The organism is Streptomyces odontomachi, from assembly GCF_024435355.1.
GTDB classification, from domain to species: domain Bacteria; phylum Actinomycetota; class Actinomycetes; order Streptomycetales; family Streptomycetaceae; genus Streptomyces; species Streptomyces odontomachi.
In genome coordinates this window covers 115344-171086 of the sequence record NZ_JAMJWG010000019.1, presented here as the reverse complement: position 1 = coordinate 171086, position 55743 = coordinate 115344, and the positions used below count along the sequence as shown (strand labels likewise).

Below are 55743 nucleotides of genomic sequence, written 5' to 3'. Positions count from 1 at the left end.
CGCGCAGGCGGTGGCCGCAGCGCAGATCGCCGTCGGTGCCAACGCGCCGTTCCTCTTCGGCCACGAGCTGTGGCGCGAGTCCAGGCCGCCGCTGTTCCAGCAGTCCATCGACACCCGACCGCCCGAGCTGCGTGCGCAGGGCGTACGGCCCCGCACCTGGTTCGGCGAGCGCTGGATCGATTCTGCACTGGACCTCTTCGAGGAGAACCTGCGCTATTTCCCGGCGTTGCTGCCCATCCGCGACGACGAGGACCCGGAGCAGGTGCTCGCCGATGGCGGGGTCCCCCGACTCGGCGAGCTGGTGCTGCACAACGGCACGGTCTACCGCTGGAACCGTCCTGTGTACGGCGTCGCTGACGGCGCTCCGCATCTGCGGGTGGAGAACCGCGTCCTGCCCGCCGGCCCCACGGTCATCGACGTCGTCGCCAACGCTGCCTTCTACTACGGCCTGGTCAGGGCGCTCGCCGAGGAGCCGCGTCCGGTGTGGACCAGGTTGCCGTTCGAGGCAGCGGCGGCCAATTTCGACGCCGCCTGCCGCTACGGGATCGAGGCCCGGCTGGAATGGCCGCGGCCCGGGCGGCACGGCGGCACCGGCACCATGGACTCCGTCGCGCTGGTGCACGACGAACTGCTGCCGCTGGCCGCAGCCGGCCTCGACGCCTGGGGAGTCGAGCCCGCCGACCGCGATCTGTACCTGGGCGTGATCGAGGGCCGCTGCGTGCGTCGCCAGAACGGTGCCTCCTGGCAGGCCGCGACCTTCCACCGGGCACTCGACTCCGGCCTGGAGCGCCCGGCGGCGCTGGCCGCCACCACCCGCCGGTACGCGGAGCTGATGCGGGGCGGGGAGCCCGTGCACACCTGGCCGGTGACTGACCCGGAGGGGTGGTGACGGACCTGGTTCGGTCGGTCTCGGTCCCACCGGCCGGTGCGTTCGCCATGATCTGCCGTACCGGCCGGGCCACCTGGTCACCCCTACCGGCCCGGCCGGCGTGGCAGGATTCCGCTCATGACCGGGCGCACCCGGCAGAGCGGCAGGGTGCGTGCGGTGCACGGGACCCAAGCCGCTCGACGAGTGGAGGCAGGTGTGCAGACGCAGGCGGGCCCGGTGTCCGAAGGGTCAGCCGCTGAGGGGTTGCCGCGCCGCGTGCTGCGCACCGAGACGCTGCTGGTCCTGGCCCTCTCGCTGGGGGCGAGCGGCGTGTCCGCGGTGATCAGCTTCATCGGGTCGGTCACCAAGCCCGGCGGCCTGAAGGACCAGGCGGCCACCATGAACGCCTCCGCAGCGCCCGGCCGGCCCTGGCTGGACCTCGCCTGGCAACTGTTCGGCATCACGACCGCCCTGGTGCCGGTGGCCCTTGTCGCGCATCTGCTGCTGCGCGAGGGAGCGCCCGGGCTGCGCACCGTCGGCTTCGACCGGAGCCGCCCCCGGCCGGACCTCGCACGCGGTGCGGTGGTCGCCGCGGTGATCGGCAGTATCGGCATCGCGTTCTACCTGGCGGCCCGCGGGCTCGGGTTCAACCTGACCGTGGTGCCGGAGGCGCTGCCCGCGGTGTGGTGGAAGTTTCCCGTCCTCATCCTGTCGGCGGTGCAGAACGCGGTGCTCGAAGAAGTGATCGTGGTCGGTTACCTGCTGCGCCGCCTGGGCCAGCAGGGATGGAAACCGCGTAACGCGCTCCTGGCCAGTTCCGTGCTCCGCGGGTCGTACCACCTGTACCAGGGCATCGGCGGCTTCTTCGGGAACATGGCCATGGGTGTCGTCTTCGTCCTCCTCTACCGTCGCTGGGGTCGCGTCGGCCCCCTGGTCGCGGCGCACTCCCTGCTGGACATCGGGGCGTTCGTGGGTTACGCGCTGCTCGCCGGCAAGGTCGGCTGGCTGCCGACGGCGTGAGCGGGGCCTGAGCGTGCTGGTCAGGCCAGGAGTTCCCCGTCGATGACGGTGACGGCACGACCGCTGAGCAGGGTGCGTTCGGCGCGCAGCTCGGTGCGGACGAGTCCGGTGCGCGCGGCGCCCTGAAGGCCGGTCAGCGTCGTCAGCCCCAGGCGCTTCGACCACAGCGGGGCGAGCGCCGTGTGCGCGCTGCCGGTGACCGGGTCCTCGTCGATGCCGAGCCGCGGGAAGAAGCAGCGGCAGACGTAGTCGTAACCGGCGGTGGGATCGGCGGCCGGTGCGGTCGCGATGATGCCGCGCCGCGAGTGCCGCACCAGGGCGCGGTGATCCGGGGCGAGGGCGTGCACCGTCGCCTCGTCGGCGAGTTCCACGAGGAGGTCCCCGACGTGCGGCCCGGTGTCGTGGGCGCCCAGCGGCTCGGCGCCGAGCGCTTCGACCACCCCGTCCGGGACGTCGGTCTCCGTGAGCGGCGCGGTCGGGAAGTCCATGGTGATGCTGCCGTCCGGCTGTGGCTCGGTGATGAGGGTGCCGGAGCGGCTGGCGAAGCGCACCGGCCCTTCGGCGGCGCCCGTGGTGTGCAGGACGTGCGCGGTGGCCAGCGTGGCGTGTCCGCACAGGTCGACCTCGGCGAGCGGGGTGCACCAGCGCAGCGCCCAGTCCGCCTCGCCCCCGGCGGGCAGCGGATGCGCGAAGGCGGTCTCCGACAGATTGACCTCAGCGGCGACCCGCTGCATCCAGGCGTCGTCCGGGAAGGCGTCGAGGAGAACGACGCCTGCCGGGTTACCCCCGAAGGGGCGGTCGGTGAAGGCGTCGACGATTCGGATTCGCATGACAGAAACGCTAGAGGCGGATCAGGGCAGGTCACCAAGTCCAATTCAGAAGATCTGGCCTCTGACGGCAGGGCATCGGCCGGTGTGAGGGGCCCACCGGAGCATTCGCCAGCACCACGGGCGCTGAGCCGTCCGGGGCGGTGATCCGTCCGCGGACGGTGATCCGCCGGCGGCCGGAGACTCGGGAACGCCGCCCTGCCCGCGCGGGGCCGGGCGGCGCTGCCTCGCTGCTACCGGGCTCCGGCCCGGCCGCCGCTCAGGCGTGTTGCGGAACCTCGTCCTTGAGCAGGGAACGGACCTGTTCCCGCAGCTCCGGGCTGTCCTCGTGGCCGTGCACCGACACGGCGTGCTCGGTCGCGGCCCGTACCACTTCGTCCTCCTCACCGGAGATGGCGAGGCTGCACTGCGTCTCGCTCGGGAAATCACGGCAATCGGCGACCTTTCGCATGCCACACACCTCCTCCCTTTCCAGCGTAGGCCCGGTGCGGGGATCGACCGGAGCACGTTTCCCTGGACACCCGACCGTTCCCGATATATCGTTGACGTATCGAGAGTGCTCGATGATAGATCTACGCGACCGATCAACGGTGGAAGGAGTGGTTGCGATGCGTCCCTACGGACACGAACACGAGCACGGACAGGGAAGCGGCGCGTGTGGGCCCGGCCATCACGGTCGGGGCGGCTTCGAGAGGCGGCGTTCCAGCTTCGGTTCCTTCGGACCCGGCGGCTGGGACGGCCGAGGGGGCTGGAACGGCCGCGGCGGACGAGGCGGATCGCGGGGCAGGGCGCGGCGCGGCGATGTGCGCGCCTCGATCCTCGCCCTGCTGAAAGAGCGTCCGATGCACGGCTACGAGATGATCCAGGAGATCGCCGAGCGCAGCGGGGGAGTGTGGAAGCCGAGCCCCGGCTCGGTCTACCCCACCCTTCAGCTGCTGGAGGACGAGGGTCTGATCACCAGCACCAGCGAGGGCGGCAAGCGGCTGTTCTCGCTCACCGAGTCGGGGCGGGAAGCTGCCGACAAGGGCTCCGAGGCACCCTGGGAAGAGGCCGGTCGCGGCGTCGACTGGGAGACGCTGAACGAGATCCGGCAGGCCGGTTTCGGCCTGATGGAGGCTTTCGGCCAGGTCTGGAAGACCGGCACCAAGGACCAGCGCGAGAAGGCGCTGGCGGTGATCAACGACGCCCGCAAGAAGCTGTACCTGATCCTCGCCGACGAGGACTGACCCCTCACCCTCGGCCATCTCGGGCCCCGTGCAAGGATCCGTGCACGACCCGTACCGGCACCGCGGCCTGTGAAGCCGATGAGAATCAGCCGCCGGTTGAGGGGAATTACCGCATCGTATGGCGCACCGACAGGCACCCCGGGAGAATATGCGGGGTGCCTGTTCCGTGTCGTGCGTTCGCCCGTCGACGGATGGCAGGGTCCATGGCAAGTCGGCACGCGCTGGCAGCACTTGAAGCGGGCCGGAAGTCATTCTTGAGAAGGAGAGTCCAAGTATGGATGCCCAACCAGCGTTGGACGTGAGAATGCTTCCTGCCGCTGATGTCCTGGTCCCACGGGGCTGATGGGGTAGGCGAGTGCCAGCCTCTATTCCGCGTCGGCCCGCGGACCGCGGACCCAACCGTGTCGAGCTTGACGCCAGGCTCAGCGCCGAACTGCTCTCCGCGATGGCCGGTGCCCGGCGCCGCGCAGCGCGGGACGGGGACCGCCAGATCGACACCGCGCACCTGCTGCATTCCCTGCTGGAATCCGATCAGGATGTCCGGCTGGTTTTCGACGCTGCGGCCCTTGCGCGCCTCCTCGGCTACCTCGTGCAGCGCAGCATCGGTTACGGATTGCAGTGGCAGAGCGCCGTCGAGGACTCCAGCGGCGTGCCGGCCGTGGCGGACGCCGGCTGGTCGCCCGCCGCGGCCTTCGCCATGGACGCTGCCCGCAAGCGTTCCGAAAAGCGTGGGGACAGCCAGGCCCGTGGCCTCGACCTGCTCGCCGCGCTCACCACGGACAGCGAGTGCCGGGCCGTCGAAGTGCTGGGCCGAGCCGGGGTCCAGGTGGCGGACCTGGAGACCCGTATCGAAACGGCCGAGGACGGGGCGCCGGACGACACCTAGGTCCTGTCGTCAAACTCCCGTCGTTGCCCGAAGGGCGGTCCGGCGGCGTCAGGTGCGTGCTCTCGGCGCGCCGGGCGCGAGTCCGCGTACTGGATGTACGTGGGCTTGTGCCCGGTGCGGCGAGAGGGCGTGCATGACGCCGCCGGGCAGACGGGAGTTTGACGACAGGGCCTAGCCCGGACGCCGCCGGCACCCTCATGCGACAGGCGCTACCGATGTGACGCTCATGACGACGTTTGCCATCATGAGCGAATGCACACGTCACAGGCTGGCCGGTTCGACCGAAGCAGGGGTGTCGGCCTCGGCCTCGCCCTGGTGTCCGCACTCGCCTTCGGCGGTTCGGGCGTTGCGGCCAAGCCACTGATCGTGGCGGGGTTCGGGTCGCTGCACGTGGCGTGGCTCCGGGTGGCGGGCGCCGCCGTGGTGATGCTGCCGTTCGCCTGGCGCCACCGGCGGCTGGCGCGCGGACGGCCCATGCTGCTGTTCGGGTACGGCCTGCTCGGTGTCGCCGGCGTGCAGGCCTGCTACTTCGCCGCGCTGTCCAGCATCCCCGTGAGCGTGGCGCTGCTGATCGAGTACCTGGGGCCGGCGCTGGTGCTGGGCTGGGTGCGGTTCGTGCAGCGCCGGACGGTCACCCGGGCCGCCGCGGTCGGGGTGGTCCTCGCCACCGGCGGGTTGGCCTGCGTCGTGGAGGTGTGGTCGGGGCTGCGCTTCGACGTCACCGGGCTGTCGCTCGCCCTGGTCGCCGCCTGCTGCCAGGCCGGGTACTTCCTGCTCGGTGACCACGGCAGTGACGCGGGCGACCAGGCCCCCGACCCGCTCGGCGTGATCGCCTACGGGCTGCTGGTGGCCACCGTGCTGCTCACCGTCGTCGCCCGCCCCTGGACCATGGACTGGACGCTGCTGGGCAGCTCCGCACGGATGAACGGCACCGCAGTGCCGGCCGCCGTCCTGGTCGGCTGGATCGTGCTGATCGCGACGATCGTCGCCTACATCACCGGCATCACGGCGGTGCGCCGGCTCTCGGCGCAGGTGGCCGGGGTGGTGGCCTGCCTGGAGGCGGTGGTCGCCACCGTCCTCGCCTGGTTCCTGCTCGGCGAGCACCTGTCGGCGACCCAGCTCGCCGGCGGAGCGGTGGTGCTCCTCGGCGCGTTCATCGCACAGTCGGCGACACCGGGCAGGGCACCCCGGGAACCGGTCACCTGCGGGTGCCAGGACGCCTCACAGGGGACGACGCGGCTCGATGCGGCAGGGGCCGCCGGTGGCCGGCCGGAGACGTCGGGGCAACCGCAGAAGTTGCCGGTGCGCCGCGACCGCACGTAGGGTGATGATCATGCATTCGAAGGCACTCGTTCTTCCGCCCCCCGCCCGCTGAGGCGGGCCTCCCGGAAACCGCCCGGCTGACCGCCGGGCCGAACGGTGCTGCCCGCAGAGGAAGTCCACGGGCCTTGTCGACCAGGGCCTGATTCCGAGCTTCTGCGAATCTGCGGAGAATCCACGTGTCGAATGCCGTAACCCCTGCCTCCGGCCTGCCCGTCGGGCGAGGCCTGTGGTACCTGATCATCGCCGGGATCGCCTGGGGCACCGCCGGTGCCGCCGCCTCCCTGCTCTACCGCTCCACTGACCTGGGGCCCATCGCCCTGTCCTTCTGGAGGTGCCTGGGCGGGCTCGTGCTGCTGTGCGCCGCGCGTGCCCTGCGTACGGCGCGCGCCGCGCGCCGCGAACGTACGGTGCGAGCCATGCGTGCCGGACGTACCGCGCCAGCCCCGCGGAACGGGGCACGCGGGAGTGCCGTCGAGCCGTGGCGCAGCAGGGCGTTCCGGATCGGCGCCAACGGAATCGCCCTCGCCGTCTTCCAGACCGCGTACTTCGCCGCCGTGCAGGCGACGGGGCTCGCCGTCGGCACGGTGGTGACACTCGGCGCCGGTCCCGTGCTGATCGCGGCCGGGGCGCGGCTCGCCATGGGTGAGGTGCTCGGCCGCGGCGGGATCGCGGCCGTGGTGGGCGCCCTCGCCGGGCTCGCCGTGCTGGTGCTCGGCGGAAGCGGCGCGACGGTGCGCCCCTGGGGCGTCGTGCTGGCCGTGCTGTCCGCCGCCGGATACGCCGTCATGACGCTGCTCACCCGGCGGTGGGGGCGCGCGGGCGGCGTCGACGGCTCGGGCGACACGGTCTGGGTGTTCGCGGTGACGGTGCTGTGCCTGCTGCCCTTCGGGCTGGTCGAAGGGCTGTTTCCGCACCTGGTGCACCCGGGTCGGGCACTGCTGCTGATCGGGTACATCGCCGCGGTGCCCACCGCGCTCGCGTACGGGCTGTACTTCGCGGGCGCCGCTGTGGTGCGCTCCGCCACCGTCTCCGTGATCATGCTCCTGGAGCCGGTCAGCGCGGCCGTGCTCGCCGTGGTGCTGCTCGGCGAGCGGCTGACGGCGCCGACCGTGGCGGGCACCCTGCTGATGCTGGGCGCCGTCGCAGGGCTGGCGGTGACGGAGGCCAGGGGCGCCGCGGCGGAGCGGGAGACGGCGCTCGTCTGACCCGGAGTCCGCGCGGCGGCCGGATCGGACCGCGCCGCCGCGCGGACGCCGAGGGGCGCCCTCGCACAGCCCGGGAAACGGGTCAGAGGGTCGAGAGGTACTCCGGCACGGACGTCTGTTCGGGGAGGTCGTCCGACGGGACGGGCGGGCCGTAGCCCGTCTGGACGGGGACCACACCGGCCCAGTGCGGGAGGGCGAGATCCTCCGCCTCGTCGTTCGGACCGCCGGTGCGCACCTTCGCGGAGACCTCGGCGAGGTCCAGGCGGAGCACCGCGGTCGCCGCTAGCTCCTTCGGGTTCGCCGGCCGCGAGTCGGCGGCGCGGCCCGGCACGACGTGGTCGACCAGCGCGTTGAGCGCGGCCTGCTTCTCGTCGAGGTCGGTCACCGGGTGTGCGATGCCGTGCACGACCACGGAGCGGTAGTTGATGCTGTGGTGGAACGCCGACCTGGCCAGCACCAGACCGTCCACATGGGTGACCGTGACACAGACCGGCAGCCCGGCGTCCGCCTCCCCGGAGGTGTCGCCCGCCATCCGCAGCGGGCGGGAGCCGGTGGAGCCGTGCACGTAGAGCCGCTCGCCGACGCGGCCGAAGAGTGTCGGCAGCACCACGGGCGCGCCCTCGCGCACGAAGCCGAGATGGCAGAAGTAGGCCTCGTCGAGGATGGCGTGCACCAGCGCGCGGTCGTACGAGGCACGCTCCCGGGCGCGGGTGGGGACGGTGCGGTCGGTGGGGGCGTACCCGGTGGGGGCGGACTGGTCTGGCATGGCTGTCCTCAGGGATGAAGAGACGGCGGAGAGGTGGTGGGGCTCGTGGCGGTGGCGGAAGCGGCGGGGTGCTGGGTGGGAATCGAGCAAGCCTGGCGTGGCGGACTTGCCTTGCGGTTATGTACTAGTACAAAATTGGGTTTGTGCTAGGAGAATATCTGATCACCGGGCGACGCGCATCGGAGATCGCGGGTGCCGTGGAGCGTGCGGTGGGTTCGGGTGCGCTGGAGCCGGGCGACCCGCTGCCGCCGATGCGGGAGCTGGCCCAGCAGCTGGGCGTCAACCCCAACACCGTGGCCGCCGCCTACCGGACGCTGCGCGAGCGCGGGGTCGTCGAGACGGCGGGGCGCAGGGGCACCCGCGTGCGGGCCAGGCCCGCGACGACGGCGCGGGAGGGAATGCGCGTGGACGTGCCGTCCGGCGCGCGAGACGTCTCCACGGGCAACCCGGATCCCGCACTGCTGCCCGTGCTCGGTGCCGCCTTCGCCGCCGCGGCGGCGCAGGGCGACGCACACCCGGTGCTCTATGGCGACGAGGCCACGGAGCCGGAGCTCGCCCGGCAGGCGCGCGCCGCCTTCGACGCGGACGGGGTGCCGGCGGGGCCGATCGCCGTCACCGCCGGCTCGCTCGACGCCGTCGAACGGGTGCTCACCGCCCATCTCAGGTCCGGCGACCGGGTTGCGGTGGAGGACCCCGGGTGGCATGCGCTGCTCGATCTCGTACCGGCACTGGGGCTGCGCCCGGTGCCCGTCCGGGTGGACGACGAGGGGCCGCTGCCGGCGGAGACCGAGCGGGCCCTACGCGAGGGGGCGCGCGCCGTCGTCGTCACCGATCGCGCGCAGAATCCCACCGGGGCAGCGGTCACCGCCGCCCGGGCCCGTGAGCTGCGCGCCGTGCTGGACGCCCACCCCGGGGTGCTGCTCATCGAGGACGACCACGGCCACGGCATCGTCGACCTCCCGTTGAACCCGCTGGCGGGCGCCACGGAATCCTGGGTGATCGTCAGGTCCGTGGCCAAGGCCTACGGCCCCGACCTGCGACTCGCGGTGCTCACCGGCGACGCGGTGACCATCGACCGGGTGCAGGGGCGGCAGCGTCTCGGGCCCGGCTGGGTCAGCCGTCTCCAGCAGCGTGCCGTCGTACGGCTCTGGGAGGAGCGGGCGGTGGACGCCCGGGCCGTCTCCGCGGCCTACGGGCGGCGCCGCTCGGCGCTGATCGCGGCCCTCGCCGAGCGGGGTGTGGCGGCGCACGGCCGCAGCGGGATGAACGTCTGGGTGCCGGTGCGGGACGAGACCAGCGCCGTGGCCCGGTTGCTGAGCGCGGGCTGGGCCGTCGCCCCGGGCGCCGGCTTCCGGATGAACACGCCACCCGGAGTGCGGATCACCGTGTCGGGCCTGACCGAGGACGACATCGCCGCGGTGGCGGACGCCGTGGCGTCGGCCACGGGCCCTGGGCCCGCCCGGCGCTACGACTGAGCGCCGGCGCCCGGCCGGTGGGACGCCGCTCCGCCGTGTGCCCTCGCCCGGCTGCGGGGGCTCGCCTGCCGCGGCCGGCCTGCGGGGTCGTCGGCCCGTGCGGTCGCGCGGCGTCGCGCACGGCTGCGGGCCGGCCGGTGGGCCCCGACCGGCAGGGCGATCACCAGCCGGTCGGCCGCACACGACAGCGGTCGGGGCGACGGCAGCCCCCCGTCGCCCCGACCGCTCACCCGGCCCGGCGCGGCGACGCGCCTTGGCCCACCGGGTGGTCCTGGACCTCTCCGACGGCAGTCGCCCGCCGCGCTTCAGGCGAGCGAGATCGAACCCCCGGACACCTTGATCTCCCGACCGGGCAGTGGCTGCGTCGCGGGCGCGTGCTTCACGCTGCCGTCCTCGATGGAGAACTTGCTCCCGTGGCACGGGCAGTTGATCGTGCCGTCGGAGACGCTCGACACCGCGCAACCGCGGTGGGTGCAGGACGTCGAGAACGCCTTGAAGTCGCCCTTCGTCGGCTGGGTCACCACCACCTGCTCGTCGGCGAAGATCTTCCCGCCGCCCTCCGGGATGTCCGAGGTGCTGGCCAGGGGCCCCTTCTTCGCGGACCGGTCGGACGAGCCGCCCTTGCCGGTCGACCCGGACGAGCCGGTGTCGCCGCCGGAGTCGTCCGAGCCGCAGGCAGCGAGCGTGGCGGTCAGGCCGGCGACACCCGCTGCGGCGACGACCGTGCGGCGGGACGGGCTGCTGCGGGCTTTCTGCGAAGAGGTCATGCTCGGGCCTCCGGGCTCCTGTGCTGAGTCGTGCATTCCTTGCGATGCGCTTGACGCGCTGTTCGTGCTCTGTAGCTCTGTCCGCTCGGGTGGCGCGTACTGCGTGGTGTGCGGCACGTGCTCCTTCTCCTGTGATACGCGGGAGTATGACCCGGCGTTCAACGTCGCCGGAAATCTCGAGCAACCGTGGCGCAACCGCCGTGCGGTACCTCTGGCGCACACCAGGGACACGTCCTGCCCCTCACCCATGGAGGTCTGATGCGACGCCTCATCCCGTGGCGGTGCCGTGCGCTCGAGGCCGCGCCGGCGGCGCTGCTCGTCGTGCTCGCGCTCGGCCCCGCCGCGCACGCGGTGCCCGGCCACGACGCGGCCGGCCGATCCACCCGTCCGGCAGCGACGTCCGGTGCGCTGCTCGCGGGTCCGTCGGCCGACCAGCTGCGGGCGAAGACCGCGACGTGCGGCACGCAGATCTCCAGCGGCATGTACGCCGAGAACGCCGGCGGCACGCGCTCCATCCCCATCTGCGGAAAGAGCGGTGCGGTGTTCTGGACGGCCGACCTCGATGTCGACTGCGACGGCCAGCGTACCGACGAGTGCAACCCGAACACCGACCCGTACTACCAGTCGGAGACCGCCTGCGTGGAGTCCGACGGCGACGCCTTGAACTCCGCAACGCTGCCGCACATCGTCGTCCCCCTGCCGAGCAGCATCTGGGACCACACGAGTGCCGGGATCAACTGTGGAACCGTCGGTGCCGTGATCTACCAGGACAGGGTCGTGTACGGCGTGATCGGCGACAAGGGCCCGACCACGAGCATAGGCGAGGCGTCCTACGCGATGGCCGAAGCGCTGGGGATCGATCCCGACCCCTCCAGCGGCGGCGTCGGGGGCAAGGTCGTCGGCTACGTCATGTTCCCCGGCACGAAGGTGTCGCGGAACGAGGACCATGCGCAGGCGACGCAGCTCGGGGAGGCGGCGGCCACCACGTTCGTGCAGAGCGACAGCACGTGCGACGACGTCTCGCTCGACGCGACGCGCTACCCGACGATCGCGGCCGGCTCCAACGGTGTCCTGGTGCAGGCGGCACAGTGCCTCCTGAAGGGGGCCGGCTTCGACCCGAAGTCGTTCAAGGGCACGTTCGACGCCGATACCGAGGCGGCGGTGAAGGGCTTCCAGGCGGATGCCGGGCTGCCGGCGTCCGGTGAGGTCGACGCGCACACGTGGACGGCGCTGCTGTCGCACGGGTCGACGCCGACCCTCCAGGACGGATCGAGCGGCACCGCCGTCCAGCGCCTCCAGCGTGCCCTGACCGCGGCACTGGGAACCACCGTGGCGATCGACGGTCTGTTCGGGCCGAACACCACGGCGGCGGTGGAGCAGTACCAGTCAGCACACGGCCTCACCGCCGACGGCATCGTCGGCGCCAACACCTGGGGTGCGCTCCAAGCCGGCAAGTAGGACCTTCCGGGCAGGCGGCCGTTCGGCTTGTGCCTGCGGCACGGCCGCCCCGGGTGGCGGGCCGGCAGCGGCAGGGGCGCACAGACTGGGGTGCATGGCAAGGTTGTCCTCCGGCTGGCGCGGCGGTGCTGTCCCCGCCCTCCCCGCCCTCCCTGCCCTCGCGTACCGATGGCGACAGGGCCAGCCGGACGGAATCCCAGAGCCGTTGCTGATCCGGTTCGGCAGGTGGGCCTGGGTGCTGCCGGCCGCTCTCCTGCTGGCCGTGGTGCTGGTCGGACAGTTCGGTGGGCCGTCACTCAAGGTGGCCAACTGGCTGACGCTGGTGCCGTTGGTGGCGGCCGGACTGTGCTCGCCCTGGGTCACGGCCTTCTTCGGTCTGCTGGCGTTGGTGACCAACCGGACCGTGAACGCCGCGGTGACCGACGCGCACCTGCCCGCGGAGGACTTCGTGTTGGAGGTCGTCTCCGTGCTGCTCGCGATCTTCATCGCGGTGCTCAGGACGCAGGCACGCGACTATGTGCATCGGCTCCAGGGCGTGGCGGAAACGACCCGGCAGGTGCTGCTGCGGCCGGTTCCGCCGGGGTGGGCGGGTGTGGACTCCGCCGCGCGCTATCTCGCGGCCGACGTCGAGGCGCGGGTGGGCGGGGACTTCTACGAAGTGCTGGCCACGCCGCGCGGTGCCCGGGTGCTGCTCGGAGACGTACAGGGCAAGGGGCTGCCCGCGGTGTCCACGGCGGGGGCGCTGGTGGGGGCGTTCCGGGAGGCGGGGTACCACGAGCCGGACCTGAGCGTGGTCGCCACCCGGATGGAGCAGCGGCTGAAGCGTCACAACGCCCTCATGCGCGCCCTCGGCGACCCCCAGGAGCGGTTCGCCACCGGCGTGATCGTCGGATTCCCCACGGAGGGGCCGGACATCGAAGTGGTGAACTTCGGCCACGAAGGGCCCTTGGTGATCGGCCCCAGGGGAGTGCGCCGGTTGCCGCAGGAGCAGGGTCCACCCCTGGGCCTGGCCGACCTGGTCGGCGGGCCGCCCCCGGTGTGCCGCGTCGTCATGGAGCAGGGCGAGACCGTCCTGCTGGTCTCCGACGGTGTGAGCGAGGCCCGGGACCGGGCCGGCCGGTTCCTGCCCCTGCGCCCCTGGCTGGAGCGCCTCGCCACCGACCACCCCGATGGCATCGCCCCCGGTGAACTGCTGAGGCTCCTCACCGACCAGCTCTTCCGGCACGCGGCCGGCCGGCTCACCGACGACGCGACCCTGCTCGCCGTCCGCCTCCCACCTCGCGGCGCCGGCAGCCCCGTCACCCCATGAGTGCGGGTGCGCCCGGGGCGGCCGGCGCGGCGCCGGGCCCTACCCGTCGTCCTGGTCCGCGTCGATCACCTGGGCGACGTACCGAGCCGTGTTGTCGAAGTGCCGGCTCATCGCGTCGACGGAGGCGAGGGGATCGCCCGCCTGTACCGCCTCGAAGACCCGGCGGTGCGTGTCGACCGCGGCGGGGTCGCCGATCGTGCGGGTCGTGGTCTGCTCGCGGATGCGCCGCAGTGCGTCGTTCATCAGGCCGTAGAGGGCGAGCACGATGGGGTTGTCGGCCGCGTCGAGCAGGACGTCGTGGAAGTCCAGGTCGGCTGCGGCGAAGGCGCCCACGTCATGGGCGTCGCAGGCGTGCTGCATGCGGTGCAGCGCGTCGCCGAGGGCGGCCAGGTGCTCTTCGGTGCGGCGCTCGGCGGCGAGGGGGACGAGGCCGACCTCCAGCATCCGGCGCAGTTCGGTCAGGCTTCGGTAGACGCCTGCGCCCTGTCCCGCGTCGATCATCGCGGTGAGGATGAGCGGGTCGAGCTGGGACCATCGGGATCGCGGATTGACGAACGTGCCACGGCCGCGTTCGATCCGTACGACCCCCAGTCGTTGCAGGGACTTCACGGCCTCACGGAGGGTGAGGCGGCTGACGCCCAGCTCCTCCGCGAGCTCGCTCTCCTGGGGGAGGCGGTCGTCGACGTCGAACTGTCGGGCGATGATCGCCGCGATGAGCCGCTGCTCGACGCGGTCCGTGAGCGATCCTGCCCTGACTCCCGGAAGAGCACCGAGCGCGGTCGGGGTACCCATGACCATCAGTGTAGGCCGCGCTGCTGGGACAGCCCGCGGTCGACGGGCAGGGTCTGCGGCTCGGCCGGCAGGCCCACCGGCACGCCGTCGCGCACCCAGTCCAGGTCCACTCCGTAGGCCTCGGCCGCCAGTTGCTCCAGCAGCCGGTCGCGGACCGGGGCGAACTCCGGCACCGCCGCCAGGTCCCGCTCGTCCCACGGGTCCTGCTCGACGTCGAACAGCTGCACGACATGACCCATCGGGTAGTAGACGAGCTTGTGGCGGCCGTCGTGGACCATGCGCGTGGCCTCGGCGCCCTCGCCGAACTCCCCGTAGAGGTGGTCGCGTGCACCGTCGAGCATGGACACGCCCTCCACGGTGGGCGGCGCGGCGATGCCCGCGAGGTCCAGCAGGGTCGGCATGACGTCCTGGAGCGCCGTCAGCCGGTCGTCCACCGCGCCCGCCGGAACGCGGCCGGAGGCGGTGTCGCCGACCAGGATCATGGGGATGTTGGCGGACTTCTCGTAGAAGACGCGCTTGGCCCACAGGTGGTGGTCGCCCAGCATGTCGCCGTGGTCCGAGGTGAACAGGATGACGGTGTCGTCGAGCACGCCCTGTTCGCGCAGGGTGCCGATGACGAAGCGCAACTGGTGGTCCACGTAGGTGCACTGGGCGTAGAAGGCCCGCTTCGCCGCCTTCCGGTCCGCCGGGCCGAACCCGAGCGGGCTGTCCGCATGGCGCCGCCGCCGCAGCTGGACCGGCACGCTGCCGTCCGCGTCGGCCCATGCGCCCACCACGGGGTCGTCGATCTCGTCGAGGTCGTACATGTCGAGGTACGGGGCGGGCGGGGTCAGCGGCGGGTGCGGTGCGGTGAACGACAGGTACCACAGCGCCGGGCGGGTCGGGTCGCGGCGCACGATCGTCTCGGCCATGGACTGCGCCGCCCAGTGGGTGACGTGCATGGCTTCGGGCAGGTGCCACGGCCGGTGGGTGTACTGGTTGTTGCTCATGCCGTGTGCGTAGCTCTGGCCGGCGTGGCCGTTCCTGGCCAGGAAGCGTTCGTAGTCGTCCGCCACGCCCCACTGCGAACGGCCCTCCTCGCTGAGCAGGACGTCGTCGAAGCCGATGCGGCTGCGCTGCGGGAAGACGTGCAACTTGCCCACGGCGTAGGCCTGGTAGCCGTGGTCCCGGAACGTCTGGGCCAGCGTGGGCAGGTCCGGCATCGGCAGGTCCTGCTGGAAGATGCGGTCACCGTGCGTCCTCGGTGCCGTGCCGGTCATCAGCGACCTGCGGGCCGGCACGCACACGGGCGACTCGCTGTAGGCGCGGGTGTAGCGGGTCCCGGCCGCGGCCAGGGAGTCCAGGGTCGGCGTCCTGATCACGGGATGGCCCGCGCACCCCAGCAGCCGGCCGAACCAGTGGTCGACGGTGATGAGCAGGACGTTGGGACGGCGGGGCATGTCAGGACTCCTGGACGGTGGGGACGGCGGTGTCGGTGTCGGAGGACCGGCCGCGCGGGCGGTCGAAGAGGGTCCGGGCGATGCCCGACATGACGGCGGCGAAGACCATGACGGCGGCGAGGAAGAGCATCGCAGGACCCAGCGAGCCGGTCGCGCCCTTGATGGCGCCCACGGCGTAGGGCCCGGCGAAACCGCCCAGGTTGCCGACGGAGTTGATCAGGGCAAGACCCGCTGCCGCGTTCACACCGGCGAGCAGCCGCGAGGGGAGGGCCCAGAAGATGGGCTGGCCCGCGAAGATCCCGACGGCGGCGACGCTGATGAAGGCCAGCTCGACGACGGGCCGGTCGGTGAGGGTCGCGCCCGCGAGTCCCACCGCCCCCACCAGGGTGCACCCGGCGATCTGGCGGTAGCTGCGTCCGCTGCGGGCGGCGATCCTGGGCCAGACGTAGAGCGCGGCGGCGGCGAACAGGAACGGTACGGCGTTCAGCAGGCCGTTGGTGAAGGACGAGACGTCGAACTCGTCGATCAGGGTCGGCAGCCACAGGCGCAGTCCGTACGCCGCTGTGGGGAACGCCGCGAACCACAGGCACAGGAACAGCACCCGCCGGTCGAGCAGCGCGCGCCAGGGGCTGCCGTGCGCGCCGGCCCGGTCCGCCGTCTCGGCCTGCTCGGCGGTGATCGTCTCTTCCAGCCAGGTGCGTTCCTGCACGGTGAGCCACGCGGCGTCCCGGGGCGTGTCGGGAAGCGCGAAGAAGACGACGGCTGCCAGTACGAGCGCCGGCACTCCGGTGATGATGAACACCCACTGCCATCCCTCGACGCCGAGGAAGCCGTGCATGCCGAGGAGCGCACCCATGACGGGGGCTCCGATCACCGTGGAGACGGGGTTGGCCAGCAGGAACAGCCCGATGATCTTTCCGCGGTGCGCTGCCGGCACCCACCGGGAGAGGTAGTACAGGGCCCCCGGATAGAAGCCGGCTTCGGCGGCACCGAGCAGGAAGCGCAGCACGTTGAAGCTGCCCTGCCCGCGGACGAGCGCGGTCAGGATGACGATGACGCCCCACGTGATCATGATGCGGGCGATCCAGCGACGGGCGCCGAAGCGCGCGAGGGCCAGGTTGCTCGGCACCTCGAAGAGGAAGTACCCGACGAAGAAGATGCCGGCCCCGAACCCGAACGCCGCGTCCGACAGTCCGAGCGCGTCCTGCATGCCCAACTGGGCCACGCCGATGTTCGTCTTGTCGATGAACGAGATGAGGTAACACACCGCAAGGAGGGGTACCACCCTGCGCTTCACCTTGCGCATCACTGTGTGCTCCACGGCCTCTCCTTCGCGGCGGGACGTCCGGTATCCGAGGTTCTGCATCAAAACATTCGCCCGAGGAGGATATGCCGCCCTCTGAGATCAGACATCTGATGTCTTGCGGCCGTCAGAGTAGATCGCACACCGGCGTGAGGCAAGAGGCGGCATCCTCCGCTCGGGCCCGACGCGCCGCCCCGAGCCCGATCAGTACGCTCGACTTCATCCGACGTCGCTCCGCGGAAAGGAACCAACGCCGCGCATGTCCTCGCACTGCTGCCCACCCGGCCGGTCGGACGGCCCCGCACCGACCGACGCATCCGTCATACCCGTCGCCCCCGCATCAACGGCTCCAGCCGAGGGCTCCGGTCCCGGCGGCACCGCGGTGCGCCTGCCCGGCGGCGCGTTCCTCATGGGCAGCGAGGACGACGACGTCAACAAGGGCGACGGCGAGGGCCCGGTCCGCGAGGTCACCGTGGCCCCGTTCGCGATCGACGCGCACTGCGTGACCAACGAGCGTTTCGCGGCCTTCGCGGCGGCGAGTGGCCATCGCACCGAAGCCGAGCAGTTCGGGTGGTCGTACGTCTTCGCCAAGTTCCTGCCGGGCGAGCTGCGGCGGGTGTCGCCGCGGCCCGACATCACGCCCTGGTGGTGCGGGGTGCAGGGCGCGTACTGGGCGGCGCCGGAGGGTCCGGGCAGCGATCTGTCCGGGCGCGGGGACCACCCGGTGGTGCACGTCTCCTGGGCGGACGCGGTCGAGTTCTGCCGGTGGGAGGGGTCGCGGCTGCCGACCGAGGCGGAGTGGGAGTACGCCGCCCGGGGCGGACTCGAGCAGCGGCGTTACCCGTGGGGTGACGAGCTGACCCCCGGCGGCGAGCACCGCTGCAACATCTGGCAGGGCCGCTTCCCCTTCCAGAACACCGCCGAGGACGGCTACACCGGCACCGCGCCGGTCACCGCCTACCAGCCCAACGGCTACGGCCTGCACAACGTGGCCGGGAACGTGTGGGAGTGGTGCGCGGACCGGTGGACCACCGACCATCCGAAAGCCGGCGCGTCGTGCATCAACCCGACCGGCCCCCGCAAGGGCACCAACCGTGTCATGCGCGGTGGTTCCTACCTGTGCCACGACTCGTACTGCAACCGCTACCGCGTGGCCGCCCGCACCGGCAACAGCCCGGACAGCTCCAGCGGCAACACCGGGTTCCGCGTCGTCTGGGACGTCACGGCGCCGTAGGCGAGGAGCCGCGGGACACGGCCGGCTCCGCATCGTGACCTGCCGCGAATCCCAGGGTGGACGGGCGTATAACCTGGGAAAGTGCTCCCCGAAGTCACCGCCACGCGCTACGTCACCCCGCTGCGTGAGGGCGGTTCGCTCCCCGGCGTCGTCGAGGCCGACGACCTGCGTACGTACGTCATGAAGTTCAGCGGAGCCGGGCAGGGGCGCAAGACCCTGGTCGCCGAGGTGATCAGCGGTCGGCTCGCCCAGCTGCTCGGATTGCGCGTACCGGGTCTTGCGGTGATCCGGCTCGACCCCGTCCTCGGTCTCGGAGAGCCCGATCCCGAGGTGCAGGCGCTACTCAGGGCGAGCGGCGGGCTCAACGCGGGCCTGGACTTCCTCTCCGGCGCGCTCGGTTTCGACGCGCTCGCCTACACCGTCGACCCGGTCGAGGCCGGCCGGATCGTCTGGTTCGACGCGCTGGTCGGCAACGTGGACCGCTCCTGGCGCAACCCCAACATGCTGGTGTGGCACGGCGACCTCTGGCTGATCGACCACGGTGCCACCCTGATCTTCCACCACGGCTGGTCGGCCGCACCGGCGGCCGTGCGACGGCCCTATGACGCCTCGGAGCACGCCCTCGCCCCGTTCGGGCCGGATGTCGCGGCAGCCGCCGCCGAGTTGGCGCCGCGGGTCACGCATGACCTGCTCGCCGCGGCCGCGGCCGACGTCCCCGATGTCTGGCTGGCCGACGAGCCGGGCTTCGCGACGCCCGACGAGGTCCGTGAGGCATACGTCGCCACCCTGTCGGCGCGTGCGGCCATCGGCACCGCGCACATCACCCTGGGACGGCCCCGTGCTGCCGGCCCTGCACGGCAACCGGGCTGGCCGAGCGCCGCCGCGGTGCACGGGAGCGAGCGCTCATGAGCGACCGGCACGTCTACGAGTACGCGTTGCTGCGCGTCGTGCCCCGGGTGGAGCGTGGCGAGCGGATCAACGCGGGCGTCGTCGTCTACTGCCGGGCGCACGCGTACGTCGCCGCCCGCACCCACCTCGACGCGGCCAGGCTCGCGGCGCTCGACCCGGCCGCGGACGTCACCGGTGTACGCGCGGCCCTGGCCGCGGTGGAACACCTCTGCCAAGGCGGTGCGGCCGCCGGCCAGGCGGCGGGTGACGACGCCGGACGCCGTTTCCGCTGGCTGGTGGCGCCCCGCTCCAGCGTCGTCCAGCCCGGTCCCGTGCACACCGGGCTCACCACGGATCCCGCGGCCGAGGTCGATCGGCTGCTCGACCTGCTGGTGAAGTAATCGATCACACGCCGAGTGGCGTTGACACCGCGTGCCATGCCTTCTAGCGTCACGGGCATCGAAGGTACTAAGCGGTCGCTCATGGATCTCGTGGAGGGCTGAGCGAGCCGCCGGAGCCGGCCGTCCCAGGGCGAGGAGTAGCAGTCATGTCCACCACTGAGCAGCGCGTCGCGATCGTCACCGGTGCCGCGCGGGGTATCGGCGCCGCCACGGCCGTACGGCTGGCCGCGGAGGGTCGGGCCGTCGCGGTGCTCGACCTCGACGAGGCCGCCTGCAAGGAGACCGTCGAGAAGATCACCGCCGCCGGCGGCAGGGCGCTCGCGGTCGGTTGCGACGTCAGCGACGAGGCGCAGGTCGAGGCCGCGGTCGCACGCATCGTCGACGAGTTGGGTGCGCCGACGATCCTGGTGAACAACGCAGGGGTGCTCCGCGACAACCTGCTGTTCAAGATGAGCGCCTCCGACTGGGACACCGTGATGAACGTGCATCTGCGCGGCGCGTTCCTGATGTCCCGCGCGGCCCAGAAGCACATGGTCGACGCCGGCTTCGGCCGTATCGTGAACCTCTCCTCGTCGTCCGCGCTCGGCAACCGGGGCCAGGTGAACTACGCGGCGGCCAAGGCCGGCATGCAGGGCTTCACCAAGACCCTCGCCAAGGAGCTCGGCAAGTTCGGGATCACGGCCAACGCGGTCGCGCCCGGCTTCATCGCCACCGAGATGACCAAGGTCACCGGGGAGCGCCTCGGTATGGGCTTCGAGGACTTCAAGGCGGCTGCGGCCACGCAGATCCCCGTCCAGCGGGTCGGCGAGCCCGAGGACATCGCCAACGCCGTCGCCTTCTTCACCGGTGACGCGGCCGGTTTCGTCTCCGGTCAGGTGCTGTACGTGGCGGGCGGCCCGCTCAACTGAGCCCGGCCGGCCGGTGGCCCGTGCCGCCTCCCGCACCGGCGCGCAGGCGCACGGGCCCCGGCAGACCCCCACACGCGCACCACCCAGCAGGCCCGACACCCACGGCACGTACGGCAAGGACACACAGCAGATGACTGAGCAGGACAGCGGCAAGGTCGCCATCGTCACGGGCGCGAGCCGTGGCATCGGCTACGGCGTGGCGGAAGCACTGGTGGCACGCGGTGACCGGGTGTGCATCACCGGGCGCGGCGAGGAGGCCCTGAAGGAGGCCGTCGAGAAGCTGGGCTCCGACCGGGTCATCGGCGTGCCCGGCAAGGCCCACGACGAGGCCCACCAGGCGATCACCGTCGAGCGCACCATGGAGGCCTTCGGCCGGGTCGACTTCCTTGTCAACAACGCGGGTACGAATCCGGTCTTCGCGCCGATGGCCGAACTCGACCTGAATGTCGTGCGCAAGGTCTACGAGGTCAACGTGATCTCCGCGCTCGGCTTCGCCCAGCGGACCTGGCAGGCCTGGCAGAAGGAGCATGGTGGGGCGATCGTGAACATCGCCTCGGTGGCGGGCGTGGCCGCCTCGCCCTTCATCGGCGCCTACGGCATGAGCAAGGCCGCGCTCATCAACCTGACCCTTCAACTGGCTCACGAGTTCTCGCCCGGAGTCCGGGTCAACGCCATCGCGCCCGCTGTGGTCAAGACCCGGTTCGCCCAGGCCCTGTACGAGGGGCGCGAGGAGGAGGCCGCGGCCGCCTACCCGCTGGGCCGGCTCGGGGCGCCCGAGGACATCGGCGGCGCCGCCGCCTTCCTCACCTCTGACCAGGCAGACTGGATCACCGGGCAGACACTCGTCGTGGACGGTGGCATATTCCTCAACGCGGGCGTCGGCTGATCCGGACGATATCCGAGGCATAAGGTCCGTTGCGTAATATAAGCGTTATCAAGGATTCGTTGGACGCACCGAGTTGGCTTGAAGAGGCACTGCGATATCGTCGGCCGACCCCTGGCGTGGCCTGAACGAGGAGCGTGCGCGTGTTCAACCGGATCCGAGGTGTACGGCAGATTGCGGCGGTTGCTTCCATATCCATGCTTGCCGGATGTGGCTTGATGTCGTCGGACAATGCCGGCGACAGCGACCCGATCTCCGTAGGTACCACCAGCGGCCCCAGCGCGCTGGACCCTGCGGCTACCTGGGACAGCTCCTGGGAGCTTTTCCGCAACATCTACCAGACCCTACTGGCCTATCCGGTGGGTGAAGCCGAGCCGAAGCCCGACGCCGCCGAAAGCTGTTCCTTCTCCGACGGAAAGCGCACGTACACGTGCACGTTGCGATCGGACATGACGTTCTCCAACGGGGACGTGCTGGACGCCAAGGCGGTGAAGTACTCCATCGACCGCATCCGCAAGATCAATATCTCGACCGGTCCTGCGGGGCTGCTGGGCAGCCTGGACAAGGTGGAGACCAAGGGCGACTCGGTCGTGATCTTCCACCTCAACAAGCCGGACGCGACCTTCCCGTTCGTCCTCGCCACTCCGGCCATGTCCATCGTCGACCCGGCGGACTACCCGGCGGACGCGATCCGCAAGGGCGACAAGATCACCGGTTCCGGGCCGTACGAGTTGCAGAACTACGTGGCGGGCGAGAAGGCCGAGCTGGTCAAGAACGGCAGCTACAAGGGCTTCGCGGAGCGGAAGAACGACGCCGTCACCATCCGCTACTACCATGACTCGACCACCATGGTGAACGCCCTGAAGAGCAAGCAGATCGACGCGACCGTCCGTGGCCTGAGCTCCGACGACATCGTGTCGATCCAGGACAACCAGTCGCACAGCGACCTGAACCTGGTCGAAGAGGCCGGCACGGACTGTAGCTACCTGGTCTTCAACCCGAAGGACCCGGAGTCCCGCAAGCTGCCGGTGCGCAAGGCCATCGCCCAGCTCGTCGACCGCAGCGCCATCGCCCACAAGGTCTACAAGGACACCGTGGACCCGCTGTACTCGATGATCCCGCAGGGGCTCGTCGGCCACACCGCCGGCTACTTCGACGAGTACGGCAACCCCAGCGTCGCCAAGGCGCGCGCCTTCCTCACCGACGCGGGCATCACCTCTCCGGTGTCGCTCACCATGTGGTACGCGTCGGACCGCTACGGTTCGCAGACCAAGCCCATGTTCGAGGAGATCAAGCGGGAGCTGGAGTCCTCCGGGCTGTTCAAGATCACGCTGAAGAGCCGGCCCTGGACGCAGTTCGTGGCCGGGTACCAGAAGGGCCAATACCCGGCCTTCGGGCGCGGCTGGTCGGCGGACTTCCCCGACCCGGACGACTTCGTCTCCCCGTTCATCGGCGCGCAGAACGCCGTCGGCACCCCCTACGCGGTCCCGGAGATCACCGACAAGCTGCTGCCCCAGTCCCGGGAGGTGAGTGACCGGGGCGAGGTGATGGAGCAGTTCAAGCAGGCGACGCAGATCCTGGTCAAGGACGCTCGGCTGGTCCCGCTGTGGCAGGGCAAGCTCTACGTCGCGGCGAGCGACGAGATCTCCGGCACCGAGACCGCCTTCGACGCCTCGACGATCATGATGGTGTGGCAGCTGACCCGGAAGACCAGTTGGTAGGACGGGACGCGGGGCCGAGTGTCAGTGGCCGCCGGTAGGTTGGGTGACCTGTCGGCGACCGCATGATCCGCGGCCGCCAAGCGAACGTGTTCCGGAGGATGTTGACGTGACCGACACCGCCATGCTGCCCGAGTCCTGGCGCGGCGTACTCGGCGAGGAGTTGCAGAAGCCGTACTTCACGCAGCTCACCGAGTTCGTGGAGGAGGAGCGGGCCAAGGGTCCCGTCTACCCGCCACGCGAGGAGGTGTTCGCCGCACTGGAGGCCACCCCCTTCGAGCGGGTGAAGGTCCTCATCCTCGGCCAGGACCCCTACCACGGGGAGGGCCAGGGCCACGGCCTGTGCTTCTCGGTACGCCCCGGTGTGAAGACCCCGCCCTCGCTGCGCAACATCTACAAGGAGATGCAGGACGAGCTGGGCCACCCCGTCCCCGACAACGGCTATCTGATGCCCTGGGCCGAGCAGGGCGTCCTGCTGCTGAACGCGGTCCTGACCGTGCGCGCCGGCGAGGCCAACTCGCACAAGGGCAAGGGCTGGGAGAAGTTCACCGACGCGGTGATCCGCGCCGTGGCCGGCCGCCCCGACCCGGCCGTCTTCGTGCTCTGGGGGAACTACGCACAGAAGAAGCTGCCCCTCATCGACGAGAACCGGCACGCGGTCGTGAAGGGCGCCCACCCCTCACCGCTGTCCGCCAAGAAGTTCTTCGGCTCGCGCCCCTTCACCCAGATCGACAAGGCGGTGGCCGAACAGGGCCACACTCCGATCTCGTGGCGGCTGCCCGACCTGGGCTGAGAGCGCCGTTCCGCACGGCGGGTACGGGGGCGATCGGGGGCAGGGGGCGGTCGTCGAGCCCGGTGCGCGGGGGAGCCTGGTGGGCTGGGGAAACCCGGCGTGCGGGCTCGTCAGCCGGCTGCGGAGGGGGACGGCTGAAGGTGCCGTGTGGCGTGTGGCGCCCGGCGGGTGTGCCTCGTTCCTGAACGCGGGGGCGGCCGTGGCGCGAGCACCCACCGCGACGGCGGCCGGGTGAGCGCCGCCATCCTTCGGGGGCCGGGGAGCCCGTGCGTGCACCCACCCCCACCGGCCGGCGGTCGACAGGCGCCCACCCCCGCCGCAGAGCCCCGTCGCATGGCCGCCTCCCTCCCGGACGAGGGGAACCACTTCCCTTCGCCGGGACCCCTTCGCCGGGACCCTTTCGCCGGGCTCCCGTCACCGGCTCGGCCCACGCGCGGCTGCGGAGGCCGCGGTCGGCGGCCATCGTCGGATGCGTGGGGGTGCTCGGCGCCGTGGGCGCTCGGCAGCCCCCGGCTCGGGAGGGCGACCTGCCCCGGGGGCGACCCGTGCCCGGGGTCGGACTCCGGACGCCGCGGAGACCGGCTCGGGGACCGGCTCGCGCAGGGCACGACTGAGGAGGCGCGCGGTGGCCGACCGACCGGGCACGACGGACGACGCCGTGCTGACCAGGATCGCCCAGGTGGTCATGTTGCACCGGGGCGGTGACCGCGAGGAGGCCCGCGGCCGTTTCCTGCGGCTGTGGGCGGAGATCGGCGAGCACGGCGATCCGCTGCACCGCTGTACGCTGGCGCACTTCATGGCCGGCACCCAGGACGACCCGCTGGACGAGCTGACCTGGGACCTACGCGCCCTGTCGGCCGCGGAGGAGCTGGCCGGCGCGGACCCGGCCGTCGAGGAAGATCCGGCCGGCGGGCGTTCGGCCGGGCGTGCCGGTGGGCGGGCCGCGGCGTGCGCGCTGTACCCGGCCCTCCATCTGAGCCTCGCCGTCGACTACGCGAGGATCGGCCGTACCGCCACCGCCCACAGCCACCTGCGGCGTGCCCGGCACGCCACCGACATGCTCCAGGACGGCGCGCGCCGCAGCGGCATCCCCTTGGCCGGTGACCGGCCGGACCAGCGGCTCGGGAAGGACGGCGCCGGCGGCGTGGGGTCCTGATCCGGTGCGGCCAGGTATCCGGGTGGTGCCGGCGGCTGGTCCGGCGGCGCGGCCGATGCGCCCGTCAGCAGAGGTTCACCTTCTGGTCCTCCGACTGGTACTGGTCGAAATCCTTTCCGAGGGAGCAGGCGTCGGGCCGCTGCGGGAGCTGGGGCGCCGCGGGCCGGATGGCCGGCTGCGGGATGGGCAGGCGGGGCAGCGGTACGTAGGGCAGCGCCGGCTGCGGCACCGTCCTGCGGCGCGGTGTCGCCTTCGGCGCCGTGGAGCGGTGCGCCTTGGGGGCCTGCCGGGCGTGCCGCAGGCTTTCCAGCGCCTCACGGGCCGGCGCCTGCACGATCTGTAGCTCGCCGCTCTCGTCCGGGGCGGACTGCGGGGACACGGTCATACAGCCCGTGAGACCCGCGACCGCCGTGGTGATCAGCGCCGCTGATGCGATGGTTCTGTGCACTCGACCAACTCTGCCGCGTCATGCCCCGTTTCCGTGGCGTATGCGCGGGAAATGCCCCGCATGAGTGACGTGATGGGCGCGTGGCGCGGGCCTGAGGTGCCCGCTCCGGTGCCGAGCCACCCGCATGGCGGTGCGGTGCGTGGGGCGAGGGCGCGGGCGGGGCGCGTCAACGCGGTGGGCCCAGCAGCCCGGTGAGCACTTCCCGCAGGCTCAGCCGCAGCTCGTCCGCGGACGGCACGGCCGCGTGGAACGAGCCGGCCGCACACGAGAACAACATGCCGTCGCACCAGGCCACCAGTGACAGCGCGTGCCGCGCGGGGTCCCGCGAACCGGCCGCTGTGACCATGGCCGTCAACGGCCCGCTGAAGCGCTGCCCCGCCGTGTCGAAGAACCTCCGCAGTTCCGGCCGTCGAGTGGCCTCCAGCGCCAGTTCGTACCGTGCGACCAGCAACGCGCGGTGCCGCGTGAGGTAGCGGTGCAACGCGAGGGCGAGCCCGTCGGCCAGCGCATCGAGCCCGCCGGCCGGGTCCGGCATCTCGTCGGGCGTCAGCACGCTGGCCTCACGCTCCGCCAGTCGCCGCACGGCGGCCTCCAGCAGGGCGAGCCGGGTCCGGGCGTGGTTGGAGGTGGAGCCCTGGGGGAGGCCGGCGGCCTCGTCGACGGCGCGGTGCGTCAGTCCGCGCATGCCTCGCTCGGCGAGCAGGCGCAGTGCGGCGTCGGCGACCGTGTCGGCCCGGGAGGTACCGGTGCGACGCCGGGCGGAACGGTCGGGAGGCTGCGCTGACATGGGTCCAACCTACCTCTGGCACTACATCTGTAGTACGGTCGGATTCATGGCACTACAGCTGTAGTGCTGGCGCTATCGCGTGCCGAGGTGCGCCCGCACCGGGACACCGGGCGCGCCGCCCAGGGGAAGGAGACGGCAGATGCGGGACGACAGCCGGCGGCGGGGGAACCGTTCGGACCGGTCCGAGCGGCCGGGGCACGGGGCACCGCGCGCCGTGGTGATCGGTGCCGGCATCGGCGGTCTGACCGCCGCCGTGGCGCTGCACCTGCGTGGGTGGCGGGTGACCGTGCTGGAGCGCGCCCGGTCCCTCGAACCCGTCGGCGCCGGGATCTCGCTGGCCCCCAACGCCCTGCGCGCCTTGGACGTCATCGGTCTCGGCGACGAGATCCGCGCCCTCGCCGCCTGGCAGGGTGACGGCGGCCTGCGCACGCCGGCCGGCCGCTGGCTGTCACGGACGGACGCCCAGGCCGTCGCCGCCCGTTTCGGCGGCCCGCTCGTCCTGCTGCATCGGGCGACGCTCCTCGAACGCCTGGCCGCTCGGCTGCCGGAGGGCACCGTCCGGACGGCATCCGAGGCGACCCTGGCCGACCCGGGCGACCCCGGCCCCCTGGCCGTTGCGGCGGACGGGGACGCGTCGCGGAGTCCGGGCGGTGCGGGGGCGGGGCGTGCGCCGGCGCCCCCGGGCCTCGCGCCGGCGGACACCGCCCCCGTCGAACCCCCGTCCCCGCGCCCGCGTACCGCCCGCGTCAGCACCCCCGAAGGCGAACTGGAGGCCGAGCTCGTCGTCGCCGCCGACGGGATCCACTCCCGGGTACGCGGCGTGCTCTTCCCGGACCATCCGGGCCCCGCCTACGCCGGATTCACCGCATGGCGGATGGTGCTCCCCGCCCCCGTGTCGTCGTTCGCACCGCACGAGACCTGGGGCAGGGGGCTGCTGTGGGGCACCCAGCCGATGAAGGACGGCACCGTCTACGCCTACGCCGCTGCCGCCGTGCCGGCCGGAGGGCGGGCACCGGACGACGAGCGGGCCGAGCTGCTGCGCCTGTTCGGTGCCTGGCACCAGCCCATCCCCGCGCTGCTCGACGCCGTGCGCCCCGATCAGGTGCTGCGCGGCGACGTTCACCACATCGCCGAGCCGCTGCCCGCCCACCACCGCGGTCGGGTCGCCCTGCTGGGCGACGCGGCGCACGCGATGCCGCCCACCCTGGGGCAGGGCGGCAACCAGGCCATCGAGGACGCCGTCGTGCTCGCCCACCACGCCGACCCGGCCGCGCACGCGCCCGACCTCGCCGCCTACACCCGGGACCGCAGGCCACGCACCACGGCCATCGCGCGCAAGGCGGTGGCCTCCGGCCGCATGATCATGCTGCGTGCCGCCCCCGCCGTGGTGCTGCGCGACACCGCGATCGCCGTGCTCTCCAAGGCGGTGCCCTCGCTCATGCTGCGCGGCTTCGACGACGTCGCTGGTTGGCGGCCTCCGCAGGCCCCGTATGCTTCCCCTGCCTCCCCGGCACGGGACCGTACGGACCGTGCGCGGTGACCACTGGTGGGGTGTCGGGGGGCGGCGCCGGGGCAGCCGCGTCAGGCGTGTGCTTTCCTGCTCGCCTGACATCCTGCCCGAAAGCCCCGGCCGCGCCGTCCGGCGGCCCTGACGTCCGAGGAGGAGCCCGCGGTGAAGGTCGGTTGCATCGGGCTCGGTGACATCGCCGAGAAGGCGTACCTGCCGGTCCTCACCGCGTTGCCCGGCATCGAGCTGCACCTGCACACCCGTACGCCCGCGACACTCGCCCGGATCGCCGCCGCGCACCGCATCCCCGAAGAGCGCTGCCACGCCGACCTGGACGCGCTGATCGCGCAGGGCCTCGACGCGGCGTTCGTGCACGCGCCCACCGCCGTGCACCCCCAGATCGTCGCGCACCTGCTGGCGGCGGGCGTGCCGACCTGCGTGGACAAGCCGCTCGCCTACGAGTTCGCGGAGTCCGAACGGCTGGTCCGGCTCGCGGAGCGGCACCGCACCGGTCTCGCCGTGGCCTTCAACCGGCGCTTCGCGCCGAGTTACGCCCAGTGCGCCGAGCATCCGCGCGATCTGATCCTGATGCAGAAGAACCGTGCGGCACTGCCCGAGGAGCCGCGCGTCTTCATCCTGGACGACTTCATCCACGTCGTGGACACCCTGCGGTTCCTGGCGCCGGGGCCCATCGACGACGTCGGTGTCCGGGCCCGCGTGAAGGACGGGCTGCTGCACCATGTCGTCCTGCAACTCGGCGGTGACGGGTTCACCGCGCTCGGCGTGATGAACCGGCTGAGCGGCTCCGCCGAGGAGATCCTGGAGATCTCAGGCCAGGACAGCAAACGCCAGGTGATCAACCTCGCCGACGTGATCGACCACAAGGGGCAGCCGAGCGTGCGCCGCCGCGGCGACTGGGTGCCGGTGGCCCGGCAGCGCGGTATCGAGCAGGTCGTCCTCGCGTTCCTCGGCGCCGTGCGCGAAGGGACCCTGCTCAGTGCCCGCGACGCGTTGGCCACCCACGAACTGTGTGAGCGCGTGCTGACCGCCGTACACGAACAGGGCGGCTGAGCCCGCGGACCTTCCGCGGTCGCGCCGCGACTGCCGGGCGGGCCGCTGGCCGTACGCTGCTGTCGGTGACGCAGACCATCGTGTTCGACGTGGGGGAGACCCTCACCAAAGACGACCGTTACTGGGCAGGCTGGGCCGACTGGCTCCAGGTCCCGCGCCATACGCTGTCGGCACTCGTGGGCGTCGTGGTGGCGCAGGGGCGCGACAACACCGCCGCCCTCCGGCTGCTCTGCCCGGAGCTGGACGTGGACTCGGCCTATCACGCCCGGGAAGCGGCGGGCCGGGGCGAGTACCTGGACGAGAGCGACCTGTACCCGGATGTGCGCCCTGCCCTGGGCTCGCTGCGCGGGCTCGGCAAACGGGTGATCGTGGCCGGGAACCAGACCGCACGCGCCGGTGAACTGCTGCGTGATCTGGACCTGCCGGCCGACCTGGTGGTCACGTCGGGGGACTGGGGCGTGGCGAAGCCGGACCCGTCGTTCTTCCAGCGGGTGCTGGAAGTGGCCGGCACGGCACCGGAGGACACCGTGTACGTCGGCGACCACCCGGTCAACGACGTCTTTCCCCCGAAGGCCGTCGGAATGCGCGTGGCCCACCTGCGCCGTGGCCCGTGGGGTCACCTGTGGGCCGACGACCCCGACGTGCAGGCGGCCGCCGACTGGCGCGTCGGGTCGCTGACGGAACTGGCGTCCGTGCTCACCGCCGAGGAGACGGCAGGCGGGGACGGCGCCGCCCGCCGGCGTTGAGATACCTCGCCTGGTCCCCGCCAACTCCTCGTACGGTGTCCGAGATCACCCGGCTGGCCTGCGCAATTGCCGTCACAGGAAAGTGCGTTGTGTAGCCCGTGGCGACACGATTACGGTGCCCGCCATGTCTCACTCATCCAGATTTTTAACGCGTCTGTCCCTCGCCGTGGCAGCCCTGGCACTGGGCCTGGTCACCGCGACGTCGGCCGGTGCCGCTGCGACGGGCTCCCCGTCCAACCCGGACCAGGCCGACGGCCCCGGGATCATCACCATCGAACAGCTCAACATGTGCATGTGGGGGTCGACCATGACCCCGGACTGTTTCCCGAACGACTCCGGTGCCGCGCAGGACAGTGCCGCGTGGACCGCAGAGGAGCAGCGCATCGCCGGCCTGAAGCGGGACGCGATCGTCGCCCAGGTCGAGCGGCACATCCCGGATGTCATCACCGTCGACGAGGGGTGTCTGAACGACCTCACGGCGGTGGCGTCCCAGATCGGCTACGAGCTGGCGACCCAGACCACCGGCGGCGCCACCACCCCCCGGCAGTGCACCGCGGGCCGCGGTGTGGCCGTCAACGCCGTGCTGGCGAAGGACATCACCGGCACCGGCCCGCAGGGCTACTTCGAGAGCGGCGGTCACCGCTCGTACATCTGCGCCAAGGTCACGACCGACGAGTGGTCGTCCGTGCAGGTCTGCAACGCGCACCTGTCGCTGAAGACGCAGGAGCCGCACCAGACGACCGAGTGCAACATCCTTCGGGACGACATCCTGGACCCGAGCCCCGGGCCGACGCTGCTCGCCGGTGACGTCAACATGTCGCTGGCCGGCGAGAACTGCGCGCCCGACCGCTACCACGGTCTGAAGGACCTGGAGCGCACCGCCGCCGACCAGCAGGCCAACAAGACGGACGGGCTCCAGCAGATCTACTACTCGGCCGGCTTCTGGCGGGAGAGCTGCGGCTGGGCCTACACGGTCGAGCACACCGACCACAAGGGTTTCCTGCTGGAGCTCGGCAAGACGGACCCGGGTCAGCTCGACGAGTGCTGGCGGAACATCCGCTAGTCAGGGACGTGTTGAGCGGGCGTGTCCACCCGCAGGTGAACGTGAGCCGCGCGACCCCGGGTTGCGGCGGCCATGACTGGGCCCCGGTCGCCATGTGCGGCCGGGGCCCTCGTTGTCGGTGTCCGATCCCGACGGTCAGGCAGCCTCGACGATCTCGCGTCGCATCGCCTCGGCCCATTCGGTCACCAGCGTTTCGTACTGCCGTCGCTGCTCCGATGAGAGGTGGCCACCGGCACGCAGCCACAGCGCACGGATCTGCTCGTTGACTTCGGCAGACGAACGCATGGGACGGCGTGTCTCAGGGGTAGGGGACATGCTTCAAGCTTAGGGGGTGACTGTCGCCGGTCGCTCCGCTCTGTCAGTAATCCATTGCCATCGGTAGCCGCCCAAGCGGTTCTGACCAGGCGAAACGGGCGTGAAAGAGTCCTTCTGGTCGCGGGTGTGATGTTGGCCGCATTCAGGTTTGTCGTGGGTGCGGGGTGGAGAGACGCGAGAGTTCGGCCTGGTCGAGTCGCCACGGGAAACCTTCTTGTAATGAAGGGGGTGCGATGCGAAATTCTTCGAACAGGTTGCGGTGGGAGCGCGCCCATGCAGGGTGGGCGGCGGTGTGACCGGTTGCGCCGTGGGGAGCGCCGGGGGCGTCGGGTCCGGCGTCGGGTGGACACCGGGTGCGGCGGTCCGGTGGGTTCCAGATGGCTGGCGCACGGTTGTTGACCGGCTCAAACCCACCGCCTAGGTTGCCGCTGAGTGAGGCACAAGCGCTTGCTATGAATCGATTCAAACCGCCCGTGGCGTCTTGACCGAGTCGATGAGACGTCGGGGCCCGTTCCGTGCAAGCCAGCCACCCGCACCGCCACCCAACCCCCAGGAGGCGACCGCATGACCGGACAGGGCACCCGGACCACCGGAGACGGCCCCCGCCCAGCAGCCGCCACGGCGCAGGACCCCTCGCCCACCGCAGCGTCAGGACTGCGCGTCGTCCACACGCACGGCGAGAGCGTCACCGTCACCGAGACCACCACCGGCGTCGAGCTGTTCCGTTACGTGTACCGCCCGGAAGCGGCCTTCGAGTCGCCGAAGCCGTACCTGCACCCGATCAGGACCCTGGCCGGCGCCGTGGTCACCGACTACCGGCCCAACGACCACCGCTGGCACAAGGGCCTCCAGATGACGGCGTCCCACCTCTCGGGGCAGAACCTGTGGGGCGGCAACAGCTACGTGCACGGCGAGGGCTACCTCCCGCTGCCCGAGCAGGTCGGGTCCATGGCCCACGTCGCCTTCGACGAGCTGGCGGCGCGCGACGGCGGTCTCGTCATGGCCGAGCGGCTCACCTGGCACCCCTACGACGGCGAGCTGTGGGCCGAGGAGGACCGGCGCATCGAGGTGCGGGACGTGGACCCGCAGGCCGGGACCTGGGCGCTGGTGTGGAGCACCGCCGTCACCAACCGCAGGAGCGAGCCGCTCACGTTCGGCAGCCCGACCACGCACGGCCGACCGATGGCGGGTTACACGGGGTTGTTCTGGCGCGGACCACGCGGCTTCAGGGACGGCCGGGTGCTGTCCCCCGAGGCCGAGGGCCCGGGGCTGATGGGCCGGCAGGCGCCCTGGCTGGCGTACGGCGCCGAGCACGACGGCGTCGACGGGCACGCCACGCTGGTGTTCGAGCACGCTCCCGAGAACGCCCACCTGGGCGACGGCGACGAGCACCCCGCGCACTGGTTCGTACGCAACGACCCGTTCGCCGCCGTCGCTCCCTCCCTCGCCTTCTACGACGAGCTGGAACTCGCCCCCGGTGACACCCTCGTCCGCCGCTACCGCATCGTCGTCGCGGACCGGGCCTGGGACCGGGACCAGATCGCCGGCTACCTCAAGGAGCATCCGTGGTGACCCGCGGCGCACGTCCGGTGCGCCGGCGCGCCCGCCGTACGGGGATGCTGGTCGGCGCGGCTGCCACGGTGTGCGGGCTGCTGCTCTCCGGCTGCTCGGGCAGCACCGCCGACGGCGCGTCCGGGGGCAAGGTGACGCTCCGCTTCACCTGGTGGGGCAACGACGACCGCGCCCAGCGCACCAACGACGTCGTCGACCTCTTCGAGAAGCGCCACCCCGGCATCACCGTGAGCACCTCGTTCGCCACGTACGACGCGTACGTGCCCAAGCTGGCCACCCAGGCGGCGAGCGGGGACCTGCCGGACGTGGCGCAGCTCGACTACCGCCAGATATCGCAGTACGCGGACAGCGGCACGCTGCTCGACCTGGCGCCGTACCTGAAGAACGGCACGATACGCACCGCAGACTTCGACCCCCACCTCACCCGTACCGGCTCCTACGGCGGCCATCAGGTCGCCCTGCCGATGAGCGTGGGCACCACCGGCTTCGCCTACGACGCCGCCGTCTTCCGCAAGGCCGGGGTGCCCACCCCGAAACCGGGCTGGACCTGGGACGACCTCGTCGAGGCCGGCCGCCGGATCAGCGCCCTGCACCTGAAGGGCCCCGACGGGCGGGCGTACACCGGACTCGGCGACGTCGGGGGCACCGAGGACGTCTTCGAGGAGTGGCTGCGCAGCCGGGGCAAGAAGCTCTACGCATCCCAGCACACCCTCGGGTTCACCACCGGTGACCTGACCCGGTTCTGGACCTGGACCGACCGGCAGCGCCGCGACGGCATCGCCTCGCAGGCCAAGGACACCGCCCAGATCGGCAGCGTCGCGCAGGACAGCCCGCTGGGCCGGAGCCTGGCCGCCACCGACTTCAACTGGGACGCGCCCTTCCTCGCCTACCCGCCGATGCTCGGCGACCAGATCCACTTCGCTCCGGTGCCCACCACCGGCGGACGGCCCGGCCAGTACTTCAAGCCGAGCATGCTGATCGGCGTCGGCGCGCACAGCGCCCACCCCAAGGAGGCCGCCGAGCTGATCGACTTCATCCTCAACGACCCGGACGCCGGCAAGATCCTGGGCGTCTCGCGCTCCACCCCGGCCAACCAGAGGATCGCCCAGTCGGTCGGCAAGACCCTCGAGGGCCCGGAGGAGGAGGTCTACGACTACGGCCGCAAGATCGCCGGCTACGGGACCGAACCGCCGCCCGCCGCACCGCCGCGCGGGGACGTCGTCCTCCAGCAGTCCTTCAGCCGCACCTACCAGCTGGTCATCTTCGAGCGGAAGAGCCCGGCCCAGGCCGCGGCGGAGTTCGTGGCCGAGGCAGAAAGGGAGCTGCGATGACATCGGCGACCCGCACCGCCCCACCGGACCCCCGCACCGCAGCGCAGGCCCAGGCCACCCGGCGCCCACGGCGGGAGCGACAGGGCCCCGCGTACGTCTTCCTGACACCCTGGATGCTCGGCGTCGGCCTGCTGACCCTGCTGCCGATGGCCGTGTCCCTGTACCTGTCGTTCACCGACTACGACCTCTTCAACGCGCCCCGGTGGGTGGGCCTGCGCAACTACGTTGAGATGTTCACCGAGGACCCGCGCTACTGGCGGTCGGTGGGCACGACCCTGCTGTTCGTCGTGGTCGCCGTGCCGCTGAAGCTGGTGCTCGCACTCGGCGTCGCCCTGCTGCTGAAGGGCATGCGGCGCGCCCGCGGCTTCTACCGCTCCGCGTTCTACGCCCCGTCGCTGCTGGGCGCCAGCATGTCGATCGCGCTGGTGTGGCGGGCCCTGTACAACGACGGGGGCACCGTGGACGGCGTACTCGAGTCCGTCGGCATCCACACCGGCGGCTGGGTCGGCGATCCGGACCTCGCCGTGTTCGTGGTGGCGCTGCTCACCGTCTGGCAGTTCGGCGCCCCCATGGTGATCTTCCTGGCCGGGCTCCAGCAGATCCCGACCGACCTGTACGAGGCGGCGGCCCTGGACGGCGCGAGCCGGTGGCGGCAGTTCGTCTCCGTGACGGTGCCGATGCTGTCCCCGGTGCTCTTCTTCAACCTGGTCCTGGAGACCATCCAGTCCTTCCAGGTCTTCACGCCCGCGTACGCCATCAGCGGCGGCAAGGGCGGTCCGGCCGACTCGACCAACTTCTACACGCTCTACCTCTACGAACGGGGCTTCTCCGACTCCCACATGGGCTACGCCTCCGCGATGGCCTGGGTGCTGCTGCTCGGCATCGGTGCGGTGACCGTCGTCCTCTTCAAGACCTCGCGTTCCTGGGTCTTCTACCAAGGCGAGGAGGCCTGATGACATCCGTCCAGCCGACCGCGGGGCGCCGGGCGCGGGGCGCCCGCCGGGTCGCCGTGCACGTGGCGGCCGTGGCCGTCCTGCTCGTGCTGCTGTACCCGCTGGCGTGGCTGCTGGCCACCTCACTGAAACCGGCCGACGAGGTGCTCACCAGCCTCAAGCTGCTGCCCAGCCACCTTCAGTGGTCCAACTACACCACCGCCCTCGACGGTGTCAGCGGCGTCAGCGTGCCCCGGCTGCTCGGCAACTCGCTGCTGATCTCCTTGGGCTGCGTGCTCGGCAACGTGCTGTCCTGCTCGCTGGCCGCCTACGCCTTCGCCCGGCTGCGGTTCCGGATGCGCGGGGTGATGTTCGGCTTCATGGTGGCCACGATGATGCTGCCGCACCACGCCGTGCTGATCCCGCAGTACATCATCTTCAACAAGATGGGCCTGGTGAACACCTACTGGCCGCTGGTGCTGCCGAAGTTCCTGGCCACCGACGCCTTCTTCGTCTTCCTGATCGTGCAGTTCATGCGCGGGCTGCCGCGCGAGCTGGAGGAGTCGGCGCGCATCGACGGCTGCGGCCCGTTCCGGGTCTTCTGGTCGGTGGTGCTCCCGCTGACCCGGCCGGCCCTCATCACCACCGCGATCTTCACCTTCATCTGGAGCTGGAACGACTTCTTCACCCAGTTGATCTATCTCTTCGACCCGGAGAAGTTCACGCTCACGCTGGCGCTGCGCAGCTTCGTCGACCAGTCCAGCACCTCCGCGTACGGGCCGATGTTCGCGATGTCGGTGCTCTCGCTGCTGCCCATCGTGCTGTTCTTCTTCGCCTTCCAGCGCTACCTCGTGGAGGGCATGGCGACCTCCGGACTCAAGGGGTGAGCGGATATGACGTCTCACGAGACCGGCCGTGGCACGCCGTACGGAAGCGGTCGGCCCGCGTCGCACGAGGCGGCCGGGGGCACTCCGGGCCCGGGCGTGCGGTTCGCCGACCGCAGGCGCCGTGAACCCGGGGAGCTGTTCGGGACGCGTTTCGTGCTCTTCGCCGACATGCTTGCCGTCGGCCTGATCACCGCCGTCGCCTGTCTGCCCGTCATCACCGCACCGGCCGCCTTCGCGGCGGCCTGCGCCGTGCTGCGGGAGTCGATCCGCGCCGAGCAGCCCGCCACCCTCGGGCGGTACGTGGCCGAGCTGCGCGCCCACGGAGTGCTGCGCTCCCTCACGGCGGGGGCTTTCGTGCTGGGCGCCGGGGCCCTGATCCTGCTCGATCTGCTGCTGGCGCGCGCCGGGTTGCCGGGGGCGCGCATGGTGTCCCTGGTGGTGGCGGCCGCGGCGGTCCTCGCCCTGGTGGTGGGGCTGCGCGCTGCGACGGACCCGCGTGCCGCGCAGGGGTGGTGGGGTGCGGTGCGTGCGGCAGCGGCCCGTTCCGCCGCCGATCTGCCCGGCTGCGCACTCGTCATGGCCGCTGTCTTGCTTTCGGCCACTCTGGCCTGGATGCTTCCCTTGCTACTGCCGCTCACCCCGGGGGCGTTGGCCTTCGCGGTCACCGCGGTGGAGTTGCGTGCCACACCGGCCGCGGCACCGGCGGGCGGCAAGGCCGGGGGACCGGCCGGGACCGGCGGGGAGGCAGCACCGCAGGAGTGAGCCGGCGGGCAGCCGTTCCGAACCGCCGGAACGTGCCCGGCCACCGGCACCACACACGCGGAAGGGCCGCGGCGCCGCTCGGTGCCGCGGCCTTCGACCGCCGATCGTCGCGTGTCCGCCGCGCACCGGACGCACCCGCATTCACGTACGAGAAGGGCAGCCCTGATGCATCAGACGACCACGCCGCCCGACGGCCCCGGCAGACCCCGCTCCGCCGCCGGAAGCCGTCGCCGCGGCAGCCATGGCGCCCTGGTGGCCGCCGCCGTGCTGGCCGCCACCGCGCTGCCCGCGGGGCCGGCCATCGCCCGGGTGCACGACACGGCCACGCCGGCCGACCGTTCGCTGACCCTGGACGTGTCCGGCCGGCCGACCGCTGCCGAGCTCCCCGCGGGCTTCCAGGGCTTCTCCGTGGAGTCCGCTGACTTCGCCCACGGCTTCCTGACCCGGGCCCGGATGGCGGAGCGTCTGAAGACGTTGGGCCGGCACGGCGTGCTGCGGCTCGGGGGCTACTCCATGGACCTGGTGTGGCCGACGTTCGGCGCGTGGCGGAACGCCCCGGCGCCCGAGCAGGCCATCGGCGGCACCGTGGACCAGACGGACTTCGACGCGCTGAAGGACCTGCTGGACGCCACCGGCTGGAAGGTCACCCTCGGGGTGCCGCTGAAGGCGGTCATCGACCCGTCGAAGCTGAAGGACCCCACCAAGGACCCCGCCCCGCCGGTCACCCTGGACCAGGCCGTCGCCGAGGTGGAGGCCGCACACGACACCCTCGGCGACGACCTGCTCTCCGTCGAGATCGGCAACGAGTTCGACAACGTGACCACGCTCAGCGGCGCCGAGATGTGGAACACCGTCAAGGGCTACCAGGCGGCCATCGACGCCGCCCTGCCGCACGCCGGGATCAAGGTGTCAGGCCCGTCGGCCAACACCTCACCCAGCAACACCGTGCTCGACGGGTTCACCGCAGCGGCCGCCGCCGACCCCGCGGTACGTCCCGAGCGGATCATGGCCGAGCTGTCCTCGCACCTGTACCCGGCGAGCCACTGCGGTTCCTCCACCGCCACCATCGCGCAGCTGATGTCGGCCGACACCCACCGCAGGACCCAGACCAAACTCCAGGGCGTCGCCGCACTCGCCACCCGCTTCGGCGGCCGTGTCCCGATGACCGTCAACGAGTCCAACAGTGCCTCGTGCAGCGGCCAGCCGGGCGTAAGCGACGCCTACGCGGCAGCGCTGTGGTCCCTCGACCACACCCTGGAGAGCGCGCAGAGCGGCATGGCCCGGCTGGAGTTCCACACCAACACCGCGGCACTCTGCGGGGACTTCAAGCCCCGCACCTCGCCCGAGTACCCCATCTCGTACCGGTACTACGGCGCGTTCTGCGCCACGGACCAGGCCGAGCTGGACGCCGACCGGCTGTCGGCCAGCCCCCTGTACTACGGCCTGTGGGCCGCGGCGCGGGTGGCGCGGGGACGGTTCGTCGACGTGTCGCTGCCCGACGACGCCCTGGACACGACGCGCGCGTACGCCGTCGAGGCCCGGGACGGATCGCTGACGGTGGTGCTCATCAACGTCCAGGACCCGGCCGACCCCGAGGCGGCGGCCGAGGACGTCAGCCTCGTACTGCCGTCGCAGCGGCTGCACGACGGCCGCACGGTCAGGCTCAGCAGCGCGGCGCCGGGCGGTCTCGCCGCGCAGGACGCCTCCCGCATCACGCTCGGCGGCGCGACGGTGGCCCCGACGGGCCGGCCTTCGGGACCACCGCGGTCCACGGCCGTCCCGGTGCACCACGGCACCGCGACCGTACGGGTGGCGGCGGGCACGGCCGAGATCGTCACGTTCGGGCGCTGACCGCCGGGAAGCCTTCACCTGCGGTCAGCGGAACGCCGCAAGCGCACAAAGAAGGGGCGCGGGGAACCGCGCAACCGGCCACGACGAAGCCGCCAGGTCGCCACCGTCCCAGTGGAGCTGTTCCTGTCGCAGCCGGACCACCCGGCTGGTGGGAGCTGAGCGCGCAGTTCCCCGCGCCCCTTCACAGGCGCCTGCGGCGCCCCCCGCTGACCGCCGGGAAGCCTTCACCGGGTGCCTGTTGGGTGTGCCGGAGGCCGCGGCGGTGGGCCCCGGCACGCTCACCGGGTCGTCGCCGGCTGCGGCGCCGAGCTGCGACGGGCTCACTCCCAGGCCGGCCGGTCCGTTCCCCAGAGTGTGGACGGGTGCCGCCAGGTTCGCGGAGCGCCGTCGTAGTGGACCGGGGGAAGGGCGTGCCGGAGCGTTCCGTACCGGGAGGGGGTCTCGACGAGCCAGGGTTCCGGGTCGTACCGGTCGTCGTCGCCGCCGTCGGCCGGCGCGGGGCGGATGTCGTGCAGCAGCCAGCCGGCCGTGCCCGTGAGGGACAGCCGCAGGTGCCGGCCTCCGCCGTGCACGTGCCGGCCTGTCAGGGCCCGCAGGACGGCGGCCGCCAGGAGGTAGCCGGTGCCGTGGTCCAGTGCCTGCGCGGGCAGCACGCCCGGGTGCCCGTCGGCCGACGCTTCGACGGCGGCGATCCCGGTCGCGGCCTGGACGAGGCTGTCGAACCCGCGCCGCTTCGCCCACGGCCCCGACCAACCCCAGGCACACAACTGGGCCACGATCAGGCCGGGGCGGCGCTCCAGCAAGGCATCGGGCGCCAGGCCGTGGGCGTCGAGGGCTCCGGGCCGGTAACCGGTGACCACGACGTCCGCCGCGGCCAGCAACTCGTCGAAGGCCTTCCGATCCGTCGGGGCGGCCAGGTCCAGCAGGGTCGAACGCTTGCCCATGCCCGTGTCGGCGTGCGACTCCGGGTCCTCCGGCAGCCGGGGCGTGTCGATGCGCAGCACGTCCGCGCCCAGCAGCGCGAGGGTGCGGGTGGCGATCGGGCCGGCGAGCACCCTGGTCAGATCGAGCACCCGCACCCCGGCGGCGGGCAGCTCGGCCGGCGGCAGCGCGTGCGGCGTGCCCTCGATGCGTCGCGTTTCGACCAGCGGATGCCGCTCCGGGCTCGGGCCGTCCGCCACCGCAACGGCGAGACCACCGGCCGCGTACACGTCCTCCTGCACCTGGCGGGCCGTACGCGAGGCCAGCTCCCGGGCCAGTGCGTCGGTCGGTGCCCGTCCGTCGCCGGTGGCGGGGATGCCGAGCGCGGTCAGCAACCGCATCCGGTGGTGCGGGTAGTTGGCGTGCGTGCGCACCCAGCCGTCCGCCGTCCGCCAGAAGCCGGACAGCGGCGCGAACGAGGTCGGGACGCGGCCGTCGATCCGCAGGAGCCGTTCGCTGACGAAGGCCGTCGCCACCGCCTCCTCCCGCACCCGCACCGCCGGCAGCGCTGCGCCGCGCCGCAGCGCCGTCAACTCCGCTGCGGCCAGCGAGCACACCCCGACCGTCGCCCGCGCCAGTGCGCGCACCGGCAGCCGGGCCGGCAGCAGCCGCGCCGTCTCGCCCTGCGGCGCATGCACCTGCTGGACCGCGTGCGAGCCCTGCGCCGGGTACGAGCCGTGCGCCTCGTACGACACGTTCTCGGCGAGCCCGGCCGGGCCTTCGAGGGCGGCCCACGCCTGTGCGGTCGCCGGGTCCTGTGCGCTGTTCATCTGATCAGTCTGCCGCAGCGGCAAGCGCGGACAGGGGGGTGGGCACGTGAAGGAGCGCCGTGCGTCGGGGAGGGCAGCGCCGGGACGTATGTGGCTGGAAGCAACCGGCGTGAAACATGTGGCGGAAGGAATGGTTCCGCAGGGTGGGCACGTGCGTGCAGAAACGGCGCCGCAGGTGTGCGCGCAACCTCCACACATCAGTCACACTCTGCACTCGAGATTCGCCTGGGTGTTCGTCAAGGCGCGCGTAGAATCCGCTCCGCTATCCATCAAATCGGCTAGGGACAAGGCAGAAGGAAGTATGAACAAACATCGGCGACCGCGTGCCCTTGGCCGAGCACGGTCGACAGTTATGAAGACCGCTGCTGCGATGGGTGTGGCCACCGTCATAGCGGCCGGAGCCCACTCCATGACGGGGGACAGCCCCGTCCACGCCCAGGCGTCCTCCGACGGCCATGACGACATCCTGGACGTCAGCGACGGCCCCTCGGACTCCTCCCACGGGCAGTCGGCGGACACGGACACGCCTTCCGACGTGGCGACCGACTCCGCACGCGCCCCCGAGCCCGTCCAGTCGGCGGGGTCCCAGCACGCTGCCGGCTCGGCCCAGGCCCAGGCCCAGGGGCACCACAGCAGCTCCTCCGTGGAGACGCACGCCTCTGCCCCCGCACCCGGCACTCCGTCGGGGGACGACAGCACGTCGACCTCGCCGGCGCCCAGCCAGCCGCCGGCCTCCGACCCGCCGGCCAGCTCGACCCCGTCCGACCCCTCCGACGGTAGCCAGGACGGCTCCGTCGTCGGTGGCGTCGTCGACGGTGTGGGCGGTGTCGTCGGTGGCGTCGTCGGCGGTGTCGGTGGTGTCGTCGGCGGCCTGCTCGGCTGATCCGTCGACCGATCGGCAGCACGCACCGCGTCGCACGTGACGCAGGCCCGCCCCGACCCGTTGAGCGCCGCGCGCGCTCGGGGGAGGGGCGGGCGTGTGTCGGGCGTACGGGCGGTGCACGGGCGGCGATCACCGACAGCGCAGGCGCCGGTCAGCGCCCGCGCAACCGGTGCCGTCCACGCCACGCCACGGCCGCGCCGCCCACCCCGGTCAGCACGAGGAACGCCAGCGCGGCCAGGAAGGGCGGCGACAGCGGGGCCGTCGCACGGGCGCCGGCGATGACGTACGCGGCGGTGTTCGGAACCGAGCCGAGACCGGTGGCCCACAAGAAGGGCGCCCAGCGCATGCGGGAGACGGCGGCGGCGTAGTTCGCCGCCCAGAACGGCACCCCGGGGAACAGCCGCAGCGCCATCATCGAGCGGAACCCATGCCGGCTCAACTGGCCGTCGGCCGCCTTCAGCAGGCGCGCCCTGAGCAGCGGCCGCAGCGCGTCCCGCCCCAGCAGGCGCCCGAGCCCGAAGGCGATCCCGGCGCCCACGACCGTCCCGGCGACGGCGGCGCCCAGACCGAACAGCGACCCCAGGACCGCGCCCGCCGCGAGGTTCAGCAGCGGCCGCGGCACGAACCCCGCCGTGCACACCCCGTATGCCAGCGCGAACACCAGCAAGGCGACGGCACCGTCCAGCCGTGGCGGCCACCCGTGCGCCAGCAACCGCTGCGGGTCGAAGGCGAGCGCGCACCCACCGCCGGCGGCGAGCAGCACGCCCAGCAGGACCAGCCGTGACCAGGGCGCGGCAAGAGCCCTGACGCAGCGTCCGACGGCCCCCGGGGCGGGCGCCGGGAGCGGCGCCTGCGGCGGAACGACCCGATGCGGGCGCGAGGGAGCAGGGGCGATGGTGGGATCGGGCACGCGGGGACTCTAATACGTTCTCCGGGCGGTGGGTGGCGCTCCGGACGGCGCACCGGGCTGCGCCGCCCCGCGGAGCCGTCGCCTGGGCGGGGCGGGCGGCGATGAGACCGCCTGGTCGGTGGCGTACCCGGCGCGAAATTCATTCGACGCACCGCCCGCCGTCCGACATGATCGGCAGCATGTTCCGGCACGCCTTCCTCCTCGCAGCATCCGCGGCAGCGGATGCCGGGAAGGCTGCCCTGGCGATCGATCTGCCGGCAGCCGTCGACGGCGCACGAAGCTGACCCTTCCCGGACACTTCCGGCGGACCCCACAGGGGGAGGGTCGGTCAGGCGAAGGGGTCCCCGTCACCGGTCGAAACCGGTGACCCTCACGTCACCTCTGGCGAGGAAAACCATGCCCAAGACGGCATACGTGCGCACCAAGCCCCACCTGAACATCGGCACCATGGGCCACGTCGACCACGGCAAGACCACGCTCACCGCCGCCATCACCAAGGTCCTGGCCGAGCGCAGCAACGCGACCGGCGGCGGCACGCGGTACGTGCCCTTCGACCGGATCGACCGTGCCCCGGAGGAGGCCGTGCGCGGCATCACCATCAACCTCGCGCACGTCGAGTACGAGACGGACACCCGCCACTACGCCCATGTCGACATGCCCGGCCACGCCGACTACGTGAAGAACATGGTGACCGGCGCTGCGCAGCTCGACGGGGCGATCCTCGTCGTCTCCGCGCTCGACGGGATCATGCCCCAGACCTCCGAACACGTGCTGCTCGCCCGGCAGGTGGGCGTCGACCACATCGTCGTCGCGCTGAACAAGGCGGACGCCGGAGACGAGGAGCTGACCGACCTCGTCGAACTGGAGGTACGCGAGTTGCTGACCGCGCACGGCTACGACGGGGACGCCGCCCCCGTGGTCCGGGTGTCCGGGCTCGGGGCGCTGCACGGCGAACCACGCTGGACCGCGGCCGTCGAGGCGTTGCTCGACGCGGTCGACACCTACGTACCGGTCCCGGAACGGTACGTGGACGCGCCGTTCCTGCTCCCGATCGAGAACGTGCTGACCATCACCGGCCGCGGCACCGTCGTCACCGGAGCCGTGGAGCGCGGCACCGTGCGGGTGGGCGACCACGTCGACGTGCTCGGTGCCGACCTCCAGAGCGTCGTCACCGGGCTCGAGACGTTCGGCAAGCCCATGCCCGAGGCGCAGGCCGGGGACAACGTGGCGCTACTGCTGCGCGGGGTGGCCCGTGACGCGGTGCGCCGCGGGCACGTCGTGGCCGCACCCGGCAGCGTCACCCCGCGACGCCGGTTCACCGCGCAGGTGTACCTGCTGTCGGCGGGCGAGGGCGGGCGCAGCACGCCGATCGCCACCGGGTACCGGCCGCAGTTCTACATCAGGACCGCGGACGTGGTCGGCGACGTCGACCTCGGCGAGCGCGGTGTGGCCCGGCCCGGTGACACCGTCACCCTGACCGTGGAACTGGGCCGCGACGTGCCGCTGGAGGCGGGTCTCGGGTTCGCCGTCCGCGAGGGCGGGCGCACGGTCGGCGCGGGCACGGTCACCGAGGCCGCCGGCTGACGACCGGACGCCGCGTGCGCGGTTGCGATCGGCGCCCGCTCCCGGACCGTACGGGAGCGGGCGCCACCCCGCCGTGCGGGACGCACCGGGCGTGCCGGGGCACAATGAGCGGGTGGACGACGAGGAGCCCACCCGCGACGAGGGCGACGGCGATGCCGTGCCGGTGACCAGGGCCGTGGCGGGCGGCATCGCGAAACTGCTGCCGGACGTGGACCGCGCGCACGCCTGGCTGCTGACCGTCGACGGGGCGCCGCAGTCCTACGTCGACCTGGACGAGCCCACGCATCTGGAGTTCGAGTACGCGCGCCGGATGGGGCACGTGCTGGACACCCTGGCGCCGCCCGGCCGGCCGGTGGACGCGGTGCACCTCGGCGGTGGGGCCCTCACCCTGCCGCGCTACCTGGCCGTCACACGTCCCGGCTCCCGGCAGGACGTGGTGGAAGCCGACCACGGGCTGCTCCAGCTCGTCCGGGAGCACCTGCCGCTGCCGGCCACCGCGGACATCACCGTGCACGCGGCGGACGCCCGCGGCTGGTTGGAGGCCGCGCCGTCCGACCACGCGGACGTCGTCATCGGCGATGTGTTCGGCGGCTCCCGGGTCCCCGCGCATCTCACCTCCCTCACCTACGTCCGCGCAGTGGAGCGCGTGCTGCGGGCCGACGGCCGGTACATCGCCAATCTCGCCGACGGCACACCGTTCACGTTCCTGCGCGGCCAGCTGGCCACGCTGGCCGCGGTCTTCGGCGAACTGGCGCTGATCGCCGAGCCCGCGGTGCTGCGGGGCCGCCGGTTCGGCAACATCCTGCTGGTCGCCGCACACCGGGAGATCGACGTCGCGGCGCTGACCCGTCACACGGCGGGCGACGCCTTCCCCGCCCGGGTCGAGCACGGTGCGGCGCTGCGACGACTGATCGGGAACGCCGCACCGGTACGCGACGCGGACGCGGCCCCCTCACCACCGCCGCCGGACGGCACGTTCAGCGTGGGCTGAGCGGTGGACGCGATTGTCAGACCCCGGTGAGATGCTGCCCGGTATGGAGGAGATGCTGCCGCCGCGACGTGTGTACGGCGCCGACCACGAGGACCCGGACCCCGGACCGCAGCCCGGGCACGTCTACCGCGAGTTGGTCGGGGGCCCGCTCGACGGGCTCCTGCTGGACGTCACCGGCTGGAGCACCCCTGAGCTGACCACCGGGGCCGCACTGAACACGGAGATAGGCGCGTACGGAGCGGGCGGCCGGGCCGAGTACCTGCCCCGCCCGAGCGACCCGCGGAAGTGGGACTGGAACGGGGACACCCGCTGAGACGGCGGACACCACGTGACGGGCACCACGTGCTCTACGGTGATCACGTCCGCGTCCCGGGCGGGCGCCCCGCCGCCCCCGACGGCTCGCCGGCATCGGCCGGGCCGGCTCGGCGGGCACCCGACACGGCCGGCTCCTCCCCGGGCAGGGCAGGATCGGGCTCGGTCGGTGTGTGCTCCGGGGCGAGCATGCCGGTGGTCGGCGGCGGGTGGGCGGCCGGCGTCGCGGCCGGCTCGTGCGTACGGCGGGTGAGCCGTCGGACGTCCGGTACGAACAGCACCGCGGCCGTCGTCAGCACCACCAGCGCCGCACAGCTCCACAACGCCGTGCTCCGCCCGAACGCGCGCTCCGCGGGGCCCGCGACGGCCGTGGCCAGCGGCAGCAGACCGATGGAGCCGAGCCAGTCGTAGGACGAGACGCGGGAGAACATCTCCTCGGGGATCTCCTGGTGCATCGTCGTGACCCAGGCGACCCCGAACACCTCGATGCAGACGCCGCTGACGAACATCACCACGGCCAGCGGGCCCACCGGCAGGGGAACCGCGAGCGCCGCCGACGGCATGGCCAGCGGGAAGACGCAGAGGGTGCCGGCGAACAGCAGCCGCCGGGGCTTCCACCGCACCATGAGCAGCGCACCCCCGACCGTGCCGACGCCGAAGGCGCCGAGCGCCAGCCCCCACGGTCCCGCGCCGCCCAGTTCGTCCCGCGCGACCAGCGGACCGTAGACGGACTCGGCCGCGCCGACGACGGCGACCACGATGGAGAACTGGGCGACGATCGACCACAGCCAGGGGCGGCCGATGAACTCCCGCCAGCCCTCGCGCAACTGGGCGAGCATGCTGCCGGCCGCGTCACGCGGCCCGGACAGATCGAGTTGGAGCAGCCCGCGCAGGGCCGCCGCCACCGCGAAGCAGACCGCGTCCACGACGAGTACCCAGCCGGGCCCGAGCACCGCCACCAGCGCCCCGCCCAGCGCGGCACCGCCGATGCCCGCACCGTTCTGCGCCATCCGGTAGACCGCGAACGCCCGGCTCGCCTGTGCCCCGCTCACCGACGCCATCAGCATGCCCTCGGAGGCCGGGCTGAAGAAGGCCAGGCCGGTACCGCCGAGCGCGGTCAGCAGCACCATCTCCCACAACCGTGCGTTCCCGGTCACCACCAGCGCCCCGAACACGGCCTGCGAGACGCAGCTGAGCGCGTTCGCTGCGACCATCACCCGATGCCGCGGCAGGCGGTCGGCGACGGCGCCCGCGACCAGCAGGAAGAGCACCAGCGGCAGGGTGCGGGCGGCCGCCACCACGCCCACGTCGGTGCTGTCGCCGCCCGACTGGAGCACGGCGAACGCCGCCGCGATCAAGGCACCCTGGCTGCCCAGGTTCGTCACCACCGCGGCGGCGGTCAACAGACTGTAGTTCCGGCCCGCCCACGAGGGGCGCAGGGAGGAGCGGGCAGCGGCTATGCGCGATATCACTGTTGCACTATGGCGTGCTCCAGTGAGCGACCGCTAATCGTATTCTGCCTGGCCCGCTTCTGAGCTCCGGTCCCCTCTGGCGGGTCAGCGCTCCGGTCAGGCCAGATCATTCTCGTTTATCCATCTTCCGGTGATCTGGTCCTCCTCCACGACACAGCTCGCGTAACAGACCCATTCTCCGCTCGAGTTGCTGCAGTGATATTTGCTCGCGATGGAGTTGCCCTTGTACTTGTACTCGACCACCGAGGAATTCGGTGACGGCGTGCTGTGGGCGGCTGCTTTCTCTACGCTCACCGTGTAGGTTTTCGAACTGGTGTCACATGAAAAGGATCCAGCGGCCACCGGGCTGGGCGCAGTCGTATTCGCCGTGGCCGAGGCGGGAAACGCGCTGATGAAGAGGAGTGTCGATCCGGCCAGAGCGGCCGGGACGAGCCAGGATGACAGGGCCTTACGCATGGTGAGCCTTTCTCGCGTATTGTCTGCGCCTTTCTGTATTGACGCAAACATGACAGGCGGAGCCTAAGAGCGCGTTTTGTGCTCGTCAAGCGATTTTTGAGTGGCTGAATCTGCTATGTGGCCGAAGGCTGCCCGGTGTTGATAGTCCGCGAATGCTCTGCTCAGCCTGGGGCGGAAAGTCTTCCCTCAAGAGGCGGGCACATTGTTCTCTGGCTGGTTTTGAACGCAGTGTCGTTCGTCACGATTCCGCCGTGGCCGTGGCCGTGGCCGTGGCCGTGGCCGTGGTCGTGGCTGTGTTCAAGGCGGGCGTCGTCCGGCTGTCCGACCTGCCGGAGTGTGGGCGCGGCCGGACACACGTCGGCCGGCATCCCAAAGGACGCCGGCCGGGGGAGTGGCAAGGGCTGGTTCAGCCTCCCGTGGGCTCCTCGCCGCTGAGCCGCACCGTGCTGAGGATCTTCTGGACGGTCGCCTCGGGCACCTCGTCCTTGACGCCCTTGGCGCCGACGAAAGTCCAGGAGACGAAATCACCCTTGGAGTTCTTGAACGCGAACGTGGTGGCCTTCCCGTCCGAGTCGCACTTGCCGTCCTTCTTCACGCCCTTGGAGTAGGTGGTTCCCACCGAGCCCTCGATCCCGGCCTTGGTGGTGTACGACTTCACCTTGCCCATCGTCAGCAGTTTCTTGTCGGACTCCTTCTGGTCCGTGTAACCGCCGAAAACCCACCAGGCCGGGTCGTTCTGCGCGGGTGTCTTCGTGTCCTTGGCGCCGTTCTGGCCCTTGGTGCCCACCATGGCGAGGGCGGTGTCGTCCGGGGTGCCGTCGTGATCGTCGTCCGTCGTGCACCACTTCTTCTTGTCGTAGGCGGGTGCGGACATCACGATCAGGGGTGAGCCGTCGGGGTGCTTCTTGTCGGAGAAGCCCACGTCCACGCCGGGCGTGTCCACTTCCCAGTCCGGCGGCACGTCGAAGGCGGTGCCCCAACGCGGGTTCACCACCACCTTCCAGCCCGGGATGGTCGGCTTGACCTTGCTCTCCGTCCCCCGCGGATTGCCGCCACCGGAGGCCGAGGCACTCGGGTTCGCGCTGCTCGAGGAGGAGGTGGACGCCGAAGGGGAGCCGGACGGCTTGGGGTCCGCCTTGTCGTCCTTGTCGCCGCCCAGCACCAGGAAACCCGTGACGCCGGCCGCCACGACGACGGCGCCCACCGCGACCAGGGCCGTGACCATCGTCTTCTTGCGGTCGTCCCGCGGCGGTTGAGGTGAGCCCATCGGCACGGTCGGAGCAGCCCATTGCGGCTGCTGGCCCGGCTGCTGCGGCTGTTGACCCGGCTGCGTGGCATAGGGGTTCTGCTGCTGGTACCCCGGCTGCTGGTACGGGTTGGGTTGCTGGTACCCCGGCTGCTGATAGGGGTTTTGACTCTGATTCTGCGGGTTCTGCTCGCCCCCGGGCGGCTGCTCTCCTGGCCACATGGGTCCTCACCCTAGTGGCGCCGGGGGCACGGTTGGGTCACCGGCCCTCTTCGGCTCCGTACCGGATCCGTGACACCGCCGGCGCGCCGCGCGCGATATTCGGGGTGTGCGTCCGGGGAGGCCGTCGGCAACGTCTACCGGTTTCGGTGGCACGGGCCTGCCGGCGGGGGGTGGCCAGCCGATACTACCGACCAGTAACATCTCGCGCATGACAGTAGAAAGTGCCTCGATGGGCGACATGCTGGCCGCCGCGGTCCCGATGGTGCGCACCTTGAACCTGGAGTTCATCGAGGTCACCCGGGAACGTGCCGTGCTGCGGCTGCCGGACCAGCCCCAGTACCACAACCACATCGGCGGCCCGCACGCCGGCGCCATGTTCACGCTGGCCGAGTCCGCCAGCGGCGCCATCGTGCTCACGGCCTTCGGCGATCAGCTCTCGCGTGCGGTGCCACTCGCGGTACGGGCCGAGATCGGCTACAAGAAACTGGCCATGGGGCCGGTGACCGCCACGGCGACCCTGGGGCGCCCGGTGGCAGAAGTCGTTGCGGAACTCGACGCGGGCGGCCGGCCGGAATTCCCGGTCGCCATCGACCTCCAGCGCGAGGACGGTGCCGTGACGGGCGAGATGACGGTCGTGTGGACGCTGCGGCCGAACGGTTGAGGCGACCGAGCCCTGGGCCCTCGCGGGGGCGAGTGCGGCGCCGGGGGGGGTCGCCGCGGTGCGGGGGCGAGGAGCCGCAGACCCGGCGACGTGGCGGTGCGGGGCGCATGGTGAGAAATCTCCGCTCGACGCCCGCCGCGCCCCATCGGAGCCGTTCCCCCGGGGGTGACCCCCGGTCCGGCACCCGCGTGCCACGTGCGCGCCTTGCGCATGCCTCGTCGTGTTCGAGCCGTCCGGCGGGGATGACCCGGTACGCTGCCTAGGGTGCGCGGGGGATGCGCGGACAGTGGCGGGGGAACCTCTGGTGGCCGTGGAGCTGCGGAGGCCGCGGGTACGCGGGGAATGCGGGAGGATCAGCGTTGGACGTGCAGCAGTGGCTTGCACAGGTACCGGCGATCAGCGTCTATGTCCTGGTGGGCGTGGTCGTCGGCGTGGAGAGCCTGGGCATCCCGCTGCCCGGTGAGATCGTTCTGGTGGCCGCCGCGCTGCTGTCCTCCCAGAAGGGCACCGTCGATCCGGTGGTACTCGGCGCCTGTGCCAGCGCCGGCGCCGTCATCGGCGACTCCATCGGCTACGCCATCGGGCGCAGGGGCGGGCGCCCGCTGCTCGGCTGGCTCGGGCGCACCTTCCCCAAGCACTTCTCGCCCGGCCATGTCGCGGCCGCCGAGCGATCCTTCGAGAAGTGGGGCATGTGGGCGGTCTTCTTCGGTCGCTTCGTGGCCCTGCTGCGGATCTTCGCCGGCCCCCTCGCGGGCGTGCTGCGCATGCCGTACTGGAAGTTCCTCACCGCCAACCTGCTCGGCGGAGTGGTCTGGGCCGGCGGCACGACCGCCGTCATCTACTACGTCGGTGTGGTCGCCGAGCCCTGGCTCAAGCGCTTCTCCTACCTGGGTCTCGCCGTCGCCGTCCTCATCGGTCTGGGCTCCCTGCTGGTCGTGCGGCGCAAGGCCAAGCAGGCCGGCGCAGCCGTCTCCGCCGCCACGGCCGGCGACGATCCGGCGGGCACGCCGGACCACGGCCCGGCAGCCGCCGGTGCCGCTCCGGCCGGGGAAGCGGACCGGGCGGCCGAGACGGTGCCGGGGCCCGGGCAGGGCGGCACCGACTAGGCCCGTCGAGACGGGCCCCGCCGGGACCGGGCCCGTCGAGAGTAGGCAGTGCAGTGCGTTACGCCGCGCCGGGATCGTCCTCGTGTGCGGCGCTGTGCGTCCTGGCCAGCTCCGTGTACACCGTGCCGTTCAGGACGAGACCCGCACGCTCCTCCTCCGTCAGCTGCCGGCGCACCTTCGCGGGCACACCCGCCACCAGGGACCCCGGCGGCACCTGCATGCCCTGGGGCACCAGTGCCTGCGCGGCGACCAGGGAGCCGGCACCGATCACCGCGCCGTTGAGCACGGTGGCCCCCATCCCGATCAGGGAGTCGGGCTCGACCGTGCAGCCGTGCAGGACCGCGTTGTGGCCGATCGACACCCGCTCGCCGATGCTGACCGGGAAACCGGGGTCGGCGTGCACGGTCGCGTTGTCCTGAACGTTGCTGTCCGCGCCGAGCACGATCGGGGCGCAGTCGGCGCGCAACACCGCGCCGTACCAGACGCTGGCGCCCGCCCGCACCGTCACCTCGCCGATCACCACGGACATGGGCGCCACGAACGCCCCCTCGTCGACGGCCGGCTCCTTGCCGCCCACCGCGCTGATCAGTGCTCCCTCGGCCATCGGGCCTCCTTGCTGTGTCATGGCTGCGTCCCCGGGGCGGCAGATGCCGCGTTTCCTTCAGGGCCCGGCCGACGGCCCGGCCGGCGACCGCCCGCTGACCGGGCTCACCGGGTGATCCGCAAGCCAGGCGATGTGTCCGCAGTGTCCGCAGGCTAAGCGATGCGCCGCACCCGCTGGCAGCGTGGGGTACACGGGGCGGGGCGCGCAGGGTGCGGGTACCGGGTGGCATCGGGTGGGGAAGATCGCGGGGTGACCGCGGTGACGGGGGCGGTGCTGAGTACGGTGTGCGGGTGCCGAAGAGCAAGAAGCTGTTCTCGTCCCCGACGACGTGGTGGCGCCGCCTCACGCAGTTCCTCGTCCATGCCGGCTGGGCATGGGCGCGGCGGGCGGGCACGGTGACCAGGGAACATCCCGGGCGGCTGCGGTTCGGCGCGATCGGCGACGGCACCCTGCTGGCGTTCCCGCAGGGCACGGTCTTCGGCGAGCAGTGGATCCGGCTCGGCGGGCACTGCATCATCGCCGAGCAGGTCACCCTCACCGCCGGTCTCGGACCCGGCTTCGACCTCGGTCCCGACCCGCTGCTGCGGATCGGCGACGGTGTGGTGCTGGGGCGCGGCAGCCATGTGATCGCCTACACCAAGGTCACCATCGGCGCCGACTGCTACTTCGGCCCGTACGTGTACGTCACGTCGATGAACCACTCCTACGACGACCCGGACGAGCCGATCGGCCGTCAGTGGCCCCGCAAGGCGCCGGTGGAGATCGGGCCCGGCTGCTGGATCGGCACCGGGGCGGTGATCCTGCCCGGTGCGGTGCTGGGGCGGAACGTGGTCGTCGCCGCGGGCTCGGTGGTGCGTGGCAGGGTGCCGGACCACTGCGTGGTCGCCGGGGCGCCGGCCCGGGTGGTGCGCCGCTGGTGCCCCGACACCGGCTGGCAGCCGCCCCTGCGCACCCCCGCGCCCGAACCGATCCCGGACGGCATGACCGTCGAGGAACTGCTGGAACGGGTGCGGCAGGAGGAGGCGGCCGCCGAGGAGGCCCGACGCGCGGCGGCCGACCCCGTGCCCCTGGCCGGCGACGACGGTGCTGCACGCACCGGGGGCGATGCGACGGACGCGGCCGGGTGGCAGGAACGCGGCGGCGCGGGAAAACGGGCCGTGGCAGGGCGACTCGACCCGGCCGGGGAGCGCGGCGCACCGCCGGCACTGGAGCAGGCCGTGACCGGTGTCGCCCGGCAGGACACCGACCGCCCGGAGCACGACACGGGCAGGGGCGCCGATCGCTTGGTGGCGACGGAGGAGGGCAGGCCCAGCGCCTGATGTACGGGGCTCCGGAGTTCGGAAGCTGCGTACGTCAATCCTGAACCGCCGTGCCGCGGGTCAGCCCGAGGCCAGCAGGACCGCGCCGACGAGGGCGAGCCCGGCCCCCGCCGCCTGGACGCCGCGCAGCCGCTCGCTGAGCACCCCGCGTGCGGCGAGCGCCGTCACCACCGGATACAGCGAGGCGAGCACCGCCGCCACGGTGACCGGGCCGTGCTGGGCGGCGACCGCGTACGTGCCGTTGGCCGCGACGTCGGCGAGACCGACGAAGGTGAGCGCGGGCATCGTGCTCCACAGAGCGTGCGCGGTGACATCCGAGGGGAGCGCGGGGTTTCCGCGGCGCACCGACCGGACCAGCGCCGCGCCACCCACCGCGACGTTGGTCACCCGCTGTACGAACAGGGCGAGGAACAGGCCCGGCACGCTCGTCGAGGCCTCGGAGATCAAGGCCATCACCGCACCGAAGCCGACCGCGGCGAGCAGGGTGAGGGCGATGGCCCGGCGTTGCACCGGCGCACCGCGCCACTGCGGGCCACCGGCCAGCACGACGCCCGCCACCGCCACCGCGATGCCGGCGACCTGGGCGAGGCCCGGCCGCTCGCCGAGCACGAGACCCAGCGCCACCGGCACGGCGACGCCGAGCGAGCCGAGCGGGGAGACGACTCCCATGGGACCGAGGGCCAGTGCCTTGTAGAAGGCGAGCATGGCGACCGGGCCGACCGCGCCCGCGGCCACCGCGAACCACAGGCGCGGGCTGGTGTCGCCCCAGCCGCCCGCGACGGTCACCACCACGCCGAGCACCACGGCCGCAATCGTCTGCGAGACGACGACCACGGTGAGTGCGGGAAACCGCCGGGTGAGCATCCCGCCGCCGAAGTCGGCCAACCCCCAGAGCAGGCTGGTGGCCAGGGCGAAGAGTGCGGTCATGGGGGGTCCTCACAGAAGCAGTACAGTGCGGTGGATCACGAGCGCACTAGACGGTAGTGCATTAAACTGCACTCTAGCATTCAAAATATTGGACGGGACGTGTCGGACCTCGATCAGCTCACGCAGTCGCTGGCGCGCAATCTCAAGCGCTGGCGGGGTGAGCGTGGCTTCACCCTGGACGCGCTCGCCGCACGTGCGGGAGTCAGCCGCGGCATGATCATCCAGATCGAGCAGGCCCGCACCAACCCGAGCGTGGGCACCACCGTCAAACTCGCCGACGCGCTCGGCATCAGCATCACCACACTGCTCGACTACGAGCAGGGACCGCAGGTCCGCCTGGTCCCCCAGGGCCAGGCGGTGGTCATGTGGTCGACCCCGAAGGGCAGCCGTGCCACGCTGCTGGTGGGCGCGGAGAAGCGCGGCCCGCTGGAGCTGTGGTCCTGGCTGCTGATGCCCGGCGACGGCAGCACGTCCGACCCGCACCCGGTGGGCACCGTCGAGTTGCTGCAGGTACAGCAGGGCACGCTCACCCTCGTCGTCGACGGCGTGGAGCACGCGGTGCCGGAAGGCACCTCCGCCACCTTCGAGTCCCATGTGCCGCACGACTACCGCAACGACGGCACGGAGCCGATGCGGATGACGATGGCCGTGTCGGTGCCGCCGCCGCCCTGACTGTTAGCGTGCCGCCATGCGTGCACCCCTCGGAAACTTCGCCGACGCCATCCCCGTTCCCGAGTGCCTGGACCGTCTGGTGGGCCCGGTCGCCGAAGCCGTGCGCCACTGGCGCGGCAGTGTCCCCGCCGAGCAGTTGCTCCTCGTCGACACCGAGCCGGAGTGGGCCGACACCGCGACCTTCGTCGAGCACTACGGGCCCGAGCTGTTGGCGAGCTCGGCGAACTGCGTGGTGGTGGCCGGCAAGCGGGGCGGCGCCACCAGCCTGGCCGCGTGCGTCGTACCGTCCACCACGCGGCTGGACGTCAACGGCGTGGTGCGCCGTCACCTGGGCGTCCGCAAGGCGTCGTTCGCGCCGATGGACACCGCCACCGGCGAGACCGGCATGGAGTACGGCGGTATCACCCCGATCGGCCTGCCGGCGGGCTGGCCGCTGCTGGTGGACTCCGCGGTCGTCGACCTGCCGCACGTGGTGATCGGCAGCGGCGCACGGCGCGGCAAGCTCATCGTGCCCGGCAAGGCGCTGGCCGAACTGCCGGGCGCCGAGGTCCTGGAGCACCTGGGCGGCTGACCGCCGCCACCCGAGGCACGCACCGCCTGAAGCCGCCTCCGGCCGTCGCCCGCAGGCCGGCCGACCACATCCGAATCCCAGCGGAGAGGGACCCGCCATGGCCGTCATGTCACACGTCGAGATCGGGGTGCGCGACCTCACCCGCTCCCAGGAGTTCTACGGGGGACTGCTGGGCTTCACGCCGGTCGCCGCCGAGAGCGGCGGTGACACCCTGCTGATGCAGGCCGGCGCGGCCCGCGTGAAGCTGGTCGAGACGGGACCGGACGGCACACCGAGCGGCTGGGACGGCGATGACCTCCAGTGCGGCTTCCGGCACGTCGGGTTCAAGGTCGACGAGGTCGACTCCCGTATCGCGCGGCTGGTCGAGGCCGGGGTCGAGATCCGCCTCCAGCCGCTCGACGCCTTCGGTGGAGTGCGGCTGGCGTTCTTCGCCGATCCGGACGGCACGCACCTGGAGTTCGTCGCCGGACCGATCCGGTACCAGCCGCTGTGGTCGCCCGAGTTGGCCGCGGAAGAGGAGGCCGGCCTGGGCGCCGGCTGGGACGGCGAGCCGCGCCTGGACCATGTCGCGGTCACCGTCTCCGACGTCGACCGGGCGCTCGCCTACTACCGCGACACCCTCGGCATCCCCGTGGTCGGCCAGCTGGATCGGCGCGGCACGGACGAACGCGGCTTCCTCATCACCTACTTCCGCGCCGGCAGTACCGTGCTGGAGGTCTTCAGCTTCGACGTCGACACCACGCCCAGCCCCTGGCGGCCGGAGCCCGACCTGCTCGGCATCAGGGCGATCGGCGTCGACACCGCCGACCCCGGCGCGACCCGTACCGCGCTGCTCCGGGCCGGCGGCCGCAGCGTCGCCTGGCGCGCCGGCCGGACCGCGGATCTGGTCGCCGACCAGGACCGGGTGATCGCCGACCTGGCCCGGCCGCACCGCGGATGAACCCGCGCGCCCACCCGGGCGACCCGGTAGGCGCACATGCGGGCCGGCGGGGCAGCGGGCCTGGCCCGGCCGACCTCACACCACCTCGCCGCCCACCCCGGAGCGGCCGGCCGGCACCCCGGCGAGTACGACGGTGGTGCGGGCGCGCACGGACGTGCCCAGGACCCCGGCCACGGCGTCCGTGATGGCGCCGATCAGCTGCGCCGGTGCGTCCGGCAGGCTGAGCGCACGTTCGCGCAGGCCGAGCGTCACCACGGGGGCGGGGGTACCGCCGGCGGTCGGCTCGCCGCCGACGCCCCAGCGCCGCCCGGGGATGCCGACCAACTCGACGACCGGCACGAGCGCCTGGGCCCGGGCGCCGAAGACGGCGCCGATGGTGCCGGTGAGCGCCTTGATGAGGCCCCGTTCGACCTCGGTGTCGAGGGCTTCTTCGCAGATCTGGACGGTGAAGTGCGGCATGGTGGGCTCCGTTCGACGGGTGGGTGGCGGGCCGGATGGGCGCGCGGGAGCAGTGGTGGGCGTGTGGCGCCCCACCACCAAGAATTGCTTTTCAAGCAAAGCATATTTGTAACCAAAGAAAAACTGGGAGAGTGGCCGATGTCATCCAGCGGCAGGCGGCGAGGCGGCCCGACGGGCACGGGGCTCGATGTCGACGACGCGGTGCGTGCCCTGCTGCTGCTCATGCCCCGGCTGGTCGGCCGGGCGAAGCGGCTGCGGCCTCCGGAGGAGCTGCGCTCGCTCGCGCCCCGGCACCTGTCGCTGTTGTCGTATCTGCTCTTCGACGGGCCGATGACCGTCAACGAGATGGCCGTCCGCCTGGAGGTGGCGCCGACGACCGTGAGCCTGATGGTCTCGGACCTCAGCCGGCAGGGTGTCCTGGAGCGGCGCGAGGACGCGTCGGACCGGCGCCGGCGCATCATCAGCGTCACCGACGGCATGCGGCAACCCATCGAGGACTGGCTGGCGGGGGGCGCGACGGCCTGGGCGCGTGCGCTGGATCCGCTCACCCCCGAGCAACGCCGGATGTTCGTCGACACCCTGCTCGCCTACGAGGAAGCGGTGACCGGCAGTTGAGCCGGTGGCCGCGGAAACGGTCCGTCGTCCTCGGGGCCGCCGGCCGGAATCGGGCCGTTCCGAGGGGTTCCCCGCCACGCAAAGTTATCTATTGTGATCTCCGCATGAATCCATGATGCCCACCT

The 55743-nt window shown here is 72.1% G+C and carries 55 protein-coding genes and 1 pseudogene (1 of these 56 cut by a window edge); 38 read left to right on the top strand and 18 right to left on the bottom strand.

The genetic code is table 11. The features are described 5' to 3' along the window. Both NQO67_RS32375 and NQO67_RS32370 read left to right on the top strand, forming a co-directional pair. Positions 1–889: the 3' portion of a glutamate-cysteine ligase family protein gene (locus NQO67_RS32375; protein ID WP_255953918.1), read on the top strand. The gene continues 620 nt to the left of window position 1, outside the view; 889 of the gene's 1509 nt are visible here — the last part of the coding sequence; the start codon falls outside the window, past its left edge; it ends in the stop codon at positions 887–889. Between the two features lie 195 nt (positions 890–1084). Next, complete coding sequence (locus NQO67_RS32370; protein ID WP_255953917.1) at positions 1085–1888, top strand: CPBP family intramembrane glutamic endopeptidase; 804 nt, start codon at positions 1085–1087, stop codon at positions 1886–1888. Between the two features lie 20 nt (positions 1889–1908). Here the strand turns inward: NQO67_RS32370 and NQO67_RS32365 are convergent, their stop codons facing one another. After that, entirely contained in the window at positions 1909–2718 is an 810-nt protein-coding gene (locus NQO67_RS32365) for a PhzF family phenazine biosynthesis protein (protein ID WP_255953916.1), read from the bottom strand. 256 nt (positions 2719–2974) lie between these two features. Further along, positions 2975–3166, bottom strand: a complete 192-nt coding sequence (locus NQO67_RS32360) for a DUF1059 domain-containing protein (protein WP_255953915.1) — start codon at positions 3164–3166, stop codon at positions 2975–2977. A 157-nt stretch (positions 3167–3323) separates the two neighbouring features. On the opposite strand from NQO67_RS32360, the gene NQO67_RS32355 reads away from it, so the two are divergent. The 4 genes from NQO67_RS32355 (at position 3324) to NQO67_RS32340 (ending at position 7355) form a co-directional block, all read left to right on the top strand. Next, on the top strand, positions 3324–3941 hold the full coding sequence (locus tag NQO67_RS32355) for a PadR family transcriptional regulator (RefSeq protein WP_255953914.1): 618 nt from the start codon (positions 3324–3326) through the stop codon (positions 3939–3941). Between the two features lie 355 nt (positions 3942–4296). Continuing rightward, on the top strand, positions 4297–4827 hold the full coding sequence (locus NQO67_RS32350; RefSeq protein ID WP_255953913.1) for a Clp protease N-terminal domain-containing protein: 531 nt from the start codon (positions 4297–4299) through the stop codon (positions 4825–4827). Positions 4828–5079: 252 nt separating this feature from the next. Next, positions 5080–6150 carry an EamA family transporter gene (locus tag NQO67_RS32345; protein WP_255953912.1) on the top strand — a complete coding sequence of 357 codons (1071 nt, stop codon included), beginning with the start codon at positions 5080–5082 and terminating at the stop codon, positions 6148–6150. A 176-nt stretch (positions 6151–6326) separates the two neighbouring features. Further along, the gene (locus NQO67_RS32340) at positions 6327–7355 is read left to right on the top strand and encodes a DMT family transporter (RefSeq protein WP_255953911.1); all 1029 of its coding nucleotides are present in this window, start codon (positions 6327–6329) and stop codon (positions 7353–7355) included. A gap of 82 nt (positions 7356–7437) precedes the next feature. On the opposite strand, the gene NQO67_RS32335 is transcribed toward NQO67_RS32340, so the two are convergent. Continuing rightward, positions 7438–8121, bottom strand: a complete 684-nt coding sequence (locus tag NQO67_RS32335; protein WP_255953910.1) for a pyridoxamine 5'-phosphate oxidase family protein — start codon at positions 8119–8121, stop codon at positions 7438–7440. A 143-nt stretch (positions 8122–8264) separates the two neighbouring features. Between NQO67_RS32335 and NQO67_RS32330 the strand changes: the two genes are divergently transcribed. Beyond that, entirely contained in the window at positions 8265–9596 is a 1332-nt protein-coding gene (locus NQO67_RS32330) for an aminotransferase class I/II-fold pyridoxal phosphate-dependent enzyme (RefSeq protein ID WP_255953909.1), read from the top strand. A gap of 305 nt (positions 9597–9901) precedes the next feature. Here NQO67_RS32330 and NQO67_RS32325 read toward each other — a convergent pair whose 3' ends face one another. After that, positions 9902–10363, bottom strand: coding sequence for a Rieske (2Fe-2S) protein (locus NQO67_RS32325; protein ID WP_255953908.1), 462 nt, complete (start codon positions 10361–10363; stop codon positions 9902–9904). 258 nt (positions 10364–10621) lie between these two features. Between NQO67_RS32325 and NQO67_RS32320 the strand changes: the two genes are divergently transcribed. Both NQO67_RS32320 and NQO67_RS32315 read left to right on the top strand, forming a co-directional pair. Next, complete coding sequence (locus NQO67_RS32320; protein ID WP_255953907.1) at positions 10622–11821, top strand: peptidoglycan-binding protein; 1200 nt, start codon at positions 10622–10624, stop codon at positions 11819–11821. 94 nt (positions 11822–11915) lie between these two features. Further along, positions 11916–13130 carry a PP2C family protein-serine/threonine phosphatase gene (locus tag NQO67_RS32315; RefSeq protein ID WP_255953906.1) on the top strand — a complete coding sequence of 405 codons (1215 nt, stop codon included), beginning with the start codon at positions 11916–11918 and terminating at the stop codon, positions 13128–13130. A gap of 39 nt (positions 13131–13169) precedes the next feature. On the opposite strand, the gene NQO67_RS32310 is transcribed toward NQO67_RS32315, so the two are convergent. From NQO67_RS32310 to NQO67_RS32300, 3 genes are read right to left on the bottom strand one after another with little or no spacing between them, the layout of a single operon-like run. Next, positions 13170–13922, bottom strand: coding sequence for a FadR/GntR family transcriptional regulator (locus NQO67_RS32310; RefSeq protein WP_255953905.1), 753 nt, complete (start codon positions 13920–13922; stop codon positions 13170–13172). Positions 13923–13927: 5 nt separating this feature from the next. After that, on the bottom strand, positions 13928–15361 hold the full coding sequence (locus tag NQO67_RS32305; RefSeq protein ID WP_255953904.1) for a sulfatase-like hydrolase/transferase: 1434 nt from the start codon (positions 15359–15361) through the stop codon (positions 13928–13930). A 1-nt stretch (position 15362) separates the two neighbouring features. Continuing rightward, positions 15363–16682 carry an MFS transporter gene (locus NQO67_RS32300; protein WP_255953903.1) on the bottom strand — a complete coding sequence of 440 codons (1320 nt, stop codon included), beginning with the start codon at positions 16680–16682 and terminating at the stop codon, positions 15363–15365. Between the two features lie 241 nt (positions 16683–16923). On the opposite strand from NQO67_RS32300, the gene NQO67_RS32295 reads away from it, so the two are divergent. From NQO67_RS32295 to NQO67_RS32260, 8 genes are all read left to right on the top strand, one after another. Next, complete coding sequence (locus tag NQO67_RS32295; RefSeq protein ID WP_255953902.1) at positions 16924–17898, top strand: formylglycine-generating enzyme family protein; 975 nt, start codon at positions 16924–16926, stop codon at positions 17896–17898. 81 nt (positions 17899–17979) lie between these two features. After that, positions 17980–18807, top strand: coding sequence for a HipA family kinase (locus tag NQO67_RS32290; protein ID WP_255953901.1), 828 nt, complete (start codon positions 17980–17982; stop codon positions 18805–18807). Then, positions 18804–19187, top strand: coding sequence for a DUF3037 domain-containing protein (locus NQO67_RS32285; protein ID WP_255953900.1), 384 nt, complete (start codon positions 18804–18806; stop codon positions 19185–19187). Before NQO67_RS32290 ends, NQO67_RS32285 begins: the two co-directional genes overlap by 4 nt. 146 nt (positions 19188–19333) lie before the next feature. Next, on the top strand, positions 19334–20095 hold the full coding sequence (fabG, locus tag NQO67_RS32280; RefSeq protein ID WP_255953899.1) for a 3-oxoacyl-ACP reductase FabG: 762 nt from the start codon (positions 19334–19336) through the stop codon (positions 20093–20095). A gap of 130 nt (positions 20096–20225) precedes the next feature. Next, entirely contained in the window at positions 20226–20981 is a 756-nt protein-coding gene (locus NQO67_RS32275) for an SDR family oxidoreductase (RefSeq protein WP_255953898.1), read from the top strand. 140 nt (positions 20982–21121) lie between these two features. After that, positions 21122–22699: an ABC transporter substrate-binding protein gene (locus NQO67_RS32270; protein WP_255953897.1), complete on the top strand. Its 1578-nt coding sequence runs from the start codon at positions 21122–21124 to the stop codon at positions 22697–22699. Between the two features lie 106 nt (positions 22700–22805). Beyond that, on the top strand, positions 22806–23489 hold the full coding sequence (gene ung, locus NQO67_RS32265) for a uracil-DNA glycosylase (RefSeq protein ID WP_255953896.1): 684 nt from the start codon (positions 22806–22808) through the stop codon (positions 23487–23489). A gap of 625 nt (positions 23490–24114) precedes the next feature. Beyond that, positions 24115–24645 carry a hypothetical protein gene (locus NQO67_RS32260; RefSeq protein WP_445195109.1) on the top strand — a complete coding sequence of 177 codons (531 nt, stop codon included), beginning with the start codon at positions 24115–24117 and terminating at the stop codon, positions 24643–24645. Positions 24646–24709: 64 nt separating this feature from the next. Here the strand turns inward: NQO67_RS32260 and NQO67_RS32255 are convergent, their stop codons facing one another. Both NQO67_RS32255 and NQO67_RS32250 read right to left on the bottom strand, forming a co-directional pair. After that, a complete protein-coding gene (locus NQO67_RS32255; RefSeq protein WP_255953895.1) occupies positions 24710–25093 on the bottom strand; it encodes a hypothetical protein in 384 nt (127 codons plus the stop codon). 166 nt (positions 25094–25259) lie between these two features. After that, complete coding sequence (locus NQO67_RS32250; protein WP_255953894.1) at positions 25260–25880, bottom strand: TetR/AcrR family transcriptional regulator; 621 nt, start codon at positions 25878–25880, stop codon at positions 25260–25262. Between the two features lie 217 nt (positions 25881–26097). Between NQO67_RS32250 and NQO67_RS32245 the strand changes: the two genes are divergently transcribed. From NQO67_RS32245 to NQO67_RS32230, 4 genes are all read left to right on the top strand, one after another. Continuing rightward, the gene (locus tag NQO67_RS32245) at positions 26098–27420 is read left to right on the top strand and encodes an FAD-dependent monooxygenase (protein WP_255953936.1); all 1323 of its coding nucleotides are present in this window, start codon (positions 26098–26100) and stop codon (positions 27418–27420) included. A 132-nt stretch (positions 27421–27552) separates the two neighbouring features. After that, positions 27553–28458, top strand: coding sequence for a Gfo/Idh/MocA family protein (locus NQO67_RS32240; RefSeq protein WP_255953893.1), 906 nt, complete (start codon positions 27553–27555; stop codon positions 28456–28458). A 65-nt stretch (positions 28459–28523) separates the two neighbouring features. Beyond that, positions 28524–29204 (top strand): HAD family hydrolase, encoded by a 681-nt coding sequence (locus NQO67_RS32235; RefSeq protein WP_255953892.1) that lies wholly within the window; start codon positions 28524–28526, stop codon positions 29202–29204. A gap of 166 nt (positions 29205–29370) precedes the next feature. Further along, entirely contained in the window at positions 29371–30267 is an 897-nt protein-coding gene (locus tag NQO67_RS32230) for an endonuclease/exonuclease/phosphatase family protein (RefSeq protein WP_255953891.1), read from the top strand. 135 nt (positions 30268–30402) lie between these two features. Here the strand turns inward: NQO67_RS32230 and NQO67_RS32225 are convergent, their stop codons facing one another. Beyond that, a complete protein-coding gene (locus NQO67_RS32225; protein WP_374119212.1) occupies positions 30403–30582 on the bottom strand; it encodes a hypothetical protein in 180 nt (59 codons plus the stop codon). 564 nt (positions 30583–31146) lie between these two features. On the opposite strand from NQO67_RS32225, the gene NQO67_RS32220 reads away from it, so the two are divergent. The 6 genes from NQO67_RS32220 to NQO67_RS32195 all read left to right on the top strand — a co-directional run bounded on the left by NQO67_RS32220 (position 31147) and on the right by NQO67_RS32195 (position 37917). Next, positions 31147–32154, top strand: a complete 1008-nt coding sequence (locus tag NQO67_RS32220; protein WP_255953889.1) for a DUF6807 domain-containing protein — start codon at positions 31147–31149, stop codon at positions 32152–32154. 44 nt (positions 32155–32198) lie between these two features. Further along, entirely contained in the window at positions 32199–33485 is a 1287-nt protein-coding gene (locus NQO67_RS32215; RefSeq protein WP_305126554.1) for an ABC transporter substrate-binding protein, read from the top strand. After that, the gene (locus NQO67_RS32210) at positions 33482–34438 is read left to right on the top strand and encodes a carbohydrate ABC transporter permease (RefSeq protein ID WP_255953887.1); all 957 of its coding nucleotides are present in this window, start codon (positions 33482–33484) and stop codon (positions 34436–34438) included. The genes NQO67_RS32215 and NQO67_RS32210 overlap by 4 nt, the downstream gene beginning before the upstream one ends. Next, positions 34438–35304, top strand: a complete 867-nt coding sequence (locus NQO67_RS32205; RefSeq protein ID WP_255953886.1) for a carbohydrate ABC transporter permease — start codon at positions 34438–34440, stop codon at positions 35302–35304. The genes NQO67_RS32210 and NQO67_RS32205 overlap by 1 nt, the downstream gene beginning before the upstream one ends. Before the next feature lie 6 nt (positions 35305–35310). Further along, entirely contained in the window at positions 35311–36066 is a 756-nt protein-coding gene (locus NQO67_RS32200) for a DUF624 domain-containing protein (protein WP_255953885.1), read from the top strand. A gap of 165 nt (positions 36067–36231) precedes the next feature. Next, positions 36232–37917 (top strand): glycosyl hydrolase family 79 C-terminal domain-containing protein, encoded by a 1686-nt coding sequence (locus tag NQO67_RS32195; RefSeq protein ID WP_255953884.1) that lies wholly within the window; start codon positions 36232–36234, stop codon positions 37915–37917. 320 nt (positions 37918–38237) lie between these two features. Here NQO67_RS32195 and NQO67_RS32190 read toward each other — a convergent pair whose 3' ends face one another. Beyond that, entirely contained in the window at positions 38238–39668 is a 1431-nt protein-coding gene (locus NQO67_RS32190) for a CoA transferase (RefSeq protein WP_255953883.1), read from the bottom strand. Positions 39669–40020: 352 nt separating this feature from the next. On the opposite strand from NQO67_RS32190, the gene NQO67_RS32185 reads away from it, so the two are divergent. Then, on the top strand, positions 40021–40551 hold the full coding sequence (locus NQO67_RS32185) for a hypothetical protein (protein WP_255953882.1): 531 nt from the start codon (positions 40021–40023) through the stop codon (positions 40549–40551). A 151-nt stretch (positions 40552–40702) separates the two neighbouring features. On the opposite strand, the gene NQO67_RS32180 is transcribed toward NQO67_RS32185, so the two are convergent. Then, positions 40703–41446, bottom strand: coding sequence for a TVP38/TMEM64 family protein (locus NQO67_RS32180; RefSeq protein ID WP_374119214.1), 744 nt, complete (start codon positions 41444–41446; stop codon positions 40703–40705). A 411-nt stretch (positions 41447–41857) separates the two neighbouring features. Between NQO67_RS32180 and tuf the strand changes: the two genes are divergently transcribed. The 3 genes from tuf (at position 41858) to NQO67_RS32165 (ending at position 44349) form a co-directional block, all read left to right on the top strand. Beyond that, a complete protein-coding gene (tuf, locus tag NQO67_RS32175; RefSeq protein WP_255953880.1) occupies positions 41858–43045 on the top strand; it encodes an elongation factor Tu in 1188 nt (395 codons plus the stop codon). Between the two features lie 112 nt (positions 43046–43157). Beyond that, the gene (locus NQO67_RS32170; RefSeq protein ID WP_255953879.1) at positions 43158–44036 is read left to right on the top strand and encodes a spermidine synthase; all 879 of its coding nucleotides are present in this window, start codon (positions 43158–43160) and stop codon (positions 44034–44036) included. 43 nt (positions 44037–44079) lie between these two features. Beyond that, positions 44080–44349, top strand: coding sequence for an MDR/zinc-dependent alcohol dehydrogenase-like family protein (locus NQO67_RS32165; protein WP_255953878.1), 270 nt, complete (start codon positions 44080–44082; stop codon positions 44347–44349). A 43-nt stretch (positions 44350–44392) separates the two neighbouring features. Here NQO67_RS32165 and NQO67_RS32160 read toward each other — a convergent pair whose 3' ends face one another. The 3 genes from NQO67_RS32160 to NQO67_RS32150 form a co-directional block, all read right to left on the bottom strand. Continuing rightward, the gene (locus tag NQO67_RS32160) at positions 44393–45817 is read right to left on the bottom strand and encodes an MFS transporter (RefSeq protein WP_374119213.1); all 1425 of its coding nucleotides are present in this window, start codon (positions 45815–45817) and stop codon (positions 44393–44395) included. Between the two features lie 99 nt (positions 45818–45916). Further along, positions 45917–46276, bottom strand: coding sequence for a hypothetical protein (locus NQO67_RS32155; protein ID WP_255953876.1), 360 nt, complete (start codon positions 46274–46276; stop codon positions 45917–45919). A 406-nt stretch (positions 46277–46682) separates the two neighbouring features. Beyond that, positions 46683–47744: a DUF8017 domain-containing protein gene (locus tag NQO67_RS32150; protein ID WP_255953875.1), complete on the bottom strand. Its 1062-nt coding sequence runs from the start codon at positions 47742–47744 to the stop codon at positions 46683–46685. Between the two features lie 208 nt (positions 47745–47952). Between NQO67_RS32150 and NQO67_RS32145 the strand changes: the two genes are divergently transcribed. Beyond that, a complete protein-coding gene (locus NQO67_RS32145; protein ID WP_255953874.1) occupies positions 47953–48405 on the top strand; it encodes a DUF4442 domain-containing protein in 453 nt (150 codons plus the stop codon). A 359-nt stretch (positions 48406–48764) separates the two neighbouring features. Beyond that, positions 48765–49511, top strand: coding sequence for a DedA family protein (locus NQO67_RS32140; protein ID WP_255953873.1), 747 nt, complete (start codon positions 48765–48767; stop codon positions 49509–49511). Positions 49512–49569: 58 nt separating this feature from the next. Here NQO67_RS32140 and NQO67_RS32135 read toward each other — a convergent pair whose 3' ends face one another. Further along, positions 49570–50115, bottom strand: a complete 546-nt coding sequence (locus NQO67_RS32135; RefSeq protein WP_255953872.1) for a gamma carbonic anhydrase family protein — start codon at positions 50113–50115, stop codon at positions 49570–49572. Between the two features lie 290 nt (positions 50116–50405). On the opposite strand from NQO67_RS32135, the pseudogene NQO67_RS32130 reads away from it, so the two are divergent. Next, positions 50406–51203 (top strand): annotated as a pseudogene (locus tag NQO67_RS32130) (acyltransferase); the annotation flags it as partial. Between the two features lie 291 nt (positions 51204–51494). Here NQO67_RS32130 and NQO67_RS32125 read toward each other — a convergent pair. Beyond that, on the bottom strand, positions 51495–52361 hold the full coding sequence (locus NQO67_RS32125; RefSeq protein WP_255953871.1) for a DMT family transporter: 867 nt from the start codon (positions 52359–52361) through the stop codon (positions 51495–51497). 99 nt (positions 52362–52460) lie between these two features. Between NQO67_RS32125 and NQO67_RS32120 the strand changes: the two genes are divergently transcribed. From NQO67_RS32120 to NQO67_RS32110, 3 genes are all read left to right on the top strand, one after another. Next, positions 52461–53033 carry a helix-turn-helix domain-containing protein gene (locus tag NQO67_RS32120; RefSeq protein ID WP_255953870.1) on the top strand — a complete coding sequence of 191 codons (573 nt, stop codon included), beginning with the start codon at positions 52461–52463 and terminating at the stop codon, positions 53031–53033. 16 nt (positions 53034–53049) lie between these two features. Continuing rightward, a complete protein-coding gene (locus tag NQO67_RS32115) occupies positions 53050–53604 on the top strand; it encodes a YbaK/EbsC family protein (protein WP_255953869.1) in 555 nt (184 codons plus the stop codon). 97 nt (positions 53605–53701) lie between these two features. Beyond that, the gene (locus tag NQO67_RS32110) at positions 53702–54544 is read left to right on the top strand and encodes a VOC family protein (protein WP_255953868.1); all 843 of its coding nucleotides are present in this window, start codon (positions 53702–53704) and stop codon (positions 54542–54544) included. 75 nt (positions 54545–54619) lie between these two features. Here the strand turns inward: NQO67_RS32110 and NQO67_RS32105 are convergent, their stop codons facing one another. Then, a complete protein-coding gene (locus NQO67_RS32105) occupies positions 54620–55003 on the bottom strand; it encodes a tautomerase family protein (RefSeq protein WP_255953867.1) in 384 nt (127 codons plus the stop codon). Between the two features lie 138 nt (positions 55004–55141). On the opposite strand from NQO67_RS32105, the gene NQO67_RS32100 reads away from it, so the two are divergent. Beyond that, on the top strand, positions 55142–55618 hold the full coding sequence (locus NQO67_RS32100) for a MarR family winged helix-turn-helix transcriptional regulator (RefSeq protein ID WP_255953866.1): 477 nt from the start codon (positions 55142–55144) through the stop codon (positions 55616–55618). The last annotated feature ends 125 nt before the right edge of the window (positions 55619–55743 follow it).

Excerpts from the sequence above, each read along its gene's own strand:
- NQO67_RS32135 (WP_255953872.1), bottom strand. The coding sequence starts at position 50,115 with ATGGCCGAGGGAGCACTGATCAGCGCGGTGGGCGGCAAGGAGCCGGCC.
- NQO67_RS32195 (WP_255953884.1), top strand. The coding sequence starts at position 36,232 with ATGCATCAGACGACCACGCCGCCCGACGGCCCCGGCAGACCCCGCTCC.
- NQO67_RS32325 (WP_255953908.1), bottom strand. The coding sequence starts at position 10,363 with ATGACCTCTTCGCAGAAAGCCCGCAGCAGCCCGTCCCGCCGCACGGTC.
- NQO67_RS32205 (WP_255953886.1), top strand. The coding sequence starts at position 34,438 with ATGACATCCGTCCAGCCGACCGCGGGGCGCCGGGCGCGGGGCGCCCGC.
- NQO67_RS32355 (WP_255953914.1), top strand. The coding sequence starts at position 3,324 with ATGCGTCCCTACGGACACGAACACGAGCACGGACAGGGAAGCGGCGCG.
- NQO67_RS32335 (WP_255953910.1), bottom strand. The coding sequence starts at position 8,121 with ATGCCAGACCAGTCCGCCCCCACCGGGTACGCCCCCACCGACCGCACC.
- fabG (WP_255953899.1), top strand. The coding sequence starts at position 19,334 with ATGTCCACCACTGAGCAGCGCGTCGCGATCGTCACCGGTGCCGCGCGG.
- NQO67_RS32100 (WP_255953866.1), top strand. The coding sequence starts at position 55,142 with ATGTCATCCAGCGGCAGGCGGCGAGGCGGCCCGACGGGCACGGGGCTC.
- NQO67_RS32320 (WP_255953907.1), top strand. The coding sequence starts at position 10,622 with ATGCGACGCCTCATCCCGTGGCGGTGCCGTGCGCTCGAGGCCGCGCCG.
- NQO67_RS32115 (WP_255953869.1), top strand. The coding sequence starts at position 53,050 with ATGCGTGCACCCCTCGGAAACTTCGCCGACGCCATCCCCGTTCCCGAG.
- NQO67_RS32215 (WP_305126554.1), top strand. The coding sequence starts at position 32,199 with ATGCTGGTCGGCGCGGCTGCCACGGTGTGCGGGCTGCTGCTCTCCGGC.
- NQO67_RS32145 (WP_255953874.1), top strand. The coding sequence starts at position 47,953 with ATGACAGTAGAAAGTGCCTCGATGGGCGACATGCTGGCCGCCGCGGTC.
- NQO67_RS32150 (WP_255953875.1), bottom strand. The coding sequence starts at position 47,744 with ATGTGGCCAGGAGAGCAGCCGCCCGGGGGCGAGCAGAACCCGCAGAAT.
- NQO67_RS32365 (WP_255953916.1), bottom strand. The coding sequence starts at position 2,718 with ATGCGAATCCGAATCGTCGACGCCTTCACCGACCGCCCCTTCGGGGGT.
- tuf (WP_255953880.1), top strand. The coding sequence starts at position 41,858 with ATGCCCAAGACGGCATACGTGCGCACCAAGCCCCACCTGAACATCGGC.
- NQO67_RS32250 (WP_255953894.1), bottom strand. The coding sequence starts at position 25,880 with ATGTCAGCGCAGCCTCCCGACCGTTCCGCCCGGCGTCGCACCGGTACC.
- NQO67_RS32360 (WP_255953915.1), bottom strand. The coding sequence starts at position 3,166 with ATGCGAAAGGTCGCCGATTGCCGTGATTTCCCGAGCGAGACGCAGTGC.
- NQO67_RS32310 (WP_255953905.1), bottom strand. The coding sequence starts at position 13,922 with ATGGGTACCCCGACCGCGCTCGGTGCTCTTCCGGGAGTCAGGGCAGGA.
- NQO67_RS32210 (WP_255953887.1), top strand. The coding sequence starts at position 33,482 with ATGACATCGGCGACCCGCACCGCCCCACCGGACCCCCGCACCGCAGCG.
- NQO67_RS32110 (WP_255953868.1), top strand. The coding sequence starts at position 53,702 with ATGGCCGTCATGTCACACGTCGAGATCGGGGTGCGCGACCTCACCCGC.
- NQO67_RS32155 (WP_255953876.1), bottom strand. The coding sequence starts at position 46,276 with ATGCGTAAGGCCCTGTCATCCTGGCTCGTCCCGGCCGCTCTGGCCGGA.
- NQO67_RS32165 (WP_255953878.1), top strand. The coding sequence starts at position 44,080 with ATGGAGGAGATGCTGCCGCCGCGACGTGTGTACGGCGCCGACCACGAG.
- NQO67_RS32225 (WP_374119212.1), bottom strand. The coding sequence starts at position 30,582 with ATGTCCCCTACCCCTGAGACACGCCGTCCCATGCGTTCGTCTGCCGAA.
- NQO67_RS32200 (WP_255953885.1), top strand. The coding sequence starts at position 35,311 with ATGACGTCTCACGAGACCGGCCGTGGCACGCCGTACGGAAGCGGTCGG.
- NQO67_RS32220 (WP_255953889.1), top strand. The coding sequence starts at position 31,147 with ATGACCGGACAGGGCACCCGGACCACCGGAGACGGCCCCCGCCCAGCA.
- NQO67_RS32285 (WP_255953900.1), top strand. The coding sequence starts at position 18,804 with ATGAGCGACCGGCACGTCTACGAGTACGCGTTGCTGCGCGTCGTGCCC.
- NQO67_RS32185 (WP_255953882.1), top strand. The coding sequence starts at position 40,021 with ATGAAGACCGCTGCTGCGATGGGTGTGGCCACCGTCATAGCGGCCGGA.
- NQO67_RS32305 (WP_255953904.1), bottom strand. The coding sequence starts at position 15,361 with ATGCCCCGCCGTCCCAACGTCCTGCTCATCACCGTCGACCACTGGTTC.
- NQO67_RS32315 (WP_255953906.1), top strand. The coding sequence starts at position 11,916 with ATGGCAAGGTTGTCCTCCGGCTGGCGCGGCGGTGCTGTCCCCGCCCTC.
- NQO67_RS32275 (WP_255953898.1), top strand. The coding sequence starts at position 20,226 with ATGACTGAGCAGGACAGCGGCAAGGTCGCCATCGTCACGGGCGCGAGC.
- NQO67_RS32345 (WP_255953912.1), top strand. The coding sequence starts at position 5,080 with ATGCACACGTCACAGGCTGGCCGGTTCGACCGAAGCAGGGGTGTCGGC.
- NQO67_RS32125 (WP_255953871.1), bottom strand. The coding sequence starts at position 52,361 with ATGACCGCACTCTTCGCCCTGGCCACCAGCCTGCTCTGGGGGTTGGCC.
- NQO67_RS32190 (WP_255953883.1), bottom strand. The coding sequence starts at position 39,668 with ATGAACAGCGCACAGGACCCGGCGACCGCACAGGCGTGGGCCGCCCTC.
- NQO67_RS32105 (WP_255953867.1), bottom strand. The coding sequence starts at position 55,003 with ATGCCGCACTTCACCGTCCAGATCTGCGAAGAAGCCCTCGACACCGAG.
- NQO67_RS32295 (WP_255953902.1), top strand. The coding sequence starts at position 16,924 with ATGTCCTCGCACTGCTGCCCACCCGGCCGGTCGGACGGCCCCGCACCG.